This window comes from Nocardia yamanashiensis NBRC 100130 (assembly GCF_001613325.1).
Classification (GTDB): Bacteria; Actinomycetota; Actinomycetes; order Mycobacteriales; family Mycobacteriaceae; genus Nocardia; species Nocardia yamanashiensis.
This window is the reverse complement of record NZ_BDCD01000029.1, coordinates 1-56017: the sequence shown is the minus strand read 5'-3', so window position 1 is coordinate 56017 and position 56017 is coordinate 1. Positions and strand designations below refer to the sequence as shown.

Below are 56017 nucleotides of genomic sequence, written 5' to 3'. Positions count from 1 at the left end.
CTTGCCACTTCAGCAACAGGACCACGGTACCGCGTGTCGAAGCCTCGCGGTTCCACCTTTCCACCAGGCGTACTAGCACTGAGCACCACCATAGTGCCGAAATCGGCCAGGAGGGACCACTTACATGATCACCGGTCGGTTACGGGGCCTGGCGTATTCGAGCCAATGCAGACCGGTTGGTCTGCATGGCTGACAGCATTCGCCGTCAGTTTCGCGGAATCCGGCGAACCCCGTTCTCCGAGAGCGGAATCCACGCGGGCGTTTTAGACGTAACGTTGTAATCAGTATTACAACTCCATGCAGTAAGTGAGTGTGACCAACATGAGACACGGACATCGTGGACACGGATTCGGTCGCCCCGGCGGCTGGCAGCAGGCCGACCTGCCGGACGCGGCCGACGCCGCCGACTGGTTCGCTGGAAGGTTGCCCGCCGACTGGTTCACCGGGCCCGCAACCCTCGACATCGACCGCGACGAGATCGTCGTCATCGGTGAACTCCCCCTCCCCGCACCCGAACCCGCCGAAACCGCCGAACCGGGCCAGGTGCCCAGCGAGGTCCCGGCCGCCACCCGCGAGGGCATCATCGCGCGCTTCCGGGAATCCACCCGGCCCGCTCGCATGCAGATCGCCCAGGAAGCCCAGGCCCGTTACCAGCGCAATGTCGCCTGGGGCGTGTCGGTCGGCGGTGAGCGAATCATGTTCACCCACCTGGCCGTTCCGGTCATGACGCGCTTGCGCCAGCCCGAACGCAAGGTGCTCGACACCCTGGTCGACGCCGGCGTGGCACGCTCCCGCTCCGACGCCCTGGCCTGGACCGTCAAACTGGCGGGCAAACACGCCGAGGAATGGTTGGCGGAATTGCGCACCGCCATGAGCAAAGTCGACGACCTGCGCGCCGAGGGCCCGCGCGGGCTGTGACTTTTTGTCGGGGCTCCGCCCCGACGGCCCCGTCATGGGGGCTCCGCCCCCATAGCCCCCGGGTCCGGGTGGTGGGCGCGGGGGTCGAATAAGGTGTGGCCATGGCTGACACCGGTCCGATCCTCGTGCTCAACGGCCCGAACCTGAACATGCTCGGCACCCGGCAGCCCGAGGTGTACGGCGCGGACACCCTCGACGACGTGGTCGAACTGTGCCGTAAGACCGCGGCGCGGTTCGATCGTGAGGTCGACGCCTTCCAGTCCAATCACGAAGGGGCGCTGATCGACCGGATCCACGCGGCGCGCGGGTTCGCGTCCGGGATCGTCATCAATCCCGGCGGGCTGACCCACACCTCGGTGGCACTGCGCGACGCCCTGGTGATTCCGGAGGTGCCGATCGTGGAGGTGCACATCAGCAATGTGCATGCGCGCGAGGAGTTCCGGCATCACTCCTTCGTCTCGCCGATCGCCACCGCGGTGATCGCCGGAATGGGCATCCAGGGGTACGCGGCGGCCGTCGAGTTCCTCTGCACGCGCTGACGCACTGATCCGAAAGGCCCGGCTCACCAGAGCCGGGCCTTTTTCATGCCCCCGGAAAATCGCTTGTTCGCGGCGAAATGTAGTAGATATGCTACATATGATCCGGTATCCACTATCGAGGGATCTAGGGGCGGATATGACTGTCGGCGATGGCGTCGTGCTCGACGTCGAAGCGCTGCGGATGCGGTACGGCACCCGGGATGTATTGCAAGAGGTCACCTTTCGAGCGCACAAGGGCGAAGTCCTGGTGCTGCTGGGCCCGAACGGCGCGGGCAAGACCACCACCATCGAGATTCTCGAGGGCTTCCGGATGCGGTCCGACGGCCGGGTGAGCGTGCTCGGCGCCGACCCCGCGCACGGTGACGAAGCCTGGCGCGCCCGCATCGGCGTGGTGCTGCAATCCTGGCGCGACCACGGCAAATGGCGGGTACGCGAACTGCTCGAATACACCGGCAGCTTCTACGGCCCGTACGGCACCGACGCCATCCGGCGGCCTTGGGACACCGACGAACTCATCGCCACCGTCGGGCTGAGCGAACACGCGAACGCCAAGGTGATGTCGCTGTCCGGCGGGCAGCGCCGCCGCCTGGACGTCGCCATCGGCATCGTCGGCCGGCCCGAGCTGCTGTTCCTGGACGAGCCGACCGCCGGATTCGATCCACAGGCCCGGCGGGAATTCCACGATCTGGTGCACCGGCTGGCCGACGACGAGCAGACCACCATCCTGCTCACCACCCACGATCTCGACGAAGCCGAGAAGCTGGCCGATCGCATTCTGATCCTGGCGGGCGGGCGCATCATCGCCGACGGTTCGGCCGATCAGCTCTCCCGGCGCATCGCCGGTGCGGCCGAGGTCAAATGGACCCGCGACGGGCAGCGCTTCGTGCACACCACCACCGAATCGACGAAGTTCGTCTACGAGCTGTTCCAGCAGCACGGGGCGGCGATCGACGAGCTGGAGGTGCGACGGGCCTCGCTCGAGGACACCTATATGACGCTGGTGCAGCGCTTCGAATCCGGACAGGGCGAGGCCGATGTCCGCAGCCTGGAGGAGGTCCGATGAATCCGACGGCGGTCGCGGTGCGGGCGGGGCTGCGGCGCGGGACGATCGAGCTGCGGCAGACCTTCACCAACGGCATGGATCTGTTCGCGCAGTTCTTCTGGCCGGTGGCCTCGCTGGTGGCGCTGTTCTTCATGCGCGACAGCACCTTCGAGGGCAGCGGGTTCGGGCTGGGCGCGCTGGCGCTGCCCGGCGTGCTCGGTATGACCATCGCGTTCACCGGCATGTTCGGCATCGCGCAGAACCTGTCGCTGGATCGCGAGGACGGAACCCTGTTGCGCGCCAAGGCCACTCCGAACGGAATGGTCGGCTATCTGATCGGCAAGATCACCCTCAATTCCCTGCTGGTGGCCGTGCAGGTGGGCATCATGCTGATCTTCGGCATGATCGTGGTCGGCGGCGTGTACCTGGATACCGTGGGCCGCTGGATCACGCTGATCCTGGTGGTGGCGCTGGGTCTGCTGGCCACATTGCCGCTGGGCGCGATCATCGGGTCGGTGTTCGAGATCCCGCGCAGTATCGGCTTCGTCTCGTTCCCCATCATGGGACTGGTGGCGATCTCCGGGATCTTCTATCCGATCAATGCGCTGCCCGGCTGGCTGCAGGCCGTGGGCCAGGTGTTCCCGATCTACTGGCTGGGGCTGGGCATGCGCTCGGCCATGCTGCCGGACGGGGCGGCGGCGGTGGAGCTCGGCGGATCCTGGCGGCACGCGGAAACCTTTGCGGTACTGGGCATCTGGTCCGTGGTGGGGTTGACGATCGCCCCGATCGTGCTGCGGCGGATGGCGCGGCGGGAGTCCGGGTCCCGGGTGGCGGAGCGGCGGGAGAAGGCTATGCACCGTGCCTACTGAAGTTCTGTACAACCGGATCGCCGTGCTGCGGGCCGAACGCGGCGTCTCCCGGCGCGAGCTGGCGGAGGCGCTGGGCGTGCACTATCAGACGGTCGGGTATCTGGAGCGGGGCGAATACAGTCCGAGCCTGCACTTGGCGCTGCGGCTCGCGCAGTATTTCGAAGTGCCGGTGGAGATCATTTTCTCGACTGCGCCGTTCCCGCGGATCGGATCCGAAACTGCTTGAATTACACGGCTTTTCATGGCGAACCGGCCCGCCGCTGGTGCGACGGGCCGGGTTCTCCGAGCATCACGCCTGCGCCGGCTCGCCGTGCATGAGCGCGTAGGTCGACACCGCTTCGCCCTTCTCCTCCGAGGCGGCGACGGCCTTGCGCCAGTACGCCTGTGCGGTGTGGGAGAAGGTGGCGTCGACGCCGACTTCCTCGCTGGCGTCGATGATGTGCTGTGCGCCCGCGTCCATCATCTTCAGGCTCGCCAGATCGGCCCAGCCGCCGGCCTGGTTCGCCACCGAGAACTCCTGCATGAAGTACGGGAACGCCTCGCTGGAACGCACCGCGAACGGGACGAACTGGGCGATATCGTGCCCGGACCGCGCGATCATGGCCGTCGCCTGATCGAAGGCCAGCAGCCAGGGATGGAAGATGGTCAGCAGCCCCTGGTAGAAGACCTGCGCCAGACCGTCGTCCATGCCCAGGTACTCCTGCGGGCTGAGCGGGCGCAGCAGCTCGGCGTGCGCGTCGAACACCGCGCGCGGGCCGCTGTAGAAGATGTACGAGGCCGGATGCTCGATATTGTCGCCCGCCGACATGACGCCGCCGGAGACGAATTCCGCACCGTGCGAACGGATCCAGGCCCCGCCCGCCCGCGCCTTCTCCGGCGAATCCGAGGACAGGTTGAACACGACCTTGCCCGCCAGCTGATCGGCGGCCGGGCCGAGCACGTCGTACATGGCGGCGTAGTGGGTCAGGCTCAGCACGATCACCTCGTTGGCGGCGAGCGCTTCGGCCAGGCTCGCGGCCTTCTTCGCGCCCACCTCGGCGACCATCTCATCGGCCTTGCCGGCGCTGCGATTCCACACCGTCACCTCGGTGCCGGCCTTGCGGAACGCCCGCACCATGGACTTGCCCATCGGGCCCAGGCCGATGACGGTGACGGAGTTCTGCTGCTGCTCAGACATTGTGTGTCCTTCTTTTCGTGACTGCGGTTGGTGTCGGCGCCGGAATCGATACTCGTCACGATCGGTAGGCTCGGGAAGACCGCACGTTCGGGTGGGGTTGCTTACCTGAAGGTTCGAAATCTGGTCAGGAGGACGCGATGCGGTTCGACGGTGACGCGGATCACCCGGTGTGCGGCATGTCCCTCGCCATCGACGCGGTCGGCGGCAAGTGGAAGATGCACCTGATGTGGGTACTCGGCGCGGGCCCGCAGCGCTTCGGCGAAATCCGCCGCACCCTCACCGGCGTCAGCGAGAAGGTGCTCGCCGAGAACCTCCGCCAAATGGAAGCCAGCGGCCTCGTCCACCGCGAGATCTACCCCGAAATCCCCCCGCGCGTGGAGTATTCACTCACCCCGTTGGGCCGCGAACTCGAAGAAGCGCTCCGCCCCCTGGAAGCCTGGGGCGACCGCAACCGCCAGGCCCTCGCCAACGGTCCCCTCGCCCCCGCCTCCTAACGCGCACCCCGTCGTCATCCCGACGGGGGGGTTCCAGGTCAGCCCGCGACTCGTGCGCCGATGGTTTCGCCGATGCGCTCGAGCAGCATCGCGGCGTTCGCGATAGAGCGAGCCGGGTCGGGTTCCAGGCCGGAAAGCGCGTAGGCATCGGCGAATCCGGCCGCCCGCACCTGATCCGGCGTGAGCCCGACGCGCCCGGCGACCACCGCCACCGGCACCCCGGCTCGATGCGCGGCGGCGGCCACGCCGACCGGGGCCTTGCCGTTCAGGCTCTGCGCGTCGAACGAACCTTCCCCGGTTACCACCAGGTCCGCTCCGGTGAGTTGCGCCGGGAAGTCGATCAGGTCGAGCACCACCTCGATGCCGGACCGCGCCGTCGCGCCCAGCACCGCCATGGCCCCGAACCCGGTGCCGCCCGCCGCGCCCGCGCCCGGCCGCTCCGCCCATTCCGGGCCGATCAGCTTCGCCCAGTTGGCCAGCGCCGCATCCAGATTCGTCACCTGCTCCGGGGTCGCGCCCTTCTGCGGACCGTAGACGGCCGCCGCGCCGTCCGGGCCGAGCAGCGGATTGTCCACATCGCTGGCGAGGGTGAAGCGCGTCGCCGCCAAGGCGGGGTGCAGGTGGGTGCGGTCCACACGGACGGCGCGACTCAATTCCACTCCACCGTGCGGTAATTCGCGGTCGTCGGCATCGAATATCCGCAGGCCGAGTGCTTGCAGCAGACCGGCCCCGCCGTCGGTGGAAGCGCTGCCGCCGAGGCCGAGCACGATATCCCGCACGCCACGATCGAGGGCGTGCGCGATGACCACGCCGAGCCCGTACGTGCTGGAGTGCAGCGGATCCAACTGTCCGCCAGGCAGTTTCACAAGCCCGACCACCGCGGCGAGTTCGACGACCGCAGTGCCGCCGCGCGCGTGGTCATCGGCATCGCCGTGATGCGGGGGCCGCCCGAGTACGGCGCCCGGGCTGGGCGGTCGGTACGCGTAGGCGGTGGAGACCGGTTCGCCGGTGGGGCCGGGGGCGGAGAGCGGCTCGTTTTCCCAGCCCGCCGCGAGGAAGGCGTCGACCGTGCCGTCGCCGCCGTCGGCGATCGGCAGCTGCCGGATCTCGGTGCCGGGGGCGGCCCGGGTGATCCCGGCGGCCAGGGCCGACGCCACCTGGGCGGCGGTCAGGGAACCCTTGAACTTGTCCGGGGCGAGGATGATCCGGCGGGCGGGTGCGGTCGTCACCCACCCAGTGTGAAGATCGATTCGCGAGTTCGCGACACGCCCGAGCTGCGGGAATGGGAATACGGACAAATGGGCAGCGTGGGAGGGTTAGCGTCGTGGGCATGTCGAGAGAGACGAGTGGGTCGATCGAGGTCCGCAAGAACACCGCGCTGGATCGGTTCGAGCTGTACGTCGACGGGCAGGACGCGGGGGTGGCGTCGTATCAGGACACGGCCAACGAGCGCGCGTTCGTGCACACCGAGATCTATCCGCAGTTCGAGGGATTGGGGTACGGGCGCAAGCTGGTGCAGGGGGCGCTGGATCAGACCCTGGCCGAAGGGTTCGGGATCCTGCCGCTGTGCCCGATGGTGCATCACTTCGTGGAATCGCGGCCGGAGTATCTGGCGCAGGTGCCGCAGTGGTCGCGCGAGCGGCTGAATCTGCCGCAGCAGTAGAGCGGCAGGGCTGGCCACCGCAGCGGCAGGGCCGAATCCGCCGCTGCGGCAGGTCAGTACGCGGCGACGGCTCCGTCCAGGGCGATCTGTAGCTCGTCCCGCACGATGCGGGTGATCTCGGCGGGCTTGGTGGGCAGGCCTTCCACCGGCACGCCGAAGTAGAAACTGGCCCCCTTCGCCTCCTCCTTGGTCGGCTCCACCTTGGGATCCGGCCGCGGGCCGTAGCTCAGCCCGAGGCTCACCAGCACTGGATCGGCCCCGAGCTTCTTGGCCCGGAAGGCGATGTGCCCGATGCCCGTTCCCACCGTCTGCACCTGCGCCGGATCCACGTCGTTGCAGGTGCCCTCGGGGAACACCGCAACCCCGTCGCCGCGCGCCATCCGCTCGGCGCAGATGTCGATCATCCGCTGCCCGGCCGCGTTGACCGCGCGAATCCCGTGGTCCTTGCCCCGGAACACCGGGATCCCGCCCATCATGTCGATGCGCCCGCGCTGTTTCTCCTCGAGGAACAGCTCGTCCTTGGCCAGCACCCGGGTCCGCCCGATCACCGGCCGCAGCACGCTCCCCCACGCGGCCGCGGCCACCGTGTACGGATCCAATTGCGAGAGATGGTTGATCGAGATGAGCAACGGCCGCTTACGGGAGATCAACTCCCGCAACTTCTCCCGGGCCCCCGGCGCGTACCCGATCCGCGGCCGGTAGCGACGCCCCAGCAGCCAATAGGCCCCCCGCGCCTTCAGCAGGTTCTGCTGATGATCGCGGTAGAAGTCGTACACGGCATCGCTGTTCTCGAGGACCACCTCGGGACGTTCCATAGCGCCACCCTAGCTACGACACGGCGCATTTGGGCAGTCGGGAAATTAAGCCGGGCAATCGGGCAGTGGCAGTGCGATGATGGCTGCGTGGCACGCGCAGAGGAACACGGTGACCGTTCTCGACGCGAATTCCGGCACGAGGACCAGGTGGTACGCCCCGGTACTCTGCTTGTGTCCGCGACCGACCTGGTGGAGCCCGCTTTCCGGCGCTCCGTCGTCTACATCATCGAGCACAATGACGCGGGCAGTCTCGGGGTGGTGCTCAACCGTCCCAGCGAAACCCCCGTCGAGGACGTGCTCCCGAATTGGGCCGAACTGGCCGCCGATCCCGGCGTGCTGTACCTCGGCGGCCCGGTGAAACGCGATGCCGCCCTGTGCCTGGCCACCGTCAAGGTGGGCACCTCGTTCCAGGGCACCAAGGGCCTCAGACGCGTGGACGGCCGCGTCGCCCTGGTGGATCTGGACTCCGATCCGGAACGCATCACGCCCCTGATCGAGGGACTGCGAGTATTCGCCGGTTACGCCGGCTGGACCTTCGGGCAATTGGAAGGCGAAATGGATCGCGGTGACTGGATCGTCCTGTCCGCGCTCCCGTCCGACCCGCTGGCGGGCCGGACCGATCTCTGGGCGCAGGTGCTGCGCCGGCAACCCCTGCCACTGTCCCTGCTCGCCACGCACCCGATCGAGCTGGAACGGAACTGAACCGTCGGCACGGTCTGTGTCGTGCACTGGTCGGAGGTGACGAATGCCCGACGACCAGGCGGCATTGCTCCGCGCGTTGTACGAAGAGCACGCGGCGGCACTGTGGCGGTACACGTTCGGTCTGGTAGGCGATCCGGGCCGGGCCGAGGACATCGTGCAGGAGACGCTCCTGCGCGCCTGGCAGCGACCCAATGTGCTCGATCAGACGACCACTTCCGCGCGGGCCTGGTTGTTCACGGTGGCGCGGAATCTGGCGGTGGACGAGCATCGCAGCGCGCGCAGCCGCCGGGAGTTCCGGACCGATCATCCGCCCGAGGTGCCGGAACCGGATCGCACCGATCGGGCGCTGGACGGCTGGCTGGTGGCCGACGCCCTGGCGCGCTTGAGCGTCGATCACCGTGATGTCATAGTCCGCGCCTACTACCGGGGCCTGTCCACGCATCAGATCGCGGAGGAACTGGAGATCCCGGAGGGCACGGTGAAGTCGCGCATGCACTACGGCATGCGGGCCTTGCGACTGGCACTGCAGGAGATGGGGGTGACGAGATGACCGACGGCCACGAATTGTGCGATGGCTACACCACCTGGGACGGCGCGTACGTGCTCGGCGCTCTCGCCCGCGACGATCGCCGCGAATACGAGGAGCATCTGGCGGGCTGCGCGCCCTGCCGGACGGCGGTGGGCAAACTGGCCGGACTGCCCGGCCTGCTGTCCCTGGTCGACGACGAGACGGCGCTTTCCATTGCGGCGCAGGAGGATCCGCCGGCGACGGTGCCGCCGCCCCCGACCGAGCTGCTGCCCCGGCTGGCGGATCAGGCGCGAAAGCGGGAGCGGCGCAGGCGATTCTGGTCGCTGGGCGGGGCGCTGACCGCCGCCGCGGCCGCGGTCGCCATCGCGGTGCCGGTGACCGCGACGGTGGCGGCGCGCGAACCGGTGGCGGTGCAGCAGGTGGTGGCCGAGGGGACGCTGCAACCGCAGCTGGAGACGCCGATCACGGCCACTTTCAAGCTGCTCGAGGTGAACGGCGTGACGCGGGTCGATATGCGATGTGCTTATCCCCCAGCGGATTACGAGTACTACTGGAAGCTGGAATTGTGGGTGGTGCGCGCCGACGGCACCCAGTCGAAGCTGTCGGAGTGGACGGCCGAACCGGGTGAGGTGTACACCCCGGACGGCACCACCTCGGCCAAGCCTGGCGAGGTCAAGACGGTGCAGGTGCGCAACGCGAGCGGCAAGATCCTCCTCGCCGCGAACGTCTGACGCCCCTCGTCGTTCCGGAATGCCTTCAGCCGGAATCCACACGTGCGGTGTGGATTCCGGCTGAAAGCGTGCCGGAGTGACGGGCGGTTCAGTTGGTCTTGCGCCGGAAAACCGAAGTGGACCAGAAGTATCCGCCCGCGGCGATGACCACGCACCACCCGATGGCCAGCACCCCGTTGTGCCCGATCTCGGTACCCATCAGCAGCCCGCGCACCGTCTCGGTGATGGGCGTGAAGGGCTGGTACTCCGCGAACTGCCGGACCCCCGAGGGCATGGTGTCGGTCGGCACCAGACCGCTGCCGAGGAAGGGCAGCAACATGATCGGCATCGGCATATTGCTGGCGTTCTCCGGATTCTGCGCGATCACGCCGAACGCCGCGCCCAGCCAGTTCAGCGCGAAGATGACCAACGCCATCAGCCCGAAGACCGCCAGCCATTCCACCGGGTTCGCGTTCGGCCGGAAGCCGACGGCCAGCGCCACCAGCACCATGCCGACGATCCCCAGCAGGCCCTGGATGACGGAGCCGATCACTTCGCCGGTCAGCATTGCGGACTGATCGATGTGCATGGTGCGGAACCGGTTGACGATGCCCTTGGTCATATCGGTGGACACCGAAACCGCCACGCCCGCGATCATGTACGCGGGAATGATGAGCATCATGCCGGGCGTGAGGTAGTCGATGTACTTGCCGCCGCCGGTCGCGCCCTTCAGCGCGCCGCCGAACACGTAGTTGAACAGCAGCAGCATCACGACCGGCATCAGCACCAGCTGCAGGGTCATGGACGGATATCGCTTGGCGTGCACGATATTCCGGCGCAGCATGGTCGCCGAATCGGCGAAGGTGGTGGTGAGGGTGCTCATCGCGAGGTCTCCTTGTCGGGGGTGCCGGTGAGGGCGAGGAATACGTCGTCCAGGTCCGGGGTGTGCACGGACAGCCCCTCGGGTTCGAGCTGCGCGGCGTCGAGCCGGTCGAGCACCTCGCGTACCGAGCGCACCCCGCCGTCGCTCGGAATGGCCAGCGTCAGATCGCCGTTGACCTGCGCGGCCGCACCGAACACCAGCGCAGCGGCGGCGAGCACGTGCTGTTCGGCGAAGTCGAGTTTGATGTAGCCGCCCGGGACCATGCGCTTGAGCTGGTCGGCGGTGCCCTCGGCGACGATGCGGCCGCCGTGCAGCACGGCGATGCGGTCGGCGAGCTGATCGGCTTCTTCCAGGTACTGGGTGGTGAGGAAGATGGTGACGCCGCCCGCGACCAGTTCGCGGATGATGTCCCACATGGCGCGGCGGCTGCGCGGATCGAGGCCGACGGTGGGCTCGTCGAGGAAGATGATGCGCGGGCTGCCAACCAGGGTCATGGCCAGGTCCAGGCGGCGGGTCATACCGCCGGAGTAGCCGCTCGCCACCTTGTTCCCGGCTTCGACCAGGTCGAACTTCTCCAGCAGATCCTCGGCGATGCGCCGGCTCTCGCCGCGCGGCAGATGGTGCAGATCGCCCATGAGCAGCAGGTTCTCGCGGCCGGTGAGCAGTTCGTCGACGGCCGAGAACTGACCGGTCACGCCGATCACCGAACGCACCTCGTCGGCTTGGCGCACGGGATCGTAACCGCCGACGCTGATTTCGCCGCCGTCCGGCTTGGTCAGCGTCGAAAGGATCTGCACGGTGGTGGTTTTGCCCGCGCCGTTGGGGCCGAGCAGCGCGTAGATGCTGCCCTCGGCGACCTCGAAGTCGAGGGATTCGAGGACGATGTGCTCGCCGTAGGATTTGTTGAGGCCCTCGACCGAGATGGCCGGGCCGTAGCCGGGGTTCATGAGTGTCCCTCTCATAAATGGATACGCATATTTGCATGCCTCACCTGAGCCGTGTCCACTGGCTTGTGGACAAAGCGGGTGTATTCAGTTGTGGTTCAACGACTTCGGGTCAGATATCGAGTTCTTCGATGCTGGGGTGCTCGGTGGCGTCCACGACGCGCGCGTAGAGACGGTCGGGGATTTTGCCCTGCAGATCGGCGACGGTATCGAAGACCTCCAGGTCGAAATCTCCCCAATTCTGTTCGCCCACACCGAGGAAGCGACGCCACTGGCGCCAGTCCTTCAGGATGTTGGTGTCGGTCGGGAACTCCGACCAGTTGGAGTAGTGGCTGTGCACCGCGAACGCGCCTTTGCGTGTGCGGTACACCCGGATGTCCTCGATGCGCTCGTTGGTCACCTGGTGCCATTCGGCGAGCAGCGCGGCGGAGAACCGGACCTGCCGGATACCGTCCTTGCCCACCTTCAGGACCACCTCTTCGTAGCCCTCGATGCGACCCTCCTCGAGCTCGATGAAGCGTCGCAAGGCCGTAACGATCGCGCCCGAAAGATTTCCCCCCACCAATTCCTGGGCACGCTGAAACAGCTTCAGGTCATCATCGGATACGTAGATCGTCTTGTTCGGCATGACCTAACTATACGTAGACATATACGTAGACCGCAAGAGGGTTGTCCGACTCCCCGGGCCCTCAGGGGCTCCGCCCCCGAACCCCCGGAGACCGACAGCGTAGGACGGGCCGGTGAACACCGGCTATTGAACCGCTGACTGCTCACTTTCGTATCCCGAGTGAGCGAGTTTCGGGGTTTCGGTACCCGGCTCCGGAAGGGGCGCCCATGCACAACGGCACACGCGTCGTGGACCACCTGATCAGGGCGGTTTCGGGACTGGGCGTGCGGCATGTCTTCGGGGTGGACGGCGCGAACATCGAGGATCTCTACGATGCGGCGTTCGACCATCGGCAGGCCGTGACGGGCGTGGTGGCGAAACACGAGTTCTCGGCCGCGACCATGGCCGACGGGTATGCGCGATCGACTTCCGGGCTGGGGGTGGTGTGCGCGACGTCCGGCGGCGGGGCGGTGAATCTGGTGGCCGGGCTGGCCGAATCCTTCGCCTCGCGGGTACCGGTGCTGGCGTTGATCGGGCAACCGCCGACGAACCTGGAGGGCAAGGGCGCCTTCCAGGATTCGAGCGGGCAGGCCGGCGCGTTCGACGCCGTGCGGTTGTTCACGCCGATCGCGCGGTACTGCGCGCGCGTCGATTCCGCCGCCGGCCTGCCCGTGCACCTGGACCGGGCGGTGCGGGCCGCGTACACCGGCGGACCCGCGGTGTTGCTGCTGCCCAAGGATGTCCAGCAGGCCGATCTGGTCGCGCCGCCCTTCGCGCCGCCGGGCCGCGAGTACCGGCGCGATCTGGGCGCGCTGGGGCGGGTGCTGGACGCGATCCGCACCGCGCGCGCCACCGGCAAGGTGGTGATCGTCGCGGGCGATCAGGTGGCGCGCGACGACGCCCGTACGGAACTGGCCCGGCTGGTGCACGTGCTCGAGGCCGCCGTGGCCGTGGCCCCGGACGCCAAGGACGTCTACCACCACGGCGATCCGGGCTTCTGCGGTATCGCGGGCAGCATGGGCCATCCCGAACTGACGGACGCCCTGCGCGGCGCGGCCCTGTGCCTGCTGGTCGGCACCCGGATGCCGGTGACGGCGCGCGCCGGACTGGACGAGGCGCTGGGCGCGGTGCCGCTGGCGAGCATCGGGGCCGAACCGCCGTTCCTGATGACCGCGCACGCGCGAACCACCGATCTGGCGCGCACGCTCGACGAACTGCACGGTGAACTGGCCGGGGCCACGGTGACCGCGCTGACGACGGCTCCACAGCGGCCGCGGGCGGTGCGCGAACCCGTGCTCACCCCGATCGACGTGCCCTTCGCGGCCGGGCCCGGCCTGCGATACCGCGCCGTGGTCGACACCATCAATGCCGAATTGCCCTCCGGCGCAGATGTTTTCGCCGATGCGGGCAATACCGGCGCGGCGGTCGTGCATCACCTGCGGCTGCCCCGCGACGGCCGCTTCACCGTCGCCCTGGGCATGGGCGGGATGGGTTACGCGTTCGGCGCGGGCATCGGCTCGGCCTTCGCCCGGCGTGAGCAGCCCGACGGCGGCACCCGCCGCACCTTCGTCATCGCCGGGGACGGCGCGTTCTTCATGCACGGCATGGAAATCCACACCGCCATCGAGCACCGCCTGCCCATCACCTTCGTGGTCTTCAACAACAACGCACATGCCATGTGCATAACTCGCGAACAGCTCTATTACGGAGATCGCTACAGCTTCAACAGGTTCCGTCCCGCCCATCCCGGCGCGGGCGTGGCCGCCATGTTCCCGGACATGTGCACCCATTCACCCACCACCCTGCGTGAACTCGCCGCGGCGCTGCGGCACTGCACCGGCCGGCAGGGGCCGTCGTTCGTCTCGATCGATTGCGATCCGGACGAAATCCCACCCTTCACCCCCTTCCTCTCGGTACCCAGGAGGTAATCGTGACCGCCAGCGCCCTGCCCGCACTCAGCGATATTCCCGAGGAGGTGCCCGGCCTGCTGCGCATCGAGAATTCCGACCGGGAGACCACCACCCCGATCATTCTCGACATGCTGCGGTCGGTGTATCCGCACGATCAGATCTTCGGCGATTACTGCCCGGTCCAGGGTTATATCGACGCGCCGCCACGCGAACTCTACGAATACCTGGCGGACACCAGGAGTTTGGAGGAGTGGACCTACAGTCTGCGCGGATTCAAGGAGACCGACGAACCCGGCCTGTGGGTGTCGTACGACCGGCTCGGCGACGCCACCGGCATCTACACCGATATCTACACCCGCACCGTCGCCAATCCGGATGCCATGACCGTGGATTACCACTGCGCCTGGGATCAGCGCGAACACCTGTGGATGATCTACCTGCTGCGGGTCGTGGACGCACAGGTCGTGTTCGACAAACCGGGTTCGGTGGTGCTGTGGACGAATTGCCGCCACCCCTTCTACGACGACAACCCCTACCAGCACACCGCGCCGGAGGGTCGCAAGGTGTGGGTGGGCGACTTCTGGGAGATGTTCTCGGCCGGGCATCAGCTCGAACTCGACAATCTCAAGGCGATCGCGGAGTATCGCGCCTCGCACGGCCTGCCCATCACACCCGCTTGGATGAAATGAGTTGTGCGCCATGGATTTCACCGACCCCGCTCTCAGGACACCGCCGGTCAGCCTGGTGGATGTAGCGAGTTATCTGCCCGGCGAGCCCGTCGGCACCGAGTACTTCACCCAGTTCTCCCGCTCCGACCGGATGGCGAAGAACGTCATGTTCCGGGCCCCCAAGGGCCGCCATCATCGCGGCCGCGACGAGACCGCGGTGGACATGGTGGAGCGGGCCGCCGCCGGTCTGGTGGATCGCCATGGCGCGGAAACGCTTTCGAAGATCGACGTACTGCTCACCCACACCCAGCTGCCCGACAATCCGGTGCTGGGCTGCGGGCCGGAGGTGGCGCGGCGGCTGAACATGAAGCCGCGCTGGGTATTCGACGTGCACAACGGCGGGTGCGCGGCCTTCGTGCACATGATGTGGCTGGCGCGCATGATCCTGCAGACCACCGACGCCCGCACCGCGCTGATCGCGGTCACCCAGAACTGCGCGGGACCGGTGTTCACCCAACCCGATATCCGCAAGCTGGCCCAGGCGCCGGTGCCGGGAGACGGGTGCGGGGTGGGATTGGTCGTGAAGGACAACAGCGCACCCATTCTCGATATCGAATGCCGCACCTATCCGGAATTCGCCGGGGACATGGACTTCAGCACCAATGGCGACCGCAAGTACTGGGAGCCGGGCGAAGGCCAGGGCTGCGTGAGTTTCACCGAATCCAAAGTGGCCAAGGTGTTCTCGCGCGGCAACCGCCTCGTTCCGGAGGTGGCGCTGGAGGTGTGCAAGCGGATCGGGGTGAAGAGCCGCGATATCGACACCCTCGTCACCAATCAGCCCAATCGCCTGTTCCTGCGCAATTGGCACGATGCGCTGGAGTTGCCGGCCGAACGTCATCCCGACACCTTCGATCAGTGCGGAAACCTTTTCGCGGCTGGCATTCCCGTCACCCTGGACACCGAGAATCAGGCGGGCCGGTTACGCAATGGTTCGGTGGTGCTGATGTCGGCCTTCGCGCACGCGGGTGATTTCGCGGGGGCGGCGGCGGTGCGCTGGGGCGCGGCGCGATGAACGCGCACGAGAACCGACTGCGACCCGCGCCCCGTATGGCCGCGGTGCGCTGGCCGACCGGGCTGCGCGCCACCGATCAGACCGGCGAGCGGGACCGGACGGTGCGCTACGACCTGACGCTGAGCGAAAACCCTTTCCCGCCTTTGCCTTCCGTGCGGGCGGCGCTGGTGGACTGCCTGCGCCAGGCCAATCGGTATCCGGAGTTCGTGCCCCGGCAGCTGCCGCGGCTGATCGCCGATCATCTCGGCGTCGACGCCGAGCAGGTGGTGGTCGGGTCCGGGGCGACCGGCGTGGCCATGCAGATCATGCAGACGCTGCCCGCGCCCGGCGCGCCGTTCGTCTACGCCACACCGACCTTCGACGGCTATCCGATCATGGCCGGGCAGCTCGGCCTGCGCTCGGTGCCGGTGCCGCTGGACACCGCCGGACGCCAGGACTTGTGGGCAATGGCCCGCGCGGTCAACGCACACACCGGGCTGGTCGCGGTGTGCCGGCCGCACAATCCCACCGGGACGGTGATCGCGCCCAGTGAGCTCAAGGCGTTCCTGTGCGCGATCCCGGCGACAGTGCCGGTGATCCTGGACGAGGCGTACGTCGAATTCCTGGGCGCGGCCGATGTATTGGATGCCGTCGAACTGGTGAACCGGCATCCGAACGTGCTGATCCTGCGCACCTTCTCCAAGGCGTACGGGCTGGCCGGGCTGCGCATCGGCTACGCGTTCGGGGCGCCCGAGCTGGTGGCGCGGGTGCATCGGCTGCAATTGCCGTTCGGGATGCCCGATACGGCGGTGGCGGCGGTGCGGGCCTCCTATGCCGCGCAGGCCGAACTCGGCGAGCGGGTGCTGTGCATCACCACCGAACGGGAACTGCTGCGCACCTCGCTGCGGCGCACCGGGATCCGGGTGCCGCGCAGCAGTGCGAACTTCCTGTACCTGCCCGGTCCCGATATCGCGCCGGCGCTGGCGCGGGCCGGGATCGCCGCCAAACGCTATCCGGACGGCAGCGCGCGCATCGCGGTCGGTGATCCGGGCGCGGATCGAGCGGTCCTGCACGCCTTGGCTTCCCGCTCTGCGGCCGGTTTGCGTCCGCTGCGGCACGAGGACAGCCGGGTGCTGTCGGCTACGGTGCGGTCCGAGCCCAGCGCTGTGCGAGGGCGGCGCAGGTGATCAGCTGAATCTGGTGGAACATCATGAGCGGCAGCACGATCAGGCCGATCGGCGCGCCCGCGAACAGCACCGTGGCCATGGGCAGTCCGGTCGCCAGGCTCTTCTTGGAACCGCAGAACACCACCACGATGCGGTCGCCGCGATCGAAATGCTCACCGCGGCCGATGAGCATGGTGGCGCCCAGCACCAGCGCCAGCATCACCGCGCACACCACGGCCAGCGCCAGTATCCGCCACGGCGACATGGCATGCCAGATGCCCTCCACCATGCCCGCGCTGAACGCGCTGTAGACCACCAGCAGGATGGAACCGCGATCCACCAGCTTGGTCGGCTCGGCGTGCCGTCGCAGCCAGCCGATCACCTTCGGGCGGATGAGCTGGCCCAGGAAGAACGGGACCAGCAGCTGCAGCACGATGTCGAGCACGGCCGACGGATCCACCCGCGCCTGGCCGGTGGTGTTCATCAACAGGATGACCAGGGCGGGGGTCAGGAAGACGCCCAGCAGGTTCGACACCGTGGCGCTGACGATCGCGCCCGCCACATTGCCCTTGGCGATGGAGGTGAAAGCGATCGAGGACTGCACCGTGGACGGCACCAGGCACAGGAACAGCAGGCCGGTGTAGAGGTCCTCGGTCAGGATGTGCGGCACCAGCAACCGCGCGGCCAGGCCGAGCAGCGGGAACAGGACGAAGGTGCAGACCAGCACGGTCACGTGCAATCGCCAGTGTTTGAGGCCCGCGAGCGCCTCCTGCGGGGACAGGCGGGTGCCGTACAGCAGGAACAGCAAGGCGATGGCTATCTTCGTCAGCCAGCTCACCACCTCGGCGGCCTCGCCGCGGGCCGGGAAGATGCTGGCCACGGCGACGACGGCGAGGATCGACAGGATGAATCCGTCGATATAGAACTTGCTGAGAAATCGCACCGAATCACACTAATCACCCGAAAAATTCATTAACGCCGCACCCGTACCGCCGCGATACTGGGGGTGATCGACAGTCCTACGACTCCCGAGGGGGAGCCATGGTCCACGGGACCTACGCAGCCGCGGCATCCGGCCCGGCTACCGCCGCCGATACCTGGGGGATTTCCGGCCCGGCCTTCCTGGCCCTCTACACCCTGCTCGCCGTGGCCGCCGCGGTCTACGGATTCGCCCAGCGCACCAGGATCATTCGCGGCGACGACGGCGAACGACCCGCCGTCCCGCTCTCGCCGGTCGAAACCGGCATGCTCTTCGACGACCGCCGGCCGGTATTGGCCGGTCTCGCGCAATTGCGCGGGCACGGTCACATCGATTCCACCGCCACCCCGACGCTCACTCCGAGCCGCCGGGAACGCGAAGTGCTGGAACCGCTTTCGGTCAGCCTGCTGGAACACCTGCAAACCTCCAGCCGCCGCAACGTGCCGGCAATGCACACCGCGATGAAGGGCCAGCTCGACCGCCTGCGCGCGTCCCTCGCCGACCTCGGCTATCTGCTCGGGCCCGACCAGCGCAAAGCGCTGTTCCTGGCGGCCCTTCCCCTGGACGCCCTGCTGGTCCTCGGCATCGTCCGCATCATCGCCGGATCCGCCAACCACCACCCGGTCGGCTATCTCATCCTGCTCATGATCCCGGTCCTGATCTGCGCCGGGCTGATCATGCGCCCCGCCCGCCTGACCCGCCGCGGCCGCCGCGTCCGCGACGAAACCGTGCGCCGCAACACCCATCTGCGCCCCGGCAACTCGCCCGCCTACGCCGCCTACGGAGCCGACAGCGCCGCCCTGGCCGCCGCCCTCTTCGGCGCGGCCGTGCTGTGGAGCCTCGACCCCGGCCTGGCCGGAATCATGGGCGCGGCCAGCGGAGGCGGCGGATACAGCGGCAGCAGCTGCTCCAGCGGCGACAGCGGCAGCAGCGGTGGGGACAGCGGCGGCAGCTCCTGCGGCAGCAGCTGTGGCGGGGGCTGCGGCGGCGGGTGCGGCGGATGAGCACGCCCCGCCCCGTTGCGGCGAAGCCGCGTTCGGCCGAAGACCCACAGTCCCAACGGCTTCCGTCGCGCGATCCGCTGGTCTATACACAGTCATCCACAGCTGCTGTGGGTAGTCCGTTGCCCGCCGGAGCGGTCGGCATCGGCTGGCGGCGGGAGATCTGCGGGATCATCGCGGGATTCGATGGGATCGGGTTCTGCGAGGTGATCGCGGAGACCCTGCCGACTGCGGCCAAGGGGCGCGGGGTCGTGGTGCCCGACGAGCTTGCGACGCTGATTGCGACCGGTGTACCCGCTGTGCCGCATGGTATTTCACTCTCGCTGGGCGGCGCGGAGCTGGTGGACGAACGCCGGGTGCGGCATCTCGCCGACTGCGCGCGGGCGCTCGGAGCGCCGCTCGTCAGCGAGCACATCGCATTCGTGCGCGCGGGCGGGCTGGAGGCCGGGCATCTGCTGCCGGTGCCACGCACACGGGAGGCACTGGATGCCCTGACGCGCAATATCTCTCGCACCCAGGCCGAACTGGATGTACCGCTTGCTGTGGAGAACATCGCGACGCTCTTCGATTGGCCGGACGCGGAATTCACCGAAGCGGAGTTCCTGAGCGAGCTGGTCGAACGCACCGGAGTCCATCTGCTGCTCGATATCGCGAATGTGTATGCCAATTCCCGTAATCGGGGCCTGGATCCACTCGCCGAACTGCTGCGCCTCCCCACCGAACGCCTGGCCTATTGCCATGTGGCGGGTGGCCGCGAAACCGGCGGCCGCTATCACGACACCCACGTGCATCCCGTTCCGCCGGAGGTGCTCGCGCTGGTCGCGGCCTTCACCGCCGACCGCGACACCCCGCTCATGCTGGAGCGCGATGGAAACTATCCACCCGCCGCGGAGTTGTTCGACGAGTTGAACTCCATCGCGACCGCGTCGGGACGCGCCCCGATCACGATCCGGCCGGAAAGTCTTAATGGCTGACTCCGATACGACCGAGTCCGATCGCGCCTCGCTGGCCGCGCAACAAGCCGCCCTGATCCGCGCGCTGGTCGCCGGGGCCGAGGTGCCGCCCGGCTTCGACGCCGGTGATGTCGCAGCGACCGCACATACGCTGCTGCACAAGCGTGCCGACGAAGTAGCGCGGCGTTTCCCGCTACTGGCGCACCAGGCCGGCCCGGATTTCATTGCCCGCTACCTGGAATGGGCGGCCACCCGCCCGAAGACCTCCACCGTCGCGGACGCGGTCGCCTTCGCCGCCGACCACGGCCTCCCCGACCCCCGCCCGCGCCGCAACCGCTGGGCACGCCTGCGCCGCAACCGCTGACCGGGACAAATGCGCAAGTGCTAATGTCGGCATGTTTGCTGGAAGCTCCAACTTCTCTGGAAGGACGCTCATGGCAGGACAACAACATGCCGCTCATGCCGGTCACGACCATGTTCACGGTCCCAGTTGCGGGCATGTAGCCATTCCGCACGACGATCACATCGACTATGTGCATGACGGGCATATTCACCGCGCCCACGATGGGCATTTCGACGAGTGCGAGCCGGCCGGGCATGTGGCGCACGCGGATCACGATCACCAGCACGGTCCCGACTGCGGGCATGTGGCGGTGCCGCACGGCGATCATGTGGACTACATCCATGACGGACATCGGCACGCCGCGCACGACGGGCATTACGACGACCACTGACACCGCGGCGGGCGGGCGGGGCCGTGCACGCTGATCGGGGACGCGGGTACCGGGCGAATCCCGCACCCGCGTCCGGCACCGCCAGTCGCGTGCTGTTCCGGTTCAGCTGCGCCGGAAAGGAATTGGTGCTGCGCCAGACGGTGCTCGCGCCGGGCGGATATACCGGCTGGCACTATCACGACGGCACATTGTTCGTGCTGGTCACCGGCGGCCCGCTGGATCACCCCGGCACCGATCTGCGCCCCGTGGTGAAACGGCCGTGGCGGATCTTCCGCGAACCGCCCGGCCGCGCCCACGCCCACCTGGCCCGCAACACCGGTACCCGCGGCGTGAAACTCACGGTGCTGTACGTGAATCCAGCGGGCAGCCCGCTGTCCCGCCCCATCGACGCGCCACCGGGCGCAGCCTGAGTCGCACCCGGGTGCTGAAGTCCCGGGGTGGCGGAGTGGCATGCTGGCCACATGATCGAGGTCGTTACTGTCGCTACCGAGCAGGAGTTGAGGGACGCGTACGCGGTCCGCATGCAGGTCTTCGTCGATGAGCAGGGCGTGCCGCCCGAGATGGAACTCGACGAGCTGGACGAGGTGGCCGAGCACTTCCTGGGGCGGGTCGACGGCGCGCCCATGGGGGCCGGGCGGATGCTCGTGCGCGACGATGTCGCCTTGCTGGGACGGTTGGCCGTATTGAAGGAGACGCGCGGGACGGGACTCGGGGTCGCGCTGGTGCGGGCGATCGAAGAACGCGCGCGGGAACGCGGGCTCGTCGCCGTCGAGTTGCATTCGCAGACTCAGGCGCAAGGGTTCTACGAGCGGCTGGGGTACGAGGCGTACGGGGAAATCGGCATGGACGCCGGGATCCCGCACATCTGGATGCGCAGGGAGCTGGGGAACTAGCTCACGCCCGGATACACCGGGCGGGGGGAATCAGCTCGCGGTCTCGCAGGCGTCGCGCAGCGAGCACGCGCCACACGAGCTGCCACAGCCGGCGGCCGCGGGGGCGGGCATCTGGGTGTCGAGGGCCTTCTCGGCGGCGGCCGCGCCCGCACCCATGGTGAAGACGGCGATCACGACGGCGACGACCGGGACGATGATGCTCGCGATACCGCCGCCGACCAGGGCGACGCCACCGGCGGCGGCCAGCAGCAGACCCGCGATGAGCGAGGTCGGCCCGGCTACCTTGTTGGCGAGCTTGAAGGTCTCCTCGCTGCGCACGGCGTTCTCGGAGTGCACCCCGAAGAAGCGGTTCGGCGGGAGGGTGCCCGTGGTTCCGAGCACGCCGGTGACCACGGCCACAGCCGCGAGGACGAAGAGGATCAGCGCTACCACGAACACTCGCCCGAGGCTACTCCAGCGGGATCCGGCGGCGATCACCGATGCGCCGTGGAATGCGACACGTGGCGCGGGTCGCGCGAGGCTCGACCCTTTTTGGGGATGGGGGTACGCACGCTTTACCCTGGTGAGCGACCTTATCGGGGATCGGCTAGGCAAAGAAGGCAGGACCGTGCAGGACTCTCAGGCAACCGAAAATCCCACCGCGGCAGCGGCGGGAGCGACTGACGTTCCCGCACACCGTTATAACGCCGATCTCGCCGGGCGCGTCGAAAAGAAGTGGCAGCGGAACTGGCAGGACCGCGGCACCTTCTTCGCGCCGAATCCGGTCGGCCCGCTGCAGGGCGACATCCCGGCCGACAAGCTGTTCGTTCAGGACATGTTCCCGTACCCGTCGGGCGCGGGGCTGCACGTCGGCCACCCGCTGGGCTATATCGCCACCGACGTGTTCGCCCGCTACCACCGCATGCGCGGCCGGAATGTGCTGCACGCCCTGGGCTACGACGCCTTCGGCCTGCCCGCCGAGCAGTACGCGGTGCAGACCGGTGCGCACCCGCGCGACACCACCATGTCGAATATCGCCACCATGCAGCGCCAGCTGGACCGGCTGGGCCTGGGGCACGACAAGCGGCGGTCCTTCGCGACCACCGATCCCGAGTACTACAAGTGGACGCAGTGGATCTTCCTGCGCATCTTCAACGCCTGGTTCGACGAGGGGCAGGGCAAGGCCCGGCCGATCGGCGAACTGGTCGCGGAATTCGAGTCGGGTAAGCGCGCGCCGGCCGGCAGCCGCGCCTGGGCCGAACTGTCCCCCGCCGAGCGCAATGCGCTGATCGACTCGTATCGCCTGGTCTACCAGACCGATTCGATGGTCAACTGGTGCCCGGGCCTGGGCACCGTGCTGTCCAACGAGGAGGTCACCGCGGACGGGCGTTCCGAGCGCGGCAACTTCCCGGTGTTCCGCAAGCGCCTGTGGCAGTGGATGATGCGCATCACCGCCTACTCCGATCGCCTGGTCGACGACCTGGACGAGCTGGACTGGCCGGAGAACGTGAAGTCCATGCAGCGCAACTGGATCGGGCGCTCGCGCGGCGCGCAGGTCCGGTTCGAATCGGGCGCGGATGTCATCGAGGTGTTCACCACCCGGCCGGACACCCTGTTCGGGGCCACCTATGTGGTGCTGGCGCCGGAGCACGAGCTGGTGGACCGGCTGGTCACCGCCGAGTACCCGGCGGGCGTGGACGCGCACTGGACGTTCGGGGCCGCCACTCCCGCGGAAGCCGTTGCGGCCTACCGGAAGTCGATCGCGGCCAAGTCCGATCTGGAGCGCCAGGAGAACAAGGAGAAGACCGGCGTCTTCACCGGCGCGTACGCCATCAACCCGGTGAACGGGGCCAAGGTGCCGGTGTTCATCGCCGACTACGTGCTGAGCGGGTACGGCACCGGCGCGATCATGGCGGTGCCGGGGCACGATCAGCGCGACTGGGAGTTCGCGACCGCGTTCGGGCTGCCCATCGTGGAAGTCATTGCGGGCGGGGATATCTCGGAGTCCGCGTACTCCGGCGACGGGGCGCTGGTGAACTCCGGCTTCCTGGACGGCATGGACGTCGAGAGCGCCAAGGCCGAGATCATCGCCAAGCTGGAGGCGGAGGGCCACGGCGTCGGCAAGGTGCAGTACAAGCTGCGCGACTGGCTGTTCGCGCGGCAGCGGTACTGGGGCGAGCCGTTCCCGATCGTGTACGACGAGGACGGCGCGCCGCACGCGCTGCCGGAATCCATGCTGCCGGTGGAACTGCCGGAAATGGAGGACTTCGCGCCGGTCACCTTCGACGCGGACGACGCGAACTCCGAGCCGTCGCCGCCGCTGGCCAAGGCCACCGACTGGGTGAACGTCACGCTGGATCTGGGCGACGGGCCCAAGCGGTACCGCCGCGACACCAATGTCATGCCCAACTGGGCGGGCAGCAGCTGGTACCAGCTGCGCTACGCGGATCCGACGAACACCGAGGCGTTCTGCGATCCGAAGAACGAGGAGTACTGGCTGGGTCCGCGCACCGCCGAGCACGGGCCGAAGGATCCGGGCGGCGTGGATCTGTACGTGGGCGGCGTGGAGCACGCGGTGCTGCACCTGCTGTACGCGCGGTTCTGGCAGAAGGTGCTGTTCGATCTGGGTGACGTGAGCGGCTACGAGCCGTACCGCCGCCTGTTCAACCAGGGCTACATCCAGGCGTTCGCCTACACCGACGAGCGCGGCGCGTACGTGCCGGCCGCCGAGATCGTGGAGCGCGACGGCAAGTTCTTCTGGACCAATGCCGACGGCGTGGAGATCGAGGTCTTCCAGGAGTACGGCAAGATCGGCAAGTCGCTGAAGAACGCCATCTCCCCGGACGAGATGTGCGACCTGTACGGCGCGGACACCTTCCGCTTCTACGAGATGTCGATGGGCCCGCTGGACACCTCGCGCCCGTGGGCGACCAAGGATGTCGTCGGCGCGCACCGCTTCCTGCAGCGCGTGTGGCGTCTGGTGGTGGACGAGGAGACCGGCGCGGTCAAGGTCACCGACGCCGAGCCGTCGAACGAAACCCTGCGCCTGGTGCACAAGACCATCGCCGGCGTCGACGACGACCTGGCCAACCTGCGGGACAACACCGCCGGCGCCAAGCTGATCGAACTGACCAACCACCTGACCAAGAACTATCCCCAGGGCGCACCGCGCACCGTGGTCGAACCCCTGGTCCTGATGCTGGCCCCGCTGTCCCCCCACATCGCCGAGGAACTGTGGGAACGACTGGGCCACACCGCATCCCTGGCCCACGGCCCCTTCCCGATCGCCGACCCGGCATTGCTGGTGGCGGATTCGGTGGAGTACCCCATCCAGGTCAACGGCAAGGTCCGCGCCCGCATCAGCGTCCCCGCCGACGCCGACCAGGCCACGGTCCAGGCCGTCGCCCTGGGCGACGAGAAGGTCGCGGAACTGCTGGGCGGCAAGGAACCCCGCAAGATCATCGTGGTCCCGGGGCGTCTGGTGAACATCGTCGCCTGATCGTATGTTTCGGTTCGGCCCCGGCATCTTGTGTGCCGGGGCCGAATTCGTTCCAGGTTGGGTGGGTGGGTCAGCTGGTGGCGATCGGCGTGCCGGATTCCGAGCGGATTTCTATGCGTTGCACGGTTTCCGGGCGGAATGAGGTTGCGCCGGTGACTTTGATTTGGGGCTGGGCGGGGGTGGTCCAGGTGGCGGCGGATTCGGTGTGGCCGTCGGTGCCTATGACGATCGCGGTCAGGCGGGTGCCGGTGGGGAGGTCGTGCAGGGTCAGGTGGAGTTCGGTGCCCCATGGTTTGGGTGCGAGATCCACTGAGCCGGTCGAGGTTCCGGCGGGCGCGGCCAGCGTGATGCTGCGCTGAGCAGCGATAGGGGCGGGCCCGGGGGCGACGGGGTCGGGCGCGAGCGCGCTGCCCACACCGATTCCGGTGGCGAGCGCGGCGGCGGCCAGCACGGCCGTTGCCGAACGACGTCGGCGGCGCTGCGCTCCTCGCACGGCGGCTACCGTGCGCAGCGCTTCGTGCAGCGCAGGGGTCTCGTGCGGCGCGATCCTGTCCTGCGGTACGGCCGTCCGGTCCGGTTCGGGTGACGGATCCGGTTCGGGGGCGGCGGTTTTGGCCAGGAGGGACGGGATGACGGCGAAGTCGGCCAGTTCGGCTCGGCAGGTGGGGCAGGTGGCGATGTGGGTGTCCACGACGGCGCGGTCAGCGGGGGTGATGCCGCCGAGGACGTACGCGCCGAGCAGGTGGCGGTAGTCGTCGTGTTCGGCGGTCATCGGGTCACCCCCAGTTCGTCGAAGATGGTGCGCAGGGCGCGGACGGCATAGTAGCTGCGGGATTTCACGGTGCCTTCGGGAATGCCCAGCAGCCGGGCGGTTTCGGCGACGGAGCGGTCTCGGTAGAAGAGTTCGGTTACGACCGCGCGGTGTTCCGGGGAGAGGCGGTCCAGGGCCTCGGCGACCAGCCAAGCATCCAGGGCACGGTCCAGTGGCTCGTCGGTGGGGGCGAATGCCAGCAGGTCGGATTGATCGAGCGGGGTTGCGGGGCGGCGTTGTTCGGCGCGCCAGCGGTCGATGAGGACGCGGCGGGCGGTGGTGAGCAACCAGGCGCGGATCTCGCGGTCGGTGATGTCCTTGCGGCGCAGGGTTTCCACCGAGCGCCATGCTTGCATCAGCACATCCTGGGTGAGGTCCTCGACCTGGTGCGGGTCGCGCCAATTGGTGCGCAGGTAGGCGCGGACGGCGCGGCCGTGGGCGGCATCGATCGCGGTCAGGAATTCCGCGTCCGACACCTGGCGGCGCGCCGTCCACCGCATTCGCATCAGCGGATGGCCTCACCTGTGGCGCCGATCAGGAACCAGACGCCGTTGACGCCCTGACCGGCGGTGTCGCCGGGGGTTTTGTCGCCGAAGAAGTAGTAGAGGGGTTTGCCGGCGTAGCTGGCCTGGGTGCCGCCGTCGGGGCGAGTGATGGTGCCGATCTTGCCGGCGTCGACGCCGGACCCCGCGCTCACCGTGCCGGGGAGGACGGGCCATTTCACCAGGCAGTCGCCGGTGCAGGCGGAGGTCCCCGCGGTGTCCTTGGTGAACAGGTACAGGGCGCGGCCCGCGGAATCGGCCAGGGCCTGTTTGCCGCCGAGGTCCTTGATGGCGATGGCGGTGGCCTGCGCGCTGGTTGCCGCGCTCGTGGTGGAACTCGGCAGCGCCGGCGCTCCCGCCGGTTCGGATGCGGTGCTACAGGCGCTCGCGGCGGCGGCCGCCAGCACCGCGAGGACGATCGGCCGATGTCGTGCGGTCATGGTGAGCTCTCATCCCTGGTATCGGGTATTGCCGATGGTAGGGACGCCGGACCGGCCGAAGCGGTTCGGCCACTTCGGTTTTGTGACTACCATCACATCACCTGAATGACGTCGTTGAGCGTGACCAGCTGCAGGTTGCGTTCGCGCACGATGTCCAGGAGCTGGTCGAGGATGTTGTTGACCGTGGTGCGGTTGGCGTGGCCGATGACGATGGATTGGGCGTTGAACCATTGGCGGGCGCTGTCGAGGAGTAGGGCCTCGCTGATTACGGGGGCGGTGTCGTTCAAGGTGCCGTACCACATGGTGGGCACCGTGTAGCCGGTGTCGGCGGCGACCTGGTCGACCAGTCCGTTGTGGCGGCCGTAGGGCGGGCGGTAGTAGGGGGTGCCGTCGACGCCGAAGTTGTTCCACAGGAAGGATTTCGCGCGGTCCAGTTGGTCGGCCACGGCGCCGGCGGAGAGTTTGGTCAGGTCCGGGTGGTCCCAGCTGTGATTGCCGAGCTGGATCTGGCCCGAATCGACCAGGGGCCGTAGGGCATCCCGGTGGATCAGCCAGGAGTCGTAGTAGGCGGTGACGAAGAAGGTGAGGCGAATTCCGGTGCGGCGGGCCAGTTCTATGAACGCACCGACCGTGGCGGGGTTCGCGCCGTCGTCGATGGTGAGCGCCATATTGTTGCCGTCGCCGGGCAGGGACTGGATGGCCCCGGGGCCGATCTGCACCCGGGGCAGGCCGGGCGCGGCGCCCGTGCCCCCGGTCGAGCCTGTCTCCCAGGGGAATTCGCCCCGCGCTGCGCCCGCACCGGCGAGCGTCGCAGCGGCGCCCGCCGCCAGGAGCGTCAGCAGCCGCCGTCTATCCATGTCGAACCTCGATCAACTCACGCCGCGGAACTAGCGCGGAGGCAACAAAACATCGTTGAGCGTCACCATGGACAGGTTGCGCTCGCGGATGATCTCGACCAGCTGGTCGTAGCAGTGCGTCACGGCGGGCGCGTTGGCGTGCCCGATGACGATGGTCTGGGGATTGAAGTACTTGTGGGCGCACTCGATCAGGTACTGCTCGGTGATCACGCCGGAGTCGGAGAGCGAGCCGTACCACATGACCGGCACCGTGTAGCCGAGGTCGGCGGCGACCCGGTCCACGGTGGCATTGTGGCGGCCGAACGGCGGGCGGTAGTACGGGGTGCCCGCCACGCCGAAATTGTTGTGCAGGAAGGTCTTCGCGCGTTCCAGCTGCGAGGAGACCGCGCTCGCCGACAGCGTGGTCAGATCGGCGTGATCCCAGGTGTGATTGGCGAGCTGGATCTGCCCGGAGTCCACCAGCGGGCGCAGCGCGGCCTTGTGGGTGGTCCAGGAGTCGTAGTACGCGGTCACGAAGAAGGTGAAGCGCGCCCCGGTGTCCTTGGCGAACTTGATGTAGGCGCCGACCACTTCGGGGCTCGCGCCGTCATCGACGGTGAGCGCCATGCTGTTCCCGCTGCCGGGCAGCGCGGTAATGGTGGTGCCCGCCGCGAGCTGCGTCTTCGGCCCGCCGGGCGGGGCGGGGAGCCCGCGCGGCGCGGTCGGGATATCCGGCATGGTGAAGGTGCCGTTGCCCGCCGAACCGGTGTCGATCAGGTCGTCGCCCTGCGCTTTGGTGCAGCCGGTCAGGGCGGCGGCCGTTCCGGCGGCGAGCAGCGTGAGCAGCCGTCGTCTGTCCATGGTCGTCGTTCACTCCGAATTTCCGCTCGAGGGCCGGTCCGCGCCTCCCTACGCACCGCCTCATCCGTTATATCGACTACTGGTGAACAGGTCACGAAATCTGCGCGAAACGATCGAAATTCGAATGAAACGTACCGAATCCTCAGCGTGGGATGGGTCGCAGCACGATTTCGGTGGGGTGCGCGTCGCGCGGCGTCTCGATCGCCTGACGCACCACCCGCGCCACGGTCCCGGCCTCGAGGAAGTCATCGGGACGGTATTCGTTGCCCTCGTCGGCGACGATCGCCCGCTGCATATCGGTATCGATGCGGCCCGGATGAATCGAGGTCACCCGCAGCTCGGGTTCCTCGAGCCGCAGCGCGTCGCCGAAGGCGCGCAGGCCGAACTTGCTGGCGGCGTAGACGCCCCAGCCCGGGTTCGCCCGCAGTCCCGCTCCCGAGTTGATCAGCACCACGTGCCCGCGCGCCGCGCGCAACGCCGGAAGCAACACGCGCGTCAGCTCCGACACGGCAATCAGGTTGGCTTCCAAGGTGTTCCGCCATTGCGCGACGGACGAATCGGCTAAAGTTCCCAGGTCGGCGATCCCGGCATTGTGCACAAGTACATCAAGCCGGTCGAAAGGCTCCACCGCCGCAGCCACCGCCGGGTAGTCCGTCAGCTCCACCGGGAAACCCGTGGCATCGGGCAGTTCATCCAGGATCGGTTCCAGCGCCGCCGCCGTGCGCGCGCCGAGCAGCAGCCGGTGTGTGGGCGCGAGCTCGCGCGCGATGGCCGCGCCCAGGCCCCGGCTGGCCCCGGTGACGAGCGCTACGGGACGACGGTCGCCGCTATTTACGGAATTCGCCATGCGATCACCGTAACCGGGCGCGGATGTGCGGCGATGCTCCGGGCGAGGCTCATGGAAAGTAGGCGAACAGAGTGCAATCTGGCGATCAAGAGTCGTCCGTCGGTACCGCCGTCATTCATGCCCACCGCGCATACCTGAAGGTACCGGCGCAGAATAGGGCGATGACGAACCCGGGGTTCACGCCCACCCAGCTCGCGGCCCGCGCCGCCTACCTGCTGCGCGGCAACGACCTGGGCACCATGACCAGTGCCGCGCCCAAGTTGTATCCGCACATGTGGAGCTGGGACGCGGCGTTCGTGGCGGTCGGTCTGGCCCCGTTGAGTGTGGAACGCGCGGCGCTGGAACTGGACACCTTGTTATCGGCGCAATGGCGCAACGGCATGATCCCGCACATCGTCTTCGCCAATGGCGTGGACGGGTACTTCCCGGGGCCGTCGCGCTGGGAATGCCGGCGACTCGCGGCCGACGCGCCGGATGGGCCGGATACCTCCGGCATCACCCAGCCGCCCGTGCATGCCATTGCGGTGCAACGGATCCTGGATCACTCCCGCCGGCACGGGCGTTCCACCCGCGCGGTGGCCGAGGAGTTCCTGCAGCGCCGCTGGCCCGATCTGATGCGCTGGCATCGCTGGCTGGCGTACGCGCGAGATCCCAAGCAGCACGGGCGAATCACGCTCTACCACGGCTGGGAATCCGGCATGGACAATTCGCCGCGCTGGGATCGCGCCTACGACAACGTGATTCCGGGCCCCGACCTGCCGCCGTATGTGCGCGAGGACCTGCACGTGGTCGGCGATCCGACGCAGCGGCCGTCGGATCGCGAATACGACCGGTACATGTGGCTGGTCGAGCAGATGCGCCGGGCCGGCTACGACGACTACCAGCTGGCGTCCACCATGAGCTTCGCGGTGGAGGACGTGTTCGTCACCGCCATCTTCGCGCTGGCCTGCGATGTGCTGGCCAATATCGGCGAGGACTACAAGCAGCCGCACGCCGACGTGCGGGAACTGCACGAATGGGCCGATTACTTCCGGGCGGGCGTGGTCGCGACCACCGATGCCCGCACGGGTGTGGCCCGCGATTTCGACGTGCGCGCGGACCGCTGGATCGATACCGAGACCCTGGCCTGTTTCGCGCCCCTGCTGTGCGGCGGGCTCACCCGCGATGCCGAGCGACGGCTGCTGCGCCTGTTCGAGGGCCCGCGCTGGTGCGGGCATCCGGATCTGCGCTACGCGCTGCCGCCCTCGACATCGCCGGTGTCCAAGGACTTCCGGTCCCGCGAATACTGGCGCGGGCCGGTGTGGCCGGTGATGAGCTGGTTGTTCTCCTGGGTCTTCGCCCGCCGCGGCTGGGCCGAGCGCTCCTTCATGCTGCGCGCGGAAGGTTTGCGCCAGGCCAGCGACGGGAGCTTCGCGGAGTACTACGAGCCCTTCACCGGGGAACCGCTGGGCAGTATGCAGCAATCCTGGACTGCCGCATCGGTATTGGACTGGCTGGGCTAGAACAGATCCCAGTGCAGCACCCGGGAGGTCAGCAGCACCAGGCCGAGTGACACGCTCGCCACCACGACCAGGCCCGCGATGGCGACCAGCAGTGGCCGCCAGCCCGCGCGGGCCAGTTCGCGCAGATCGGTGTTCAGGCCGACGCCGGCGAAGGTGAGCAGGAACGCCCAGCGCGAGATGTTCGCCAGATTCGTCAACTGCGCCTTGCTGATCCAGTGCAGGGTGGCCAGCGCCGACACCGCGAGGAAGCCGAGCACGAACTTGGGGAACTTCTCCCAGATGAAGGCCGCCTTGGCGCGCACGCCGGTGGCGATCTGGTCGGCTTCGCCGCGCGAGGCCCAGTAGGCGGCGAAACCGAGCACCACGAAGCCGATGAGGGCATTGCGGGTGGACTTCACCAGCACCGCGACCTTGCCGGCGGCATCGGAGTAGGCGTAACCGGTGGCGGTGGTCTCGGCGGTGTTGTCGACCGCCAGACCCGCCCAGAGGCCGAACTCGTTGTCGGTCAACCCGATCGCGTGCCCGATGGCGGGCAGCGCGAACAGCGAGACGGCACCCAGCGCCAGAATCGCGGCGATGGCGTAGCTGACCTCGGAGTTCTTGGCCCGGATGGAACCGCGGGTGGCCACGATGGCCGAGACGCCGCAGATCGAAGTGCCCACCGCCAGCAGCGATCCCAGCTTGCCGGACAGGCCGAGCAGCCGCGCCACCAGCAGGATGATCGCGCCCGCCGCCGTCATATCGATGAGGATCAGGATGAAGCTGCTGCCGCCCAGCTTGGCGACGTCACCGAGCACGAAGCGGGAGCCGAGCGCCACGATGCCGACCTTGAGCCAGAATTCGTAGCTGCCCACACCGGGTTTGAAAATCCGGTGCACGCCAATGGTATTGGCGATGACGAGGCCGAAAATAATGGCCCACAGCACGTATTCGATATCCGGGAAGCGCCAGCCCTCGTGATGGGCCAGCTTGTTCACATAGATCTGGGTGTACTTGGCCGCCACTCCGACGGCGGCGAGCAGCAGGATGCCGGGGAGCAGTTCGAGCAGCTTGCGCGGTCCGCTCGCGACTGCCGGTTCGCCGGCGGGTTCTTCTTTGGTGATGTCCACGGTGCTCATCGGGTCACCACGGAATCTTGGGCAGGACACCGGCCAGGGCGGCCAGCACGATCACTCCGGCGAACAACACCGATCCCCAATCGGCATCGATACGCGTCAGCCATCCAACAGGCCCGGACAGCGGTTTTGAACTCATGGGCCGAATGATGAAGGCCGTGGGGGTTCGGGAGAAGTAATCGGCTCGAGCTGATTCCATAGGAAATAGCTAACAATTGGCGAATATCACAGCCGCGCCTAACCGACTATGACGCGTCAGCAACCTAGCCTTTCAGCGCATGAACCACCACAACCTGATGAGAGTGGTATCTGTAGCGGCAGCTGGCATCTTTACGGCAACCTTCGCGGGCGTGGCGGCCGCGGACGTGACGGGGCCGGATGTCGCGTCCTGGCAACATCCCGGCGGCCAGGGCATCAACTGGTTCGCGGTGCGCAACGCGGGCCACGAATTCGCCATGGTCAAGGCCACCGAGGGCCTGAACTACGTGAATCCGCACTTCATTCCGGACAGCCTCGCCATGCGGGTGGCCGGAGTCGCCCGGGGCACTTACCATTTCGCGCGTCCCGCACTGCCGCCCGAACCGCAGGCGGCGCTGTACGCGACCATCGTGCTCGGCCAGAACGGGCTGCTGGATCTGCCGCCGGTGCTGGACATGGAGGATTCGGGCGGGCTGCCGCCGGACGCGCTCATCGACTGGACGCACCGGTATCTGAACACCGTGCAGGCGTTGACCGGTCGCGTGCCGATCATCTACACCTATCCGCGCTTCTGGCAGACGGCGATGGCCGACAGCAATCAGTTCACCCGGTATCCGCTGTGGATCGCCGACTATCGCGGCAATGACGGACCGGAAGTGCCCGGAGGCTGGCCTACCTGGACTTTCTGGCAGACCAGCGACTCCGGGCGGATTCCCGGCATCGCGGCGGGCGTCGACATGAACGTCTACAGCGGAGCGCAGGGCGATTTCGCCGCCTACGCCAATATGCCCTTCAGCGGCAGCGGACGCGGGAGCAGCTAGGTTGCTCTCAGGGGGTTCGGGGGCGAAGCCCCTGAGAGCTACGAGAGTTGTTCCTAAACCCCGATCTTGCCGTTGCCGGTCTTCCAGACGACCACGACCGCCGGGCGGGGCTGCGAGGTCCCGCCGTCGGGCCAGTGCGATCCCGGCTTGTCGGCACTCGCGCCATCCAGCTCGCCCGGATGCTGCACGCAGACCATGACGCGATCCTTGGTGACGATCGGCCCGCAGGTCTCCGCGCCGATCGGCACGGTGAGGAACTGCTTGGTCTCGCCGCGCTTCTCACCCTCGAGCACCACCGAGAACAGCCCGTCGTTCGACTTCAGCGCATTGCCGTCGGTCGAGATCCACAGGTTGCCGTGCGGATCGAACGCCAGATTGTCCGGGCAGGAGATCGGGCTGACCTTGTTCTTGTCGAACCCGGCGAAATAGGTGTCGGCGGTCTTCGGATCACCGCAGACCAGCAGCAGCGACCAGGTGAAGTCGGTGCCCGCGTGATTGTCGACGAGCTCGAGGATCTGCCCGTTCTTGTTCTGGTTGCGCGGGTTCGCCTCGTCCGCGGCGGCCTTGCCCTCGTCGCCGCGGTTCTTGTTGTTGGTGAGCGCCACGTACACCTTGCCGGTGAGCGGATTGGGCTCGAAATCCTCCGGGCGGTCCATCTTGGTGGCCCCGACCTTGTCGCCGGCCAGGCGGGTGAACACCGCGACCTCTTCCGCGCTCATGCCCTCGACCAGCGACTTGCCCTTGCCGTCCGCGCCGGTCTGCAGGAGCGGAATCCACTGGCCCTTGCCGGTGAAGCCCTTGTCGGACGGCACCTTTCCGCTGCCGTCGACCTGGCCCGCGTGATCGCCGGTGAGCTTGGCGACGTAGAGGGTGCCCTCGTCGAGAATGGTCATGTTCGCCTTGCGGGCGGCGGCGGTATTGCCCGGCTGGATCTTCTTGGCGGACACGAACTTGTACATGTACTCGAACCGCTCGTCATCGCCGGAGTAGGCGACGACGGTGCCGTCCTTGGTGACGTAGATGTTCGCCGACTCGTGCTTGAAGCGGCCCATGGCCGAATGCTTGACCGGGGTGCCGGTGGGATCCCACGGGTCCACCTCGATCACGTAACCGAAGCGGTTGGACTCGTTCGGCTCGGCCGCCACGTCGAAGCGCTTGTCGAAAGTCTCCCAGCGGCGCGGCATCTCGCCCTGGCCCGCGCCCGGGAAGCCGAGGCCGTAGCGCTTGCCGCGCGCCTGCACGGTCGCATCGGCCGCCACCCCGCCGAAGTACTGGTTGAAGTTCTCCTCGCCGGAAAGCACGGTGCCCCAAGGGGTCACGCCGCCGGAACAGTTGTTGAAGGTGCCCAGCACCTTGGCGCCGGTCGGGTCGACCGAGGTCTTGAGGAGGTCGCTGCCCGCGGCCGGACCGGTCACCTTGAACTCGGTGGTGCCGGTGATGCGGCGGTTGTACTGGCCCATGACCGGGGTGAGCTTGCCGCTGCCGGACTCGCCCTTGACCTCGACCACCGAAAGCCCGTGCGCGGCAAGGGCGATCTCGAACTGCTCACGGGTCGGCGCGTCCGGGTTGTAGCCCAGGAACATGGCCGGTTCGGTGGTGTACTCGTGGTTCACGACCAGCAGGAACGCATTGTCCTTGCCCTCGATGGGCAGCAGCGCCGCGTAATCGTTGTTGAAGCCGAACTGCTTGGCCTGCGCGGCGGCGGTCTGATTGGCGAAATCCCACTTCGGGGCGTCGGCCACCACCGGGTCGCCCCAGCGGATGACCACGCTCTGCTCATAGCCCTTGGCGGTGACCAGGGCGTCTTCCTTGTTCGGCGCGACCGCTTCGAAGTCGGTGCCGATGCCGGTGCCCGGGTTCGCTTCGGCGGCTTCGGCCTTGTCGTCACCGCAGGCGGCCAGCAGGCTGCCGGCGCCCGCGGCCAGCACCAGGGCGGCGCCGCCCTGGAAGACGCGGCGGCGCGAGATGGCGGCGACGATATCGCCGAAGTACTCACCGGCCGAGGTGTTGGGGACCTCGTGGAAGCACGCGTTACCGCACTTGTACTGGCAGGTCACGGAGGAACGCGACGAGACGCCATCGTGCTTCACGAAGAGGCTGAGGGGTTTGAGGCTCACTGCATGCTCCCAGGATCGACTGTCGGGCGCACCGTAACCACGCCAGAAGAGCCGTAGGGGACGAGCAGGTGAACAGCCGACCAATTAGGTTGCCCTTAGTTAGCTCGAGGGTTTCTCGCTACAGCACCTGGGAGAGGAACTGCCGCAGGCGCGGGGTCTCGGCATTGTCGAAAAGCTGATCCGGCGAACCGGTTTCGACCACCTGGCCATGATCCATGAAGACGACCCGGTCGGAAACCGAACGGGCGAAACCCATCTCGTGGGTGACCACGATCATGGACATGCCGCCGCGGGCCAGCTCCGACATGAGCGCCAGCACGCCCTTCACCAACTCCGGGTCCAGCGCCGAGGTGGCCTCGTCGAAGAACATCACATCCGGTTTCATGGCCAGGGCGCGCGCGATGGCCACCCGCTGCTGCTGACCGCCGGACAGGTTCGCCGGGCGCGCGTCGGCCTTGCCCGCGAGCCCGACCGTCTCCAGCTGCTGCACGGCCAGGGTGCGCGCCTGCTCCTTCGAAAGCCCGTGCAATTTGCGCGGACCCAGCGCGATGTTCTCCGCCACCGTCATGTGCGGGAACAGATTGAAGTGCTGGAACACCATGCCGATGCGCTGCCGGAGCGTGTCCGGATTGACCTTCAGCATGGACGCGCCATCGAGCATGATGTCGCCCTTGTCGGGTTCGTGCAGGCGGTTCAGCACCCGCAGCAGCGTCGACTTGCCCGAACCCGACGGCCCGATGACCGTGGTGGTCTTGCCCGCGTCGACCTGGATGTCCACCCCGCGCAGCACGTGGTTCGTGCCCAGCGTCAGATGCAGATCCTTACCGGTGAGAGAGGCACTCATGCTCCACGCCCTTCCGTGACGACCGCCTGCTCGATCGGCTCGGCCGGATTCTCCGGACGTCCGGTGCGCAACCGCTTGTCGATGTAGTTGACCAGGTGCGTCAGCGGCACGGTCAGCAGCAGGTACACCAGACCGGCCGCCACCAGCGGGGACAGATTGCCGGTCTGCGCGTTCAGGTCCCGGCCCACCGCGAACAGCTCGCGCTGCGAGGCCAGCAGACCCAGGAAGTAGATGAGCGAGGAATCCTTGATGAGCGCGATGAACTGGTTCATCAGCGCGGGCAGCACCCGGCGCACGCCCTGCGGGATCACCACCAGGGTCATGGCCTGGCGGTAGCCGAAACCGATGGCGCGCGCGGCCTCCATCTGGCCCGGCTCCACCGACTGGATGCCGGAGCGGAAGATCTCGCCGATATAGGCCGAGGCCAGCAGGGCGAGCGCGACCGCGCCCAGCCAGTACGGATTGTTGCCGGTGATGCCCTTGACCACCGGGCCGATGCCCAGGCCGATCAACAGGATGATCACCACGGCGGGCAGGCCGCGGAAGATGTCGGTGTAAACCCGTGCGGGCCAGCGCAACCAGCGGGTGCGGGAAATTCCGGCGACCGCCAGCAGCATGCCCAGCACGGTGCCCAGCGCGCCCGAGACCAGCGCCAGGATCAGCGTGTTCGGCAGACCGGTCTTGATCAGGTCCGGGAAAGCCTTGCGGTACAACGACCAATCGAAGAACGTGTCCTTCAACTGCTGCACCGTGGACTTCGGCTGCGCGACCTCGCCGCCGGAGTTGTCGCCCGCGTGCTCGGCCGCGATCTTCGCGAAGTCCGGGAGCTGCGGCGCGGCAACGGCTTTCGAACCCGGCTTCCAGCCCGGCGGCAGCTCGCGCGGCACCCAGTCCTCGTACAGCTTGGCGTAGGTGCCGTCGGCGATGATGGCGTCCAGCCCGGCGTTCAGCGCATCGGTGAGCGGCTGGTTGTTCTTGCGCACCGCCCAGCCCACGAAGTTGTTGACGCTGAAGGTGTTCTGCACGATCGAGGTCGCGTCACCCGGTTTGATCGCGCCGATGGCCTGCTGCGACGGGGCCACCCAGGCGTCGATCTGCCCGGACTTCAGGTTCGCGTAGGCGGTGTTGTAATCCGGGAACTTCACCGGGTCCAGGTGCAGTTCGTTGACCACGTACTCGTCCTGCACGGTGCCCTGCACCACGCCGATCCGATTGCCCGGCTTCAGATCCGAGAAGCCCTTGATGGCCGAACCGTTCGGCGTCACCAGCGAGAAGTAGCCGAAGTCGTAGCCGTTGGTGAAGCCGACCAGCTGGCGGCGGGCATCGGTGGTGGTGATGCTGGAAGAGCCCACATCGAAGCGATTGTTGGCGACCTGCGCCAGCAGCCCCGCGAACTCGGTGCCGGTGAACTCCACCTGCAGGCCCAGCTTCGCGCCGATGGCCCGCAGGAGTTCATTGTCGAAACCGGTGAAGGTGCCCTTGGAGTTGACGCAGATGCTCGGCGGGGCGTCCGAGAGGGTGCCGACGCTGAGCTTGCCCGGGGTGAGCAAGCCCAGCTTGGACACATCGATCTGATTCAGCGGCACCGTGGATGCGGTGGTGAACCGATCCGCGCCCGCTGCTTGCTGACCCGTAGCCAAATTGGTCGGGGCCGCACTGGCGGCCGCCACGCCCGGTGGGGAACAGAGGTCGCCGTTCGTCGGCGCGGCCGTGCTCACCCCCGCGCCCAGGGTTACCGTGCCGAGCAAAGTGGTCAGCAGCACTCCCGCAGCTGCCAGGATGCGGGGCTGCCGCCGGGATCGCCGGGGCGCGGCCGAGCGCAAGGAAACCATGACAAACCAGCCTATCCGCCTCCCCGCGACTTCAGCGCGCAGCCCGGTGCCGCGGCAATTCATGCATGCGCGCCGGCGGTCAGTGCCAACCCGATTCCGGGCGTACCCAGGGAGTTACCCCAACCGGTGCGAAATCAGCTGTCCCGTCTCCGTACGAATTACAGGCTGTCGCGCCAATGCACAGCTTCGGCGACCTTCGTGAGGTCGTAATCCGGACCGCCGGTGCCCACCGTGAACAGGGTCGCGCCCGCCGCCACGAAATCGGGGGCCGCCTCGACGCCCGGCCACGCCACCGACTTCTCGATGGCCGCGGGATCGGTGCCGACCTCCGCGCAGTGTGCGGCGAGGATGCCGGATTTGGACTTCAGCGCGTCCAGGTCCGCGAAGCTGTGCCAGATCGAGGCGTACTGGGCGACCAGGCGCAGGGTCTTCTTCTCGCCGCCGCCACCGATCAGGATCGGGATATCGCGCACCGGCTGCGGATTCAGCTTGGCCAGCCGGTCGGTGATGCGCGCCAGGTAGTCCTTCAGCAGCGCGAGCCGGCTGCCCGGGGTGCCGAAGTCGTAGCCGTACTGGTCGTAGTCCTTCTGGAACCAGCCCGCGCCGATGCCGAGAATGAGGCGGCCGTCGCTGACGTGGTCGACCGTGCGGGCCATATCGGCCAGCAGGTCCGGATTGCGGTAGCCGCCACCGGTGACCAGCGCACCCAGCTGCACCCGCTCGGTCTGCTCGGCGATCGCGCCCAGCATGGTCCAGCACTCGAAGTGCGCGCCCTCCGGATCCCCGTACAGCGGATAGAAGTGATCCCAGTTGAAGACGATGTCCACGCCCAGATCCTCGGCGCGGCGCACCGCATCGCGAATCAACCCGTAATTGGGGGCGTGCTGGGGCTGCAACTGCACTCCGATGCGGATCGGATGGCTCATGCGCACTCCTTTATTGGCTGAAAGCAAATGGCGATCGACACTGCGGCCCATTCTGCCCCTCGGTTAGTCTCTTCGCCGACCCTGAAACTTTCGGGCGTACCCCTGAAAAGGGGGTTCGGGGGCGAAGCCCCCGAGAGCCTCCGAGAGTTGGGTCAACCCCCTCTACAACGGATCGTCCGGCACGTTCCTGCCGGTGAAGGGATGTGATCCACCGTGGCTACGGTGACATTCGACCAGGCCACCCGGCTGTACCCGGGCTCCGACAAACCCGCCGTCGACGCGCTGAACCTGGAAATCGCCGATGGTGAATTCCTGGTGCTGGTCGGCCCGTCCGGCTGTGGCAAGTCCACCTCGCTGCGCATGCTCGCGGGCTTGGAGGAGGTGAGCGGCGGGCGCATCCTGATCGGGGCGAACGACGTCACGCACGCCGAACCCAAGGAACGCGATATCGCCATGGTGTTCCAGAACTACGCGCTGTATCCGCATATGAGCGTCGCGGAGAACATGGGCTTCGCGTTGAAGATGGCGAAGGTGTCCAAAGCCGAACGGCAGGAACGGGTGCTGGAGGCGGCCAAGCTGCTCGACCTCGAGCAGTACCTGGATCGCAAGCCCAAGGCGCTCTCCGGTGGTCAGCGTCAGCGCGTGGCCATGGGGCGCGCGATCGTGCGGCAGCCGCAGGTGTTCCTGATGGACGAGCCGCTGTCGAACCTGGACGCCAAGCTGCGCGTGCAGACCCGCACGCAGATCGCCCAGTTGCAGCGGCGGCTCGGGACCACCACCGTGTACGTGACCCATGATCAGGTCGAGGCCATGACCATGGGGGATCGGGTGGCGGTGCTCAAGGACGGGCTGTTGCAGCAGTGCGCCTCGCCGCGGGATCTGTACCGGAATCCGGCCAATCTGTTCGTGGCCGGGTTCATGGGCTCGCCCGCGATGAACCTGTTCACGCTGCCGGTCACCAATGGGACCGTGACGCTGGGCGGGTGCCCGCTGCAGTTGCCGCGGTCGGTGGCGGCGGCGACCGGGCCGAGCGTGGTGGTGGGCGTGCGGCCGGAGCATCTGGAGATCACCGGGCAGGGGACGGGGATCGCCATGGAGGTGGACGTGGTGGAGGAGCTCGGCTCCGACGCCTACGTGTACGGGCGGACGCTCGGTGACGGGGAAACGATTGTGGCGCGGGCGGATTGGCGGAATCCGCCGGCCAAGGGCGCACAGCTCACCCTGGTGGCGGATGGGGAGCACGTGTACTTCTTCGCGCCCGAGGATGGGCGGCGGTTGAACTGAGTCAGTCCGGTTGGTGGCGGCGCTTCCGCCACCAACCGGGATTGACCCGGACGCGCAGATTCTCCAGGGAGACTTTGTTTCCCGAGGCGCTGCGCAATTCGACCTCTACCGGTTCGCCGGTCGCGTCCTCCAGGCGTTGCAGGGGCGGTTCGCCGTTCTGGAGGTACTTGTCGCCCCATTGCCAGAGGGCGACCACGACGGGGAGCAGGTCCGAGCCCATCGGGGTGAGCACATATTCGTGCCGGGTGCGCTTGCCCTCTTCCTGATAGGGGCGCTTTTCGAAAAGCCCGGCATCCACAAGCTTCTTCAATGCGCTCGATGCCGCGGCATCGGTGATGCCCACCCGCGTCGCGAAGCCATCGAACCTGGTCGTGCCGTAGTACGCCTCGCGCAGGATCAGGATCGCCGAGCGCGTTCCGACCAGGTCCATCGCCTTGGCGATCGAGCATTCCTCGGGTTTCCACGCGCTCAGGTCACTGAGCTTTCCTTCCAATACGGCCGACATGGCACACATCATACCCAAGCTGACTTGCCTGAACTATGGCCAGCTCCTAACCTGACTTTAGAGCGACAAAGTCAGCGCTTGCCACGGCCCCACCGGGGGTCCGGGGGCCAGGCCCCCGGATACCCCCTGCGGTGCACGGCAGCGCATTCGGAAGGAATCGCAATGAGAGACGCAGTCATCGTCGAAGCGGTCCGCAGCCCGATCGGCAAGGGCAAGCCGAACGGCGCATTGCACGGGGTGCATCCGGTCGATCTGTTCGCGCACAGCCTGCGAGAAGTGGTGCGGCGCAGCGAGATCGATCCCGCCTTGATCGACGATGTGATCGGCGGTGTCGTCACCGCCGTCGGTGAACAGGGCTCCAACCTCACCCGGCGCGCGGCCCTGGCCGCCGGCTATCCGGAATCGGTGCCCGCCACCACCGTCGACCGGCAGTGCGGCAGCAGCCAGCAGGCGATCCACTTCGCGGCGCAGGGCGTGATCGCCGGGGCGTACGACATCGTGGTGGCCGGCGGCGTGGAATCCATGAGCCGGGTTCCCATGGGGGCCAATATGGTCGGCGCGGAGGACATCGCGGGCGTCGGGTTCGCCGAACGCTATCCCGAGGGCCTCGTCCCGCAGGGCATCAGCGCCGAGTTGATCGCCGCCAAATGGGGGCTGTCCCGCACACAGCTCGACGAATTCGCCCTGAGCAGCCACGAAAAGGCCGCCACCGCAACGAAGAACGGCCTCTTCGAAGCCCAGCTGGCGCCCTTGAACGGCATCACGTTCGACGAGGGCATCCGTACCGGCAGCACCCTGGACACCCTCGCCGGCCTCCGGCCCGCCTACTACAGCGAGGAGATGGCCGCGCGCTTCCCGCAGATCGGCTGGAACATCACCGCCGCCAACGCATCCCAGATCAACGACGGCAGCTCCGCGGTCCTGATCATGACCAGCGAACGCGCCGCCCAGCTCGGCCTGCGCCCCCTCGCCCGTCTGCACAGCTTCGCCGTGGCCGGCGACGATCCGCTGCTCATGCTGACCGCCGTCATCCCCGCGACCCGCAAAGTCCTGCAACGCGCCGGGCTCGAACTGTCCGACATCGACCTGTTCGAAGTCAACGAAGCGTTCTCCTCGGTAGTGCTGGCCTGGGCGCAAGACACGGGCGCCGACCTGTCCAAGGTGAACGTGAACGGCGGCGCGATCGCCCTCGGCCACCCCCTCGGCGCCTCGGGCTCCCGCCTGGCCGCCACCCTCGTCCACGCCCTCCACGACCGCGGCGCCCGCTACGGCCTCCAAACCATGTGCGAGGCAGGCGGACTCGCCAACGCCACCATCTACGAAAGGCTCTGAAATTCGGGTGGCACACCAGGGTGGAGTTCTGTCCGGAATGTCCGCGCTGGTGTGCCACTCAACCGCTCGCCCCGACGGCGACGATCGCTACGAAGAGGCCTAAGACCCACGCGAGGGTTACCAAGGGGAAGATCAATAGTGCTGTGGGCCAGGAACGCTGGCGGAATTGGTACTCGCGGAGGATCCACAGGGGAACCACCATCGCGGCGATGACGATGCCGGCCCAGCCGACGGCGTATGCCACCGGCAGGTAGCGGGTATCGCCCGGTTCGCGTGCCAGGAGGTCGTACTCCGGCACCAGAAGCGCCATGAACCAGGCGAATCCGGCGCCCAGCAGGTAGATCACCACGGCGACGGCCAGGTCTCCCGGCCGCGGCGGCGGCCGCCAGTACTCCGCCATACCTCCAGGATGCCCAGCCCGCCCCGTTTCAGTCCGCGATCGCGCTGCTCACCAGCACGTGCCCGGCCGCGCCCGCGACCAGGATCACCGGCACCGCGATGGCGAGCGCCAGCCACGGCCGCTTCCGGCCCGTGAGCGCCGCGACCGACGTCAGCACCAACCCGGTGATCAGCGCCAGCGACATCCCGCCACCGGCGATCATCAAACCCCACAACGCAGAACTGGGCGGTCGCACCAGATCGCACTGCACCGAGAAATCCTTCTTCGCCGTACACCGGTTGTGCACAAGCTGGAAGAACTTCCCGAACAGGTCGTTCCCGAACCCGAACATGGCAACGACGCCGACGAGGAACAACGCCCCACTTATCCCCAGGTCGAGCATCCGCACGCCCCGCCCGGGGATGGCCGTCACCGCGCCCGCGACCCCGAGCCCGTCACCCTTGCTTCCCGATTTTCCCGAACCCGACGCACTCGCAACCGATCCCGCGCTCCCGACCGCAGCCCACTCACCGGTAGACGGACCGCCAGACTTCGACCCGGTCTGCTGCGGCCACTCACCGGTGGACGGCCCGGCTTGCTTCGGCCATTCCCCACTGGCCGGTCCCTGCGGTGGCCAGGCACCACTGTTCGGGCCGGACGGCGAATTCACTCCCGCACCAGCGAAATTCTGCGCCGCGGCCGCCTGCGGCCCGTAGTTCCGCGGCTGCGATCCGCTATCCGGCTGGTTCGCAGACTTTCCGCGCCCGGCATCGTGAGGCCCCGGCCGACCCTGCGGCGCCACCGGCCGAGACGGATCCGACTGTCCGCGACCGGAATCGAATCCCCCGCGTCCCGACTGCGGATCTCCGGAACCGGCCGCTCCCGGGCCGACCCCCGGCTGCGGTCCGCGCGGATCACGTGCGGGTCCCGTCGGCCCACGCCCCTGCGGCGGCTGCTGCACCCGCGGATCGGAAGGCTGATCTCCGAAGCCGCGAGCCGGTCCGGAGCCCGCCGCGTATCTACTCGCCGAACCCGAACTCGGCTCGTCACCGAACCGGTTGGTAGGTCCCTCGGTCCCAGGGCGGCTATCAGGGGTCTGCCGACTGCCCGGCAGCACTCCCGGCGTCTGCCAACCGCCGGCTTGACCGCCGGACCGATCCGCGGCCGGATCGTTCCCACCTAGCTTGTTGGTCGGGCGCTCGTCGCCCGAGCGGCCCAGTGTCCCAACAGCATTGCCGTCCGATCCCGGAGGCGCGACCGGACCACCCGAGTTCCGGGCCGGCGCGACATCCGTCGGATCATTGCGCCCGATCTCGCCCCGCGGACGAGAAACCGGCTGCCGCTGCCCACCGGGTGCTTGCGGCCTGCCGGATTGCCCTGGGCCGCCGAAGGATTGCGGGCCGCCCGGCTGCCCGGTAGCGCCGGGGAACGGCGGCGGGTTCGACTGACCGGCAGGTCCGAACTGCTGCGGCGGCGCGCCGGGTTCCGGGCGGACGCCGCGCTGGCCGGGACCGACCGGCGGGTTGTTTTCCGGCCTTGACGAACGGCCGAGGTCCGGGCCGAAATCAGCTGCCGGGCCGCGCGATTGCGGGCCGGGCCCACCCGGGTTCGGGGGATACGAGCGACCGGGAACCGGCGCACCACCCGGCTGCGGCGGAATCTGCTGCGGGCCGCCGACCGAATTCGGCCCCTCCCCCGGACCCCATACCGGCGGCGACGGCGGCGCGACCTGGCGGCCTTCCGACGACTTGTTCGATCGGAGGGTCTCCACGTCTTCCTGACGAGGTTCCTCTGGCGGCGGCTTCATGATGTGCGGGCTCCCCCCGGGTCGTTCGACGCTCTGACCGCATTTTGAACGGCTCCCCGCGCCACCGCTACCCCATAACCCGGCGCGCACACCGCACTCGATCACCCGCGATACCGGTTCACCAGGCCGTACCGATGTCACGCGGGTAGATGAGGCTGGGCAACGTCTTTCGCCGACCAGGTGGCACCTGGGGCCGGCGAAACCGCAAGGAAGGGTGTTCGAGCTGGGCGAGTAGCGTTCGGGCGATGAGCGAGAGCGCGGATTTCGGGGCGTCTGTGGTGTACGCGATTCCGATGCGGACGCGGTTTCGGGGGATCACCGTGCGAGAAGGGATGCTGATTCCCGGACCCGCCGGGTGGGGGGAGTTCTGCGCGTTTCCCGAGTACGACGATCGGGAGGCGGCGGCCTGGCTGGCTACGGCGGTCGAGCAGGCGACGGTGGGGTGGCCCGCGACGGTGCGGGCTCGGGTGCCGGTGAATTGCATCGTGCCGGCGGTGGGGCCGGAGCGGGCGCGGGAGATCGTGGCCGGATCCGGTTGCCGGACAGCGAAAGTGAAGGTTGCTGATCATCCGGATTCGCTGGGCGAGGATCTGGAGCGGGTGGCGGCGGTGCGCGAGGCGCTCGGGCCCGACGGGGCGGTGCGGGTGGATGCGAACGCCGTGTGGGATGTGGATACGGCTGTGGAGCGGATCAAGTTGATCGATCGGGCCGCAGGTGGGCTCGAATATGTGGAGCAGCCTTGCCGGACGGTGGAGGAACTGGCGGCGGTGCGGCGGCGGGTGGATGTGCGGATCGCGGCGGACGAATCGATTCGGCGGGCCGAGGATCCGATGCGGGTCGCGGTGGCGGGGGCGGCCGATGTGGCGGTATTGAAATGCACGCCGTTGGGCGGGGTGCGGCGGGCGCTGGCGGTGGCGGAGGCGGCGGGATTGCCGTGCATCGTGTCGTCGGCGCTGGAGACGAGTGTGGGGCTGGCGGCACAGATTCGGCTGGCGGCGAGCCTGCCGGAGCTCGAATTCGCCTGCGGGCTGGATACTTTGTCGCTGTTCACCGGGGATCTGGTGACGGAATCGCTGCGGCCGGTGGATGGGTTTCTCGCGGTGCCGCAGAGCGCGCCGGAACCTGATCCGGAATTGCTGGAGCGGTATCGGCATCCCGATGCGGAGCGGGTGCGGTGGTGGCGGGAACGATTGGATCGGGTGCGAAAGCTGCTGCCCTGACCCCGGCGGGATCAACAGCGCGCGGCGGAATGGCTCGGGCGCTCAGGCTATGCGGACGCCGCAGGAATACAGGGTGGTGCGCAGTATGAGTGCGGCTTCGGGGCCGATGATCCCGTCCGCCAATTCGAGGTAGCGGGCGCAGAATTCGGGGCCGTGCGGTGCGGTTTCGCCGGGGGCGGGGTCGAGGTGATGCGCCAGTTCGTGGAGGATCACCAATTCCCGTAGCGCCCAGGCGGTTCCACCGACGTGCAGGGGGACGGCCAGGATCGAACCCTCGGCTTCGTAGTGGGCGGCCTTCGCGCCCGCGCGGGAACGGACCGTGACGGGTGTGCTCGCGCGATCCCATCGGGCGCGTATCCAATTCAGCGCCAGCACTTTATCCACATAACTCTGCACCGATTCCACCGAGGCGAAACGCCGCTCGACGGGCAACGTCAGCTGCGAACCGTGCATTTCGACAGTGCGCGTCCCGAATTCATCGGCGCGGTCGAACATCCCCCGGACCAGCATCTCCGCGTCGTAGACCCGGCTGCGCTGGGAATCGCGGACCGTCACCCCTCGCCTCGCGGCAATTGCCCGCGCGCGCCGCCCAATTCGCCGGAATCACCCAGGCGCGCATTGCGTCCGGCACGGTCCCCAGCCCGGCGCGCCGCCGCGGAATATCCGGCCGACGCCTGCGGCCCACGCCAGGTGCCGCGGGCTTCGGAGGTGCGGCCGTAGAAGTCGGTCAGTTCCAATTCCTTGTTGCGCAATGCCAAAGCCGTTCCGGTGGACACCGATTCGGCGACTTCGGTCCGCACCGCCTCGGCCTCCACATCGGCTTTCACCTCGGCCAGCCGCTTGCCGATCCGCGCCGCGAACGCCATCTGGAAATTCAGGCGCGCGGTCACCGCGGCCACCGGCGTCTGCACCTTGCGCTGGATCTTGCGCCCCCAGCGGCTTTCGACCACCACTTTCTCGGTGGTCGCCGATTTGTAGGACCCGGATTTGATGTACTGGTCCGACGCCCGCACCATCTGGATCAGCAGGCTCGTGTACAGCGCCTCACAAGTATCGATATCGGTGTCGAATCCGTAGGCGTAGACGGTGGTCGAAGTCCGCGCCACATCGCATTTCACGTCATTGGCCGACGCGATGGCCACGAACAGCTGCACATACGTCCGCAGCCCGCGCTTGCCCGCCTCGCCGATCGGGATCACCCGCTGCACCGGCGTCGGCCGCCGCTCCCGGGTCGAGATGTGCGCCCGCGCCACCGCCAGATCGATCGAGGACCGGGTGGCCAGCTTCTGCGCCGCCGCCAGAAAGGCTTCCGCCTCATGGGAGTTCTCGGTCGACTCGGCCTGCCGCAGCAAACCGCCGATCCGAGTGAGCATCTTCTCCTGAGCCGACATCGCCAACAGCCTAGCGACCTGCGCTACCTGCGCGAACGTGAGGTAGTCCGGGCGTGCGGAACCTCCACCATGTATCTTCCCTTGTGCACCCGGCCCAGTGTGCTGCCGCTCACGTCTCGACCCTGGAGTATCCGCGATGGCTTTGAAGCAGGTCCTACGTACGTCACTGGTCCCACGCGCCGCCGTGGTCATGACCGGAGCCGCGCTGCTGACGGCGACCTTCGTCAGCGCCTGCTCCAGTGACAGTGGGAGCAGCCCCGTCTCGCAGAACCTGACGGGCCGCGGGCCGATCACCTACGTCGAGGGCAAGGACACCACCGAGACCGGTGCGGTCAAGCAGCTCGTCGAGCGCTGGAACGCCGCGCACCCGGACGAGAAGGTGACGTTCAAGGAGCAGTCGAACGACGCCAACCAGCAGTACGACGATCTCAAGCAGCACCTGAACGCGAAGAGCTCCGACTACGACGTGGTCGCGCTCGACGTGCCGTGGACCGCCGAGTTCGCCGCCAAGGGCTGGATCCAGCCGCTCAAGGACCAGTTCCAGATCGACACCTCGACGCTGCTGTCGCCGCCGGTCGCCTCGGCCACCTACAACGGCACCCTGTACGCCGCGCCGCGCAACACCAACGGCGGCCTGCTGTACTACCGCAAGGACCTGGTGCAGGAAGCCCCCAAGACCTGGTCGGAGCTGCTGGCCAGCTGCCCGAAGGCGCGCGAGGCCGGAATCGGTTGCTACGCGGGCCAGTTCGCCCCCTACGAGGGCCTGACCGTGAACACCGCCGAGGTCATCAACGCCTTCGGCGGCAGCTTCGTGGGCGCGGACGGCAAGACCCCGACGGTGAACTCGCCGCAGGCGCGCGCCGGGCTGTCGATCCTGGTGGAGGCGTACAAGAACGGCGACATCCCGCCGCAGGCGCTCTCGTTCAAGGAGCCGGAGTCGCAGAACGCCTTCGTCACCGGCAAGCTCATGTACATGCGCGGCTGGCCGTCCAGCTTCGGTGACGCCGGTTCCGACGCCTCCGCGGTGAAGGACAAGTTCGGGGTCGCCCCGCTGCCCGGCAAGGACGGCATCGGCGCCTCCACCCTCGGTGGCTACAACGCCGCCATCAGCGCCTTCTCCAAGAACAAGGCCACCGCGCTGGACTTCCTGCGCTACCTGATCAGCGAGGACGCCCAGCACATCGTGGCGCAGGGCGCGCTGCCGTCGGTCCGCGCCTCGGTCTACGACGATCCGGCGCTGATCGCCAAGATGCCGTACCTGCCCGCGCTCAAGGACTCCATCGCCTCGGCGGTGCCGCGTCCGGTGACCCCGTACTACTCGGCGGTGTCGAAGGCCGTGCAGGAGAACGCCTACAAGGCGATCGAGGGCAAGCAGTCCGTCGACGAAGCGATCATCGGGATGCAGAAGGGCATCGAGACCGCCGGGTCGTAGGATTCTCCCGTCTTGACGAGTCCGTCCCGCAGGAGAAGAGAAACGGTGTCACGTCCTTCGGGAGCGACCGAGGTCGCGCCGCCCGATCTGCCCGGCATGTCCACGAAACCCGCTGCCTCCGCGCCGAAGCGCCGTACCGGTATGTCCGGTACGGCGAAGGCCTGGCTGTTCGTCACGCCGGTGCTGCTGGCGCTGGCGGTGGTGATCGGCTACCCGGTAGTCCGGGCGCTGATCATGTCGTTCCAGAAGGATTCCGGGCTCGATCCCGCCACCGGCATGTTCGTCGAGGGCGGCAATGCCGGATTCGACAACTACACGCACTGGCTGATGCAGCAGTGCACCAACAGTTTCGGTGAGACGGTCAGCTGCCCCACCGGCAATCTGGGCTCGCAGTTCTGGCTGGCCATCGGCGTCACCCTGTTCTTCACCGTGATCACGGTGACGCTGGAGGCCACCATCGGCCTGGGCATGGCCATGATCATGGGTAAGACCTTCAAGGGCCGGGCGCTGCTGCGCGCGGCCGTGCTCATTCCGTGGGCCATCCCCACCGCCGTCACGGCGCGGTTGTGGGAGTTCATGTTCCAGTACGACGGCGTGGTCAACCGGGTGCTCGGCACCCACATCCTGTGGACCGTGGACGAATGGCCGTCCCGGTTCGCGGTCATCGCCGCCGACGTGTGGAAGACCACCCCGTTCATGGCGCTGCTGATCCTGGCCGGGCTGCAGGTGATTCCGGAGGACGTGTACGAGGCCGCCAAGGTGGACGGGGCGTCCGCCTGGCAGCGGTTCTGGCACATCACCATGCCGCTGCTGAAGCCGGCGCTGCTGGTGGCGGTGCTGTTCCGCACCATGGACGCGCTGCGCATGTACGACCTGCCGGCCATCATGACGCAGTCCAATGCCAATACCCGGACCATCTCCATGCTGGTGGTGGATCAGGTGCGGCAGGGGCCCAACAGCGCCTCGGCACTGTCGATCATCACCTTCCTGCTCATCTTCGCGGTGGCGTTCCTGCTGGTGAAGGTGCTGGGCGCCAATGCGGTTCGCACCCAGGAAGCACAGCGGGAGGCGCACTGATGAGCATCAACATGACGAAAGAGCCCGCCGCGCCGAACAAGCCGGGCGTGCAGCCGGTTCCGTGGACGAAGAAGCTGGCCTCGGCGCGGGTTTATCTGGGCGCGCTGATCGTGCTGGTGTGGGGGCTGGGACCGTTCTACTGGATGGTCGTGACCGCGCTGCGCGATCCGGACTACCAGTTCGACAACACCCCGTGGCCCACCCATGTGACGTTCGAGAACTTCAGCAATGCGTTCGACACCAGTCGCGGCAACGACTTCGGGCGGGCGCTGGGCAACAGCGTCATCATCGGGCTGTTCACCACGGTGATCGCGCTGATCATCGGCGTGATGGCGGCGTACGCGTTGGCGCGGCTGACCTTCAAGGGCCAGTACGTGGTGTCGGGGCTGATCCTGTCGGCGTCCATGTTCCCGGTGGTGGTGCTGGTGACGCCGCTGTTCCAGCTGTTCACCGATATCGGGTGGATCGGGCACTACCAGGCCATGATCATTCCGAACATTTCGTTCGTGCTGCCCATGACGGTGTACATCCTGGCGTCGTTCTTCACCGAATTGCCTTGGGAGCTGGAGGAAGCGGCGCGGATCGACGGGGCGTCGCGGTTCCAGGCGTTCCGGTTGATCATGCTGCCGCTGGCGGCGCCGGCCGTATTCACCACGGCCATCCTGGCTTTCATCGCCGCGGTGAACGAATACCTGCTGGCGCGGCTGCTGTCGTCGGACAAGACCGAGCCGGTGACGGTGGCCGTCGCCCGGTTCTCGGGTAACAACCCGCTGGTCCAGCCCTATGCGGCCATTATGGCGGCGGGCACCATCGTGACCATTCCGCTGGTGATCATGGTGTTGCTGTTCCAGCGCCGCATCATCTCGGGTCTGACCGCGGGCGGCGTGAAGAGCTGAGCCTTCGGCTCAGCAGGAAAGGGGGTTTCGGGGGCTTCGCCCCCGGGACCCCCATATGCCGGGCGCGGGCGCTGCCCCCGGACCCCTTGCCTGGCGCAGGCGCGCAATACCGCCGACCGGTCGGGTGTGTCCATTAGCATGGGTCGCGCCGCACAGCGCTGTCTGCGGCTTCCTCCGTACACGCAAGCTTTTTCGACGCTCCAGTGAGGAGATGTTCGTGAGCTCGTCCCGTAAACGGCGTCGCAGTGATCCGGCACCGTACGCCACCATGGCTGGCTGGAATGAGCTCGCTACCGCACGGCGTCAACCGTCGCACAGCCGGCCGCGCAAACGGGCGAAACCGCCCGAAAAGCCGTCGAACTCGCTGCGGCCCAAGCACTCGCGCGGGTATCGGGTGTTCCGGGTGCTGGTGACGCTGTTCGCGATCCTGGTCCTGCTGCCCGCCGCGCTGTTCGGGCTGGCGTACTGGAGCGCGGAGATCCCGGACCCGGAATCGGTGCAGACCAATCAGATCGCCACGATTCTCACCGCGGACGGCAATACCGTGATCGCGAAGGTCGTTCCGCCGGAGGGCAATCGGGTCCCGGTGCCGCTCAGCGATGTTCCGCAACCGGTGCGGCTGGCCGTGCTCTCGGCCGAGGATCGCAATTTCTACACCAATCCCGGCTATTCGACCTCGGCGTTCGTGCGCGCGGCCCGGGACAATTTCACCGGCAAGGAAGACGCGGGCGGCGGCTCCACCATCACCCAGCAGTACGTGAAGAACGCCTTCCTGAGTTCCGAACGGACCCTGAGCCGCAAGATGCGCGAGCTCATCATCTCCGCCAAGATGGCCCGCGAATGGAGCAAGGACGACATTCTCGCCGCCTATCTGAACACCATCTACTACGGGCGCGGCGCGTACGGCATCCAGGCGGCGGCGCGGGCGTACTTCGCCAAACCGGTCCCGGAGCTGACCCTGGCCGAGGGCGCGGTGCTGGCGTCGGTGGTGCGCACGCCGTCGGCGCTGGACCCGGAGACGCATCTGGACCAGTTGAAGGCGCGCTGGTCCTACGTGCTGGACGGCATGATCGAGATGGGCGTGCTGCAGCGCACCGAGCGCGCCGCCACCGTGTTCCCGAACATCGTGCCGGTCACCGAGCTGGACGACAGCATTCCGCGCGGACCGGAGGGTTTGATCCGCGCCCAGGTGCTGCGCGAACTGCGCGCCTCCGGGATCAGCGAGCAGGAATTGAATACCGGTGCGCTGCAGATCATCACGACCATCGACGCGCGGGCGCAGCAGGCGGCGCTGAACGCGGTGAACTCCGCGCTGGGCGGGCAGCCGGGTGAATTGCGCACGGCCGTGGTGTCGATCGATCCGCGCACGGGTGCGGTGCGCGCCTATTACGGCGGACCGGACGGTATCGGATTCGATTTCGCGCAAGCCCCCTTGCAAACCGGTTCCGCCTTCAAGACCTTCGCGGTGCTGGCCGCGCTGCAGCAGGGCATCACGATGAACTACAAGATCGACAGCGGTCCGGTGACCGTGAACGGCGAGAAGATCCAGAACGTCGGCGGCGAGACCTGCGGCACCTGCCCGCTGTCGGAGGCGTTCAAGCGCTCGCTCAACACCAGCTTCTACCGGCTCACCCAATCGCTGTTCGAGGGCCCGAAAGCCATTGCCAATGCGGCACATCAGGCGGGCATCCCGGAATCCATTCCGGGCGTGGCGGGCAAGACCCTCACCGAGGACGGCGGGCCGCCGCTGCCGTCGATCGTGCTGGGCGCGTACTCGGTCCGGCCCATCGACATGGCTTCGGCGTACGCCACCCTCGCCGCGTCGGGGGCCTACCGCGCGCCCTACTTCGTGCAGAAGGTGACCACCGCCGACGGCCGGGTGCTGCTGGACCGGGCCGCCGACCCGCAGCGCACCGAACAGCGCATCACCCCGGCCGTGGCCGATACCGTCACCCAGGCCATGCTGCCCATCGCGGCCTACTCCAACGGGCACAATCTGGCGGGCCGGCCCTCGGCAGCCAAGACCGGCACCACCCAGCTCGGCGACAGCGGGCAGAACAAGGACGCCTGGATGGTCGGGTTCACGCCCTCGCTGGCGACCGCGGTGTGGGTGGGAACCGAACAGTCGCAACCGATCCGGACCGCGCGCGGGGCGGCCATCTACGGTTCCGGCCTGCCCGCCGATATCTGGAAGCAGACCATGGACGGCGCGCTGGACGGCGCGCCGGTCGAGCAGTTCCCCAATCCCGATCCGCTGCCCGGCTCGCCGCCGGCCAATGCCAATTGGGACATCCTGAATCCGAATCCGGCCCAGCAGCAGGAACCGGTGGTGATCATCCCGCCCGCCGAACCGCCGAAGCAGGTGGAGATCTTCCCCGGCCTCAGCATTCCGGTCCCCGGATAGCCCGCATGTCCCCGCGACGCGCCGAATCGCCGCCCGCCACCCCCATTCGGGGGTGTGAAGGCGGGGCACTCACGGCTACTGTTCACCGTGATTCGGTGTTGATCATGTTTGCGCGGCGGTCCGCCCCATCCATGGGCAGCCGCGGATATGGTGGAACCGGCTACCGATGCCAGCGACTCCGGCGAATGGTGGCAGGATGCGGGTGGGAGCAGGGTGGGGTCGGACACAGCACGAGACATAGGGGCGACGCCGGTGGAATTCAATGTCGTTGAACGCCACGAGACGCTGGTAGCCGGAACGGTGCTACGCAGCCCGGCTCTCGCGGTCGAAGGACCGCGCCGCGCGAAGGTCGAAGAGGCGTGGAAGCGCACCATGGCGCGCGACCTGCCGGGCCCGCCGGCCACCGCGTACGTGGACCACGCGCCGGAAATCGGCTCGTACCTGACCCATATCGTCGGCTACGAGTGCAAGACCCTCGACGATCTGCTGCCCGGAGATGTGCTGGCGCGCGTCCCCGCCGGCACCTTCGCGCGTTTCGTCCGCACCGGTGACAACCTCGGCGACACCGTGGTGTCCATCTGGCGCACGGTGTGGGATCTGGAGGCGACGGGCCAGCTGACCCGCGCCTACACCGGGGATTTCGAGCACTATCCGGATTCCCGGACGGTGGAGATTTTCGTCGCGCTCGATACGAGCGTGGAGGGGTAGGGGCCGTGGACTTCGAAATCGTCACCCTGGATCCGTTCCTGGTCGGCGGGCTCACCATTCCCCTGGCGGGACGCGAGGTCACCGCACGCGATCTGGACCTGGTCAACTTCACCTGGGATCGCTACCTGGTGCGCGAGAAGAAGGTCGAGCGGGTCGCGGCCTACATCGGCCAGAACGACCACGCCGTAGCCGTTTTGGGCTACGAGCTATCGGACCTCGGTGACCTGGACACCGGCGACGTCGTGACACGGATTCCGTCGGGCCGCTACGCGAAATTCGTTGTCTCCGACAAGCCTTACGATTTGCTGCGCACCGCATGGGCGAAAGTCGCCAAGGCGGAGAACGCGGGAACCATCACCCGCTCCCATACCGCCGAGATCGAGCGCTATACCGGACCGACCTCGGTAGAGGTCTACGTGTCGCTCGACTGAGCCGACTTCAGGAGCTCGAAAAACCAAGAGCGGGGCCGCGATTGATATCGCGGCCCCGCTCCGGGGTTTCAGGGGCCTGCCCCGAACCTCCCCGAGGTGGCAGAGCCAACCCCACCCCTCGGGGTTTCAGGGCTTGCCCGGCCGTTGGGAGGTATGGCCCGAGTTACGAGAGTTGTTACTCCGCGCCGATGATGAAGGCTTCGAGCTGGGCCCGCGCCACGTCGTCGGCGATCTGCTTCGGCGGGGACTTCATCAGGTAGGCCGAGGCCGGGATGACGGGTCCGCCGATACCGCGGTCCTTGGCGATCTTCGCCGCGCGCACCGCGTCGATGATGATGCCGGCCGAGTTCGGCGAGTCCCACACCTCGAGCTTGTACTCCAGGTTCAGCGGCACGTCGCCGAAGGCGCGACCCTCGAGGCGGACGTACGCCCACTTGCGGTCGTCGAGCCACTCGACGTAGTCCGACGGGCCGATGTGCACATTGCGGTCGTGCACCTTGCCCGCCAGCGGACCTTCCAGGTTCGAGGTCACGGCCTGGGTCTTGGAGACCTTCTTGGACTCCAGGCGATCACGCTCGAGCATGTTCTTGAAGTCCATATTGCCGCCGACGTTCAGCTGGTAGGTGCGGTCCAGCGTGACACCGCGGTCCTCGAACAGCTTGGCCATCACACGGTGCGTGATGGTCGCGCCGACCTGCGACTTGATGTCGTCGCCGACGATCGGCACGCCGGCGTCGATGAACTTCTGCGCCCAGACCGGGTCGGAGGCGATGAACACGGGCAGCGCGTTGACGAACGCCACACCGGCGTCGATGGCGCACTGCGCGTAGAACTTGTCCGCCTCTTCGGAACCGACCGGAAGGTAGGAGACGAGGACGTCGACCTTGTTGTCCTTCAGTACCTGCACCACGTCGACCGGCTCGGCCTCGGAGAGCTCGATGGTCTGCGCGTAGTACTTGCCGATGCCGTCGAGGGTCGGCCCACGCTGCACGGTGACGTCGCTCGGCGGCACGTCGGAGATCTTGATGGTGTTGTTCTCGCTGGCGAAGATGGCGTCGGCGAGATCGAAGCCGACCTTCTTCGCGTCCACGTCGAACGCGGCGACGAACTTCACATCGCGCACGTGATACGGACCGAACTTGACGTGCATGAGACCCGGAACAGTCGAGTCAGCGTCGGCGTCCTTGTAGTACTGCACGCCCTGGACCAGGGAAGACGCGCAGTTGCCCACGCCGACGATGGCCACCCGTACTTCGGTGTTGATGTCACTCATGGCCGATATTTCCCTCTTTCTGTGGTGCCGCCTTCGTCGATTGCTCCGCAGCAATCAACTCGTTGAGCCAGCGCACTTCACGCTCGCTTGATTCGAGACCGAGTTGATGGAGCTGGCGGGTGTAGCGATCCAGTTGCCCGCTGGCTCGCTTGATGGCCTCCCGCAGTCCTTCTCGGCGCTCCTCGACCTGCCTCCGCCGCCCCTCCAGAATCCGCATCCGCGCTTCCGCGGGGGTGCGGCTGAAGAAGGCCAGATGAACGCCGAAGCCGTCGTCGGTGTAGTTCTGGGGCCCGGTGTCGGCGAGCAGTTCCGCGAACCGCACCCGCCCCGTTTCAGTCAGTTGGTAAACCCGCCGCGCACGTCGCGTGGTCAAACCTTGCGGGCTCTCCTCAGCGATTAGACCGTCCAGTTGCATTCGCTTCAGGGTCGGATACAGCGACCCGTAGGAGAACGCCCGGAACGGTCCGAGCAGGCCGGTGAGCCGCTTGCGCAGTTCATAGCCGTGCATCGGTGATTCGAGGAGCAGCCCGAGGATTGCCAACTCGAGCACCGGGCCTCACCCCCTGACTGGTTCGTTTCAGATCTAACCGATGGATGCAGTTCCAAACTATATCGCGCCGATATATTTCGCGCGCACCATGGCGCTGACGGCGCGTCTGGGAGATCGATAAGAGTCGATCCGGGGAGTGCGGGGTCGCCACCGCCGCAAGTACTCTGGGTGCCGTGCGAATTCAGCGGCAGGTAGTGGACTATGCGCTCCGGCGTCGGTCGCTGCTCGCCGACGTCTACGCCGGGCGAGTGGCCGTGGCCGAGGTCTGTGACGCGAACCCGTACCTGTTGCGTGCGGCGAAGTTCCACGGGCGCGGGAGCGAGGTCACATGCCCGATCTGCAGGAAAGAGCAGCTGACTCTCGTATCGTGGGTCTACGGCGACGGGCTCGGCCAGATGGCCGGTTCGGCGCGCGCTCCGGAGGAGTTGCTCCGGATGGCCGAAGGCCGCGAGGAGTTCACGGTGCACGTGGTCGAGGTGTGCCGGACCTGCAGTTGGAACCATTTGGTGCAGTCCTATGTGCTGGGCCGTGCTCCCGCGCCGACGGGCCGCCGCCGCTCCGGCACGCGCCGCACCGCCGCCGAGTGAAAGGCCACGCCGACTGCTGATTAGCGGGCAGCCAGCTGCCCGCCGCGGCATGTGTCGCGGGCCCGCGCGGGGCGCTGTAGGACCGCACCGAGCCGCCAGGAACTGTTTGTCGAGTAGCTATTGGAGATCCACGCTGTGAATTCGCCCTATGACGACGGACCGCACCGCGGCCGCCCCCGTGGCGGTTCGCAATCCGGACCCGGTGGCTATCCGCCGCCTCGCCCGAGCGGTCCGCCTCCGGGCGCACGACAGCCGCAGGGCCGGCCCGGGCAGGGCCCGAACGGTCCGGTGCAGCGGGGTCCGCAGCCGGGCGGGCAGCCGCCG

General features: G+C 67.6%; 60 protein-coding genes. 33 read left to right on the top strand and 27 right to left on the bottom strand.

Translation table 11 applies throughout. The features are described 5' to 3' along the window. Positions 1-321: 321 nt before the first annotated feature. The 5 genes from abmR to NY1_RS31275 all read left to right on the top strand — a co-directional run bounded on the left by abmR (position 322) and on the right by NY1_RS31275 (position 3594). Positions 322-918: an ATP-binding transcription factor AbmR gene (gene abmR, locus NY1_RS31295; protein ID WP_067720804.1), complete on the top strand. Its 597-nt coding sequence runs from the start codon at positions 322-324 to the stop codon at positions 916-918. A gap of 101 nt (positions 919-1019) precedes the next feature. Continuing rightward, positions 1020-1457 carry a type II 3-dehydroquinate dehydratase gene (aroQ, locus tag NY1_RS31290; protein WP_067720745.1) on the top strand — a complete coding sequence of 146 codons (438 nt, stop codon included), beginning with the start codon at positions 1020-1022 and terminating at the stop codon, positions 1455-1457. A 136-nt stretch (positions 1458-1593) separates the two neighbouring features. Next, positions 1594-2520, top strand: coding sequence for an ABC transporter ATP-binding protein (locus tag NY1_RS31285; protein WP_067720744.1), 927 nt, complete (start codon positions 1594-1596; stop codon positions 2518-2520). Further along, on the top strand, positions 2517-3368 hold the full coding sequence (locus NY1_RS31280; protein ID WP_067720743.1) for an ABC transporter permease: 852 nt from the start codon (positions 2517-2519) through the stop codon (positions 3366-3368). The genes NY1_RS31285 and NY1_RS31280 overlap by 4 nt, the downstream gene beginning before the upstream one ends. Then, on the top strand, positions 3358-3594 hold the full coding sequence (locus NY1_RS31275) for a helix-turn-helix transcriptional regulator (RefSeq protein WP_067720742.1): 237 nt from the start codon (positions 3358-3360) through the stop codon (positions 3592-3594). The genes NY1_RS31280 and NY1_RS31275 overlap by 11 nt, the downstream gene beginning before the upstream one ends. Positions 3595-3657: 63 nt before the next feature. Here the strand turns inward: NY1_RS31275 and NY1_RS31270 are convergent, their stop codons facing one another. Next, positions 3658-4665 carry an NAD(P)-dependent oxidoreductase gene (locus tag NY1_RS31270; protein ID WP_267888465.1) on the bottom strand — a complete coding sequence of 336 codons (1008 nt, stop codon included), beginning with the start codon at positions 4663-4665 and terminating at the stop codon, positions 3658-3660. A 17-nt stretch (positions 4666-4682) separates the two neighbouring features. Here NY1_RS31270 and NY1_RS31265 point away from each other — a divergent pair, with 17 nt between their 5' ends. Next, complete coding sequence (locus tag NY1_RS31265; protein WP_067720740.1) at positions 4683-5039, top strand: winged helix-turn-helix transcriptional regulator; 357 nt, start codon at positions 4683-4685, stop codon at positions 5037-5039. Positions 5040-5077: 38 nt separating this feature from the next. Here the strand turns inward: NY1_RS31265 and NY1_RS31260 are convergent, their stop codons facing one another. Further along, positions 5078-6268 (bottom strand): glycerate kinase, encoded by a 1191-nt coding sequence (locus tag NY1_RS31260; protein WP_067720739.1) that lies wholly within the window; start codon positions 6266-6268, stop codon positions 5078-5080. Between the two features lie 101 nt (positions 6269-6369). On the opposite strand from NY1_RS31260, the gene NY1_RS31255 reads away from it, so the two are divergent. Then, complete coding sequence (locus tag NY1_RS31255; RefSeq protein ID WP_067720738.1) at positions 6370-6702, top strand: GNAT family N-acetyltransferase; 333 nt, start codon at positions 6370-6372, stop codon at positions 6700-6702. A 53-nt stretch (positions 6703-6755) separates the two neighbouring features. On the opposite strand, the gene NY1_RS31250 is transcribed toward NY1_RS31255, so the two are convergent. Continuing rightward, complete coding sequence (locus NY1_RS31250) at positions 6756-7517, bottom strand: lysophospholipid acyltransferase family protein (protein ID WP_067720737.1); 762 nt, start codon at positions 7515-7517, stop codon at positions 6756-6758. Positions 7518-7604: 87 nt separating this feature from the next. Here NY1_RS31250 and NY1_RS31245 point away from each other — a divergent pair, with 87 nt between their 5' ends. The 3 genes from NY1_RS31245 to NY1_RS31235 are packed head-to-tail and all read left to right on the top strand — an operon-like array spanning position 7605 to position 9479. Next, positions 7605-8219, top strand: coding sequence for a YqgE/AlgH family protein (locus NY1_RS31245; RefSeq protein ID WP_084535677.1), 615 nt, complete (start codon positions 7605-7607; stop codon positions 8217-8219). A 43-nt stretch (positions 8220-8262) separates the two neighbouring features. Beyond that, on the top strand, positions 8263-8769 hold the full coding sequence (locus tag NY1_RS31240; protein WP_067720735.1) for a sigma-70 family RNA polymerase sigma factor: 507 nt from the start codon (positions 8263-8265) through the stop codon (positions 8767-8769). After that, complete coding sequence (locus tag NY1_RS31235; protein ID WP_067720734.1) at positions 8766-9479, top strand: anti-sigma factor family protein; 714 nt, start codon at positions 8766-8768, stop codon at positions 9477-9479. Before NY1_RS31240 ends, NY1_RS31235 begins: the two co-directional genes overlap by 4 nt. Positions 9480-9567: 88 nt before the next feature. Here the strand turns inward: NY1_RS31235 and NY1_RS31230 are convergent, their stop codons facing one another. The 3 genes from NY1_RS31230 to NY1_RS31220 all read right to left on the bottom strand — a co-directional run bounded on the left by NY1_RS31230 (position 9568) and on the right by NY1_RS31220 (position 11913). Next, the gene (locus NY1_RS31230) at positions 9568-10341 is read right to left on the bottom strand and encodes an ABC transporter permease (RefSeq protein WP_067720733.1); all 774 of its coding nucleotides are present in this window, start codon (positions 10339-10341) and stop codon (positions 9568-9570) included. Beyond that, entirely contained in the window at positions 10338-11288 is a 951-nt protein-coding gene (locus tag NY1_RS31225) for an ATP-binding cassette domain-containing protein (RefSeq protein ID WP_067720732.1), read from the bottom strand. Before NY1_RS31225 ends, NY1_RS31230 begins: the two co-directional genes overlap by 4 nt. A gap of 109 nt (positions 11289-11397) precedes the next feature. Further along, positions 11398-11913: an EXLDI protein gene (locus NY1_RS31220; protein ID WP_067720731.1), complete on the bottom strand. Its 516-nt coding sequence runs from the start codon at positions 11911-11913 to the stop codon at positions 11398-11400. A gap of 206 nt (positions 11914-12119) precedes the next feature. On the opposite strand from NY1_RS31220, the gene NY1_RS31215 reads away from it, so the two are divergent. From NY1_RS31215 to NY1_RS31200, 4 genes are read left to right on the top strand one after another with little or no spacing between them, the layout of a single operon-like run. After that, positions 12120-13820 (top strand): thiamine pyrophosphate-binding protein, encoded by a 1701-nt coding sequence (locus NY1_RS31215; RefSeq protein WP_067720730.1) that lies wholly within the window; start codon positions 12120-12122, stop codon positions 13818-13820. A gap of 2 nt (positions 13821-13822) precedes the next feature. Then, positions 13823-14491 carry a hypothetical protein gene (locus NY1_RS31210; RefSeq protein WP_067720729.1) on the top strand — a complete coding sequence of 223 codons (669 nt, stop codon included), beginning with the start codon at positions 13823-13825 and terminating at the stop codon, positions 14489-14491. A 10-nt stretch (positions 14492-14501) separates the two neighbouring features. Beyond that, positions 14502-15542 (top strand): 3-oxoacyl-ACP synthase III family protein, encoded by a 1041-nt coding sequence (locus tag NY1_RS31205; RefSeq protein ID WP_067720728.1) that lies wholly within the window; start codon positions 14502-14504, stop codon positions 15540-15542. Further along, positions 15539-16708 carry an aminotransferase class I/II-fold pyridoxal phosphate-dependent enzyme gene (locus NY1_RS31200; protein WP_233434570.1) on the top strand — a complete coding sequence of 390 codons (1170 nt, stop codon included), beginning with the start codon at positions 15539-15541 and terminating at the stop codon, positions 16706-16708. Before NY1_RS31205 ends, NY1_RS31200 begins: the two co-directional genes overlap by 4 nt. Here the strand turns inward: NY1_RS31200 and NY1_RS31195 are convergent. Continuing rightward, complete coding sequence (locus NY1_RS31195; protein WP_067720727.1) at positions 16662-17630, bottom strand: bile acid:sodium symporter family protein; 969 nt, start codon at positions 17628-17630, stop codon at positions 16662-16664. The genes NY1_RS31200 and NY1_RS31195 overlap by 47 nt on opposite strands. A 98-nt stretch (positions 17631-17728) precedes the next feature. On the opposite strand from NY1_RS31195, the gene NY1_RS31190 reads away from it, so the two are divergent. The 6 genes from NY1_RS31190 (at position 17729) to NY1_RS31165 (ending at position 21247) form a co-directional block, all read left to right on the top strand. Further along, positions 17729-18670: a TIGR04222 domain-containing membrane protein gene (locus NY1_RS31190; RefSeq protein ID WP_067720726.1), complete on the top strand. Its 942-nt coding sequence runs from the start codon at positions 17729-17731 to the stop codon at positions 18668-18670. 107 nt (positions 18671-18777) lie between these two features. Then, positions 18778-19641, top strand: coding sequence for an MbnB/TglH/ChrH family RiPP precursor modification enzyme (locus NY1_RS31185; protein WP_233434569.1), 864 nt, complete (start codon positions 18778-18780; stop codon positions 19639-19641). Further along, positions 19634-19984 (top strand): SCO6045 C-terminal-like domain-containing protein, encoded by a 351-nt coding sequence (locus NY1_RS31180; RefSeq protein ID WP_067720725.1) that lies wholly within the window; start codon positions 19634-19636, stop codon positions 19982-19984. Before NY1_RS31185 ends, NY1_RS31180 begins: the two co-directional genes overlap by 8 nt. A gap of 70 nt (positions 19985-20054) precedes the next feature. Then, complete coding sequence (locus NY1_RS31175) at positions 20055-20354, top strand: hypothetical protein (RefSeq protein ID WP_067720724.1); 300 nt, start codon at positions 20055-20057, stop codon at positions 20352-20354. Between the two features lie 23 nt (positions 20355-20377). Then, entirely contained in the window at positions 20378-20764 is a 387-nt protein-coding gene (locus NY1_RS31170; RefSeq protein ID WP_067720723.1) for a cupin domain-containing protein, read from the top strand. A 51-nt stretch (positions 20765-20815) separates the two neighbouring features. Beyond that, positions 20816-21247 carry a GNAT family N-acetyltransferase gene (locus NY1_RS31165; RefSeq protein WP_067720722.1) on the top strand — a complete coding sequence of 144 codons (432 nt, stop codon included), beginning with the start codon at positions 20816-20818 and terminating at the stop codon, positions 21245-21247. Positions 21248-21277: 30 nt separating this feature from the next. Here the strand turns inward: NY1_RS31165 and NY1_RS31160 are convergent, their stop codons facing one another. Next, the gene (locus NY1_RS31160; protein WP_067720721.1) at positions 21278-21685 is read right to left on the bottom strand and encodes an SdpI family protein; all 408 of its coding nucleotides are present in this window, start codon (positions 21683-21685) and stop codon (positions 21278-21280) included. A gap of 169 nt (positions 21686-21854) precedes the next feature. Between NY1_RS31160 and leuS the strand changes: the two genes are divergently transcribed. Then, positions 21855-24725 carry a leucine--tRNA ligase gene (gene leuS, locus NY1_RS31155; protein WP_067720720.1) on the top strand — a complete coding sequence of 957 codons (2871 nt, stop codon included), beginning with the start codon at positions 21855-21857 and terminating at the stop codon, positions 24723-24725. A gap of 70 nt (positions 24726-24795) precedes the next feature. Here the strand turns inward: leuS and NY1_RS31150 are convergent, their stop codons facing one another. The 6 genes from NY1_RS31150 to NY1_RS31125 all read right to left on the bottom strand — a co-directional run bounded on the left by NY1_RS31150 (position 24796) and on the right by NY1_RS31125 (position 29062). Continuing rightward, positions 24796-25497: an anti-sigma factor family protein gene (locus tag NY1_RS31150; protein WP_067720719.1), complete on the bottom strand. Its 702-nt coding sequence runs from the start codon at positions 25495-25497 to the stop codon at positions 24796-24798. After that, the gene (locus NY1_RS31145; RefSeq protein WP_067720802.1) at positions 25494-26036 is read right to left on the bottom strand and encodes a sigma-70 family RNA polymerase sigma factor; all 543 of its coding nucleotides are present in this window, start codon (positions 26034-26036) and stop codon (positions 25494-25496) included. The genes NY1_RS31150 and NY1_RS31145 overlap by 4 nt, the downstream gene beginning before the upstream one ends. 5 nt (positions 26037-26041) lie before the next feature. Beyond that, entirely contained in the window at positions 26042-26518 is a 477-nt protein-coding gene (locus tag NY1_RS31140; protein ID WP_067720718.1) for a COG4315 family predicted lipoprotein, read from the bottom strand. Positions 26519-26610: 92 nt separating this feature from the next. Further along, positions 26611-27375, bottom strand: a complete 765-nt coding sequence (locus tag NY1_RS31135; RefSeq protein WP_067720717.1) for a polysaccharide deacetylase family protein — start codon at positions 27373-27375, stop codon at positions 26611-26613. Positions 27376-27405: 30 nt separating this feature from the next. Then, a complete protein-coding gene (locus tag NY1_RS31130; protein WP_067720716.1) occupies positions 27406-28215 on the bottom strand; it encodes a polysaccharide deacetylase family protein in 810 nt (269 codons plus the stop codon). 142 nt (positions 28216-28357) lie between these two features. Next, positions 28358-29062, bottom strand: coding sequence for an SDR family oxidoreductase (locus NY1_RS31125; RefSeq protein WP_067720715.1), 705 nt, complete (start codon positions 29060-29062; stop codon positions 28358-28360). A 161-nt stretch (positions 29063-29223) separates the two neighbouring features. On the opposite strand from NY1_RS31125, the gene ggh reads away from it, so the two are divergent. After that, positions 29224-30564 (top strand): glucosylglycerate hydrolase, encoded by a 1341-nt coding sequence (gene ggh / locus NY1_RS31120; RefSeq protein ID WP_067720714.1) that lies wholly within the window; start codon positions 29224-29226, stop codon positions 30562-30564. On the opposite strand, the gene NY1_RS31115 is transcribed toward ggh, so the two are convergent. Together NY1_RS31115 and NY1_RS45205 are read right to left on the bottom strand one after the other, a co-directional pair. Next, complete coding sequence (locus NY1_RS31115) at positions 30561-31682, bottom strand: YeiH family protein (protein WP_084535675.1); 1122 nt, start codon at positions 31680-31682, stop codon at positions 30561-30563. The two genes, ggh and NY1_RS31115, sit on opposite strands and share 4 nt — an antisense overlap. Before the next feature lie 4 nt (positions 31683-31686). Then, the gene (locus tag NY1_RS45205) at positions 31687-31818 is read right to left on the bottom strand and encodes a hypothetical protein (protein WP_267888464.1); all 132 of its coding nucleotides are present in this window, start codon (positions 31816-31818) and stop codon (positions 31687-31689) included. A gap of 157 nt (positions 31819-31975) precedes the next feature. On the opposite strand from NY1_RS45205, the gene NY1_RS31110 reads away from it, so the two are divergent. Next, positions 31976-32698, top strand: coding sequence for a glycoside hydrolase family 25 protein (locus NY1_RS31110; protein WP_067720800.1), 723 nt, complete (start codon positions 31976-31978; stop codon positions 32696-32698). Positions 32699-32751: 53 nt separating this feature from the next. Here NY1_RS31110 and NY1_RS31105 read toward each other — a convergent pair whose 3' ends face one another. From NY1_RS31105 to NY1_RS31090, 4 genes are all read right to left on the bottom strand, one after another. Continuing rightward, the gene (locus NY1_RS31105) at positions 32752-34815 is read right to left on the bottom strand and encodes a PhoX family protein (RefSeq protein ID WP_067720713.1); all 2064 of its coding nucleotides are present in this window, start codon (positions 34813-34815) and stop codon (positions 32752-32754) included. Between the two features lie 118 nt (positions 34816-34933). Then, complete coding sequence (locus NY1_RS31100; protein ID WP_067720712.1) at positions 34934-35659, bottom strand: amino acid ABC transporter ATP-binding protein; 726 nt, start codon at positions 35657-35659, stop codon at positions 34934-34936. Continuing rightward, complete coding sequence (locus NY1_RS31095) at positions 35656-37491, bottom strand: ABC transporter substrate-binding protein/permease (RefSeq protein WP_084535672.1); 1836 nt, start codon at positions 37489-37491, stop codon at positions 35656-35658. Before NY1_RS31095 ends, NY1_RS31100 begins: the two co-directional genes overlap by 4 nt. A 158-nt stretch (positions 37492-37649) precedes the next feature. After that, positions 37650-38417 carry an LLM class F420-dependent oxidoreductase gene (locus NY1_RS31090; RefSeq protein ID WP_067720711.1) on the bottom strand — a complete coding sequence of 256 codons (768 nt, stop codon included), beginning with the start codon at positions 38415-38417 and terminating at the stop codon, positions 37650-37652. A gap of 213 nt (positions 38418-38630) precedes the next feature. On the opposite strand from NY1_RS31090, the gene NY1_RS31085 reads away from it, so the two are divergent. Next, positions 38631-39701 (top strand): ABC transporter ATP-binding protein, encoded by a 1071-nt coding sequence (locus NY1_RS31085; RefSeq protein WP_067720710.1) that lies wholly within the window; start codon positions 38631-38633, stop codon positions 39699-39701. Position 39702: 1 nt separating this feature from the next. On the opposite strand, the gene NY1_RS31080 is transcribed toward NY1_RS31085, so the two are convergent. After that, positions 39703-40206, bottom strand: coding sequence for a winged helix-turn-helix transcriptional regulator (locus NY1_RS31080; RefSeq protein ID WP_067720798.1), 504 nt, complete (start codon positions 40204-40206; stop codon positions 39703-39705). A gap of 162 nt (positions 40207-40368) precedes the next feature. On the opposite strand from NY1_RS31080, the gene NY1_RS31075 reads away from it, so the two are divergent. After that, positions 40369-41538 carry a thiolase family protein gene (locus NY1_RS31075; protein ID WP_067720709.1) on the top strand — a complete coding sequence of 390 codons (1170 nt, stop codon included), beginning with the start codon at positions 40369-40371 and terminating at the stop codon, positions 41536-41538. A gap of 58 nt (positions 41539-41596) precedes the next feature. Here the strand turns inward: NY1_RS31075 and NY1_RS31070 are convergent, their stop codons facing one another. Both NY1_RS31070 and NY1_RS31065 read right to left on the bottom strand, forming a co-directional pair. After that, a complete protein-coding gene (locus NY1_RS31070; RefSeq protein ID WP_067720708.1) occupies positions 41597-41938 on the bottom strand; it encodes a hypothetical protein in 342 nt (113 codons plus the stop codon). A gap of 28 nt (positions 41939-41966) precedes the next feature. Next, positions 41967-42350: a hypothetical protein gene (locus NY1_RS31065; RefSeq protein ID WP_157762573.1), complete on the bottom strand. Its 384-nt coding sequence runs from the start codon at positions 42348-42350 to the stop codon at positions 41967-41969. Between the two features lie 1619 nt (positions 42351-43969). Here NY1_RS31065 and NY1_RS31060 point away from each other — a divergent pair. Continuing rightward, positions 43970-44944 (top strand): o-succinylbenzoate synthase, encoded by a 975-nt coding sequence (locus NY1_RS31060; protein WP_067720706.1) that lies wholly within the window; start codon positions 43970-43972, stop codon positions 44942-44944. A gap of 42 nt (positions 44945-44986) precedes the next feature. On the opposite strand, the gene NY1_RS31055 is transcribed toward NY1_RS31060, so the two are convergent. Continuing rightward, positions 44987-45499 (bottom strand): TIGR04338 family metallohydrolase, encoded by a 513-nt coding sequence (locus tag NY1_RS31055; protein ID WP_084535668.1) that lies wholly within the window; start codon positions 45497-45499, stop codon positions 44987-44989. Beyond that, positions 45496-46335, bottom strand: a complete 840-nt coding sequence (locus NY1_RS31050; protein WP_233434568.1) for a DUF2786 domain-containing protein — start codon at positions 46333-46335, stop codon at positions 45496-45498. The genes NY1_RS31055 and NY1_RS31050 overlap by 4 nt, the downstream gene beginning before the upstream one ends. Before the next feature lie 136 nt (positions 46336-46471). Here NY1_RS31050 and NY1_RS31045 point away from each other — a divergent pair, with 136 nt between their 5' ends. From NY1_RS31045 to NY1_RS31020, 6 genes are all read left to right on the top strand, one after another. Beyond that, complete coding sequence (locus tag NY1_RS31045; RefSeq protein WP_067720705.1) at positions 46472-47767, top strand: ABC transporter substrate-binding protein; 1296 nt, start codon at positions 46472-46474, stop codon at positions 47765-47767. A 96-nt stretch (positions 47768-47863) separates the two neighbouring features. After that, complete coding sequence (locus tag NY1_RS31040) at positions 47864-48844, top strand: carbohydrate ABC transporter permease (RefSeq protein ID WP_067720795.1); 981 nt, start codon at positions 47864-47866, stop codon at positions 48842-48844. Between the two features lie 74 nt (positions 48845-48918). Further along, positions 48919-49740 (top strand): carbohydrate ABC transporter permease, encoded by an 822-nt coding sequence (locus NY1_RS31035; protein WP_067720794.1) that lies wholly within the window; start codon positions 48919-48921, stop codon positions 49738-49740. Positions 49741-50008: 268 nt separating this feature from the next. Next, positions 50009-52144, top strand: coding sequence for a transglycosylase domain-containing protein (locus tag NY1_RS31030; RefSeq protein WP_439956053.1), 2136 nt, complete (start codon positions 50009-50011; stop codon positions 52142-52144). Between the two features lie 252 nt (positions 52145-52396). Further along, a complete protein-coding gene (locus NY1_RS31025; protein ID WP_067720704.1) occupies positions 52397-52852 on the top strand; it encodes a GyrI-like domain-containing protein in 456 nt (151 codons plus the stop codon). Between the two features lie 5 nt (positions 52853-52857). Then, positions 52858-53283 (top strand): GyrI-like domain-containing protein, encoded by a 426-nt coding sequence (locus tag NY1_RS31020; protein WP_067720703.1) that lies wholly within the window; start codon positions 52858-52860, stop codon positions 53281-53283. A gap of 175 nt (positions 53284-53458) precedes the next feature. On the opposite strand, the gene NY1_RS31015 is transcribed toward NY1_RS31020, so the two are convergent. Further along, positions 53459-54556: an inositol-3-phosphate synthase gene (locus tag NY1_RS31015; protein WP_067720702.1), complete on the bottom strand. Its 1098-nt coding sequence runs from the start codon at positions 54554-54556 to the stop codon at positions 53459-53461. After that, positions 54549-55106: a PadR family transcriptional regulator gene (locus NY1_RS31010; RefSeq protein ID WP_067720701.1), complete on the bottom strand. Its 558-nt coding sequence runs from the start codon at positions 55104-55106 to the stop codon at positions 54549-54551. Before NY1_RS31010 ends, NY1_RS31015 begins: the two co-directional genes overlap by 8 nt. A gap of 173 nt (positions 55107-55279) precedes the next feature. On the opposite strand from NY1_RS31010, the gene NY1_RS31005 reads away from it, so the two are divergent. After that, complete coding sequence (locus NY1_RS31005) at positions 55280-55693, top strand: DUF5318 domain-containing protein (RefSeq protein ID WP_084523838.1); 414 nt, start codon at positions 55280-55282, stop codon at positions 55691-55693. Positions 55694-56017 lie beyond the last annotated feature (324 nt).

Coding starts and splice junctions, on each gene's coding strand:
- abmR (WP_067720804.1), top strand. CDS start 322: ATGAGACACGGACATCGTGGACACGGATTCGGTCGCCCCGGCGGCTGG.
- aroQ (WP_067720745.1), top strand. CDS start 1,020: ATGGCTGACACCGGTCCGATCCTCGTGCTCAACGGCCCGAACCTGAAC.
- NY1_RS31285 (WP_067720744.1), top strand. CDS start 1,594: ATGACTGTCGGCGATGGCGTCGTGCTCGACGTCGAAGCGCTGCGGATG.
- NY1_RS31280 (WP_067720743.1), top strand. CDS start 2,517: ATGAATCCGACGGCGGTCGCGGTGCGGGCGGGGCTGCGGCGCGGGACG.
- NY1_RS31265 (WP_067720740.1), top strand. CDS start 4,683: ATGCGGTTCGACGGTGACGCGGATCACCCGGTGTGCGGCATGTCCCTC.
- NY1_RS31255 (WP_067720738.1), top strand. CDS start 6,370: ATGTCGAGAGAGACGAGTGGGTCGATCGAGGTCCGCAAGAACACCGCG.
- NY1_RS31250 (WP_067720737.1), bottom strand. CDS start 7,517: ATGGAACGTCCCGAGGTGGTCCTCGAGAACAGCGATGCCGTGTACGAC.
- NY1_RS31240 (WP_067720735.1), top strand. CDS start 8,263: ATGCCCGACGACCAGGCGGCATTGCTCCGCGCGTTGTACGAAGAGCAC.
- NY1_RS31235 (WP_067720734.1), top strand. CDS start 8,766: ATGACCGACGGCCACGAATTGTGCGATGGCTACACCACCTGGGACGGC.
- NY1_RS31230 (WP_067720733.1), bottom strand. CDS start 10,341: ATGAGCACCCTCACCACCACCTTCGCCGATTCGGCGACCATGCTGCGC.
- NY1_RS31225 (WP_067720732.1), bottom strand. CDS start 11,288: ATGAACCCCGGCTACGGCCCGGCCATCTCGGTCGAGGGCCTCAACAAA.
- NY1_RS31220 (WP_067720731.1), bottom strand. CDS start 11,913: ATGCCGAACAAGACGATCTACGTATCCGATGATGACCTGAAGCTGTTT.
- NY1_RS31215 (WP_067720730.1), top strand. CDS start 12,120: ATGCACAACGGCACACGCGTCGTGGACCACCTGATCAGGGCGGTTTCG.
- NY1_RS31205 (WP_067720728.1), top strand. CDS start 14,502: ATGGATTTCACCGACCCCGCTCTCAGGACACCGCCGGTCAGCCTGGTG.
- NY1_RS31200 (WP_233434570.1), top strand. CDS start 15,539: ATGAACGCGCACGAGAACCGACTGCGACCCGCGCCCCGTATGGCCGCG.
- NY1_RS31190 (WP_067720726.1), top strand. CDS start 17,729: ATGGTCCACGGGACCTACGCAGCCGCGGCATCCGGCCCGGCTACCGCC.
- NY1_RS31180 (WP_067720725.1), top strand. CDS start 19,634: ATGGCTGACTCCGATACGACCGAGTCCGATCGCGCCTCGCTGGCCGCG.
- NY1_RS31175 (WP_067720724.1), top strand. CDS start 20,055: ATGGCAGGACAACAACATGCCGCTCATGCCGGTCACGACCATGTTCAC.
- NY1_RS31165 (WP_067720722.1), top strand. CDS start 20,816: ATGATCGAGGTCGTTACTGTCGCTACCGAGCAGGAGTTGAGGGACGCG.
- NY1_RS31150 (WP_067720719.1), bottom strand. CDS start 25,497: ATGACCGCCGAACACGACGACTACCGCCACCTGCTCGGCGCGTACGTC.
- NY1_RS31145 (WP_067720802.1), bottom strand. CDS start 26,036: ATGCGGTGGACGGCGCGCCGCCAGGTGTCGGACGCGGAATTCCTGACC.
- NY1_RS31140 (WP_067720718.1), bottom strand. CDS start 26,518: ATGACCGCACGACATCGGCCGATCGTCCTCGCGGTGCTGGCGGCCGCC.
- NY1_RS31135 (WP_067720717.1), bottom strand. CDS start 27,375: ATGGATAGACGGCGGCTGCTGACGCTCCTGGCGGCGGGCGCCGCTGCG.
- NY1_RS31130 (WP_067720716.1), bottom strand. CDS start 28,215: ATGGACAGACGACGGCTGCTCACGCTGCTCGCCGCCGGAACGGCCGCC.
- NY1_RS31125 (WP_067720715.1), bottom strand. CDS start 29,062: ATGGCGAATTCCGTAAATAGCGGCGACCGTCGTCCCGTAGCGCTCGTC.
- ggh (WP_067720714.1), top strand. CDS start 29,224: ATGACGAACCCGGGGTTCACGCCCACCCAGCTCGCGGCCCGCGCCGCC.
- NY1_RS31115 (WP_084535675.1), bottom strand. CDS start 31,682: ATGAGCACCGTGGACATCACCAAAGAAGAACCCGCCGGCGAACCGGCA.
- NY1_RS45205 (WP_267888464.1), bottom strand. CDS start 31,818: ATGAGTTCAAAACCGCTGTCCGGGCCTGTTGGATGGCTGACGCGTATC.
- NY1_RS31110 (WP_067720800.1), top strand. CDS start 31,976: ATGAGAGTGGTATCTGTAGCGGCAGCTGGCATCTTTACGGCAACCTTC.
- NY1_RS31100 (WP_067720712.1), bottom strand. CDS start 35,659: ATGAGTGCCTCTCTCACCGGTAAGGATCTGCATCTGACGCTGGGCACG.
- NY1_RS31095 (WP_084535672.1), bottom strand. CDS start 37,491: ATGGTTTCCTTGCGCTCGGCCGCGCCCCGGCGATCCCGGCGGCAGCCC.
- NY1_RS31090 (WP_067720711.1), bottom strand. CDS start 38,417: ATGAGCCATCCGATCCGCATCGGAGTGCAGTTGCAGCCCCAGCACGCC.
- NY1_RS31080 (WP_067720798.1), bottom strand. CDS start 40,206: ATGTCGGCCGTATTGGAAGGAAAGCTCAGTGACCTGAGCGCGTGGAAA.
- NY1_RS31075 (WP_067720709.1), top strand. CDS start 40,369: ATGAGAGACGCAGTCATCGTCGAAGCGGTCCGCAGCCCGATCGGCAAG.
- NY1_RS31070 (WP_067720708.1), bottom strand. CDS start 41,938: ATGGCGGAGTACTGGCGGCCGCCGCCGCGGCCGGGAGACCTGGCCGTC.
- NY1_RS31060 (WP_067720706.1), top strand. CDS start 43,970: ATGAGCGAGAGCGCGGATTTCGGGGCGTCTGTGGTGTACGCGATTCCG.
- NY1_RS31050 (WP_233434568.1), bottom strand. CDS start 46,335: ATGTCGGCTCAGGAGAAGATGCTCACTCGGATCGGCGGTTTGCTGCGG.
- NY1_RS31045 (WP_067720705.1), top strand. CDS start 46,472: ATGGCTTTGAAGCAGGTCCTACGTACGTCACTGGTCCCACGCGCCGCC.
- NY1_RS31040 (WP_067720795.1), top strand. CDS start 47,864: ATGTCCACGAAACCCGCTGCCTCCGCGCCGAAGCGCCGTACCGGTATG.
- NY1_RS31030 (WP_439956053.1), top strand. CDS start 50,009: ATGGCTGGCTGGAATGAGCTCGCTACCGCACGGCGTCAACCGTCGCAC.
- NY1_RS31015 (WP_067720702.1), bottom strand. CDS start 54,556: ATGAGTGACATCAACACCGAAGTACGGGTGGCCATCGTCGGCGTGGGC.